Source organism: Pantoea sp. JZ29 (genome assembly GCF_035190385.1).
Classification (GTDB): Bacteria; Pseudomonadota; Gammaproteobacteria; order Enterobacterales; family Enterobacteriaceae; genus Pantoea; species Pantoea stewartii.
This window is the reverse complement of the sequence record NZ_CP045241.1, coordinates 3,916,265-3,973,935: the sequence shown is the minus strand read 5'-3', so window position 1 is coordinate 3,973,935 and position 57,671 is coordinate 3,916,265. Positions and strand designations below refer to the sequence as shown.

The 57,671-nt window shown below is 53.6% G+C and carries 53 protein-coding genes and 1 tRNA gene (2 of these 54 running past the window's edge); 26 read left to right on the top strand and 28 right to left on the bottom strand.

From position 1 onward, the window contains the following. Positions 1-691: the 3' portion of an IclR family transcriptional regulator gene (locus GC090_RS18475; protein WP_006121620.1), read on the top strand. It extends 122 nt beyond the left edge of the window; 691 of the gene's 813 nt are visible here — the last part of the coding sequence; its start codon lies beyond the left edge, outside the window; the stop codon is at positions 689-691. Positions 692-727: 36 nt separating this feature from the next. Here the strand turns inward: GC090_RS18475 and GC090_RS18470 are convergent, their stop codons facing one another. The 5 genes from GC090_RS18470 to GC090_RS18450 form a co-directional block, all read right to left on the bottom strand. Further along, positions 728-1,252 (bottom strand): GNAT family N-acetyltransferase, encoded by a 525-nt coding sequence (locus GC090_RS18470; protein WP_205957176.1) that lies wholly within the window; start codon positions 1,250-1,252, stop codon positions 728-730. Between the two features lie 60 nt (positions 1,253-1,312). Next, positions 1,313-1,891 carry a P-loop NTPase family protein gene (locus GC090_RS18465; RefSeq protein WP_033739110.1) on the bottom strand — a complete coding sequence of 193 codons (579 nt, stop codon included), beginning with the start codon at positions 1,889-1,891 and terminating at the stop codon, positions 1,313-1,315. A gap of 87 nt (positions 1,892-1,978) precedes the next feature. Beyond that, the gene (locus tag GC090_RS18460) at positions 1,979-2,290 is read right to left on the bottom strand and encodes a cupin domain-containing protein (RefSeq protein ID WP_324020613.1); all 312 of its coding nucleotides are present in this window, start codon (positions 2,288-2,290) and stop codon (positions 1,979-1,981) included. A gap of 175 nt (positions 2,291-2,465) precedes the next feature. After that, the gene (locus GC090_RS18455; protein WP_033739112.1) at positions 2,466-3,800 is read right to left on the bottom strand and encodes a carbohydrate porin; all 1,335 of its coding nucleotides are present in this window, start codon (positions 3,798-3,800) and stop codon (positions 2,466-2,468) included. Between the two features lie 211 nt (positions 3,801-4,011). After that, positions 4,012-4,974 (bottom strand): aldo/keto reductase, encoded by a 963-nt coding sequence (locus GC090_RS18450; RefSeq protein WP_324020612.1) that lies wholly within the window; start codon positions 4,972-4,974, stop codon positions 4,012-4,014. A 347-nt stretch (positions 4,975-5,321) separates the two neighbouring features. Between GC090_RS18450 and GC090_RS18445 the strand changes: the two genes are divergently transcribed. Further along, positions 5,322-6,428, top strand: coding sequence for an endo-1,4-beta-xylanase (locus tag GC090_RS18445; protein ID WP_324020611.1), 1,107 nt, complete (start codon positions 5,322-5,324; stop codon positions 6,426-6,428). On the opposite strand, the gene GC090_RS18440 is transcribed toward GC090_RS18445, so the two are convergent. Then, complete coding sequence (locus GC090_RS18440; RefSeq protein WP_058707854.1) at positions 6,429-7,433, bottom strand: GlxA family transcriptional regulator; 1,005 nt, start codon at positions 7,431-7,433, stop codon at positions 6,429-6,431. It abuts the gene before it with no gap. A gap of 116 nt (positions 7,434-7,549) precedes the next feature. Between GC090_RS18440 and GC090_RS18435 the strand changes: the two genes are divergently transcribed. Genes GC090_RS18435 through GC090_RS18425 form a run of 3 tightly spaced genes read left to right on the top strand, consistent with a single transcriptional unit; the run spans position 7,550 to position 9,320 of the window. Beyond that, positions 7,550-8,326, top strand: coding sequence for an alpha/beta fold hydrolase (locus GC090_RS18435; RefSeq protein WP_033739121.1), 777 nt, complete (start codon positions 7,550-7,552; stop codon positions 8,324-8,326). A 24-nt stretch (positions 8,327-8,350) separates the two neighbouring features. After that, entirely contained in the window at positions 8,351-8,977 is a 627-nt protein-coding gene (locus tag GC090_RS18430; protein WP_033739123.1) for an FMN-dependent NADH-azoreductase, read from the top strand. A gap of 16 nt (positions 8,978-8,993) precedes the next feature. Then, positions 8,994-9,320 carry a YciI family protein gene (locus GC090_RS18425; protein ID WP_006121607.1) on the top strand — a complete coding sequence of 109 codons (327 nt, stop codon included), beginning with the start codon at positions 8,994-8,996 and terminating at the stop codon, positions 9,318-9,320. A gap of 43 nt (positions 9,321-9,363) precedes the next feature. On the opposite strand, the gene GC090_RS18420 is transcribed toward GC090_RS18425, so the two are convergent. Further along, positions 9,364-11,025, bottom strand: coding sequence for a methyl-accepting chemotaxis protein (locus GC090_RS18420; RefSeq protein WP_033739125.1), 1,662 nt, complete (start codon positions 11,023-11,025; stop codon positions 9,364-9,366). 609 nt (positions 11,026-11,634) lie between these two features. Between GC090_RS18420 and GC090_RS18415 the strand changes: the two genes are divergently transcribed. From GC090_RS18415 to GC090_RS18390, 6 genes are all read left to right on the top strand, one after another. Further along, positions 11,635-11,859, top strand: a complete 225-nt coding sequence (locus tag GC090_RS18415) for a FeoA domain-containing protein (RefSeq protein ID WP_110268055.1) — start codon at positions 11,635-11,637, stop codon at positions 11,857-11,859. Further along, positions 11,859-14,192 carry a Fe(2+) transporter permease subunit FeoB gene (gene feoB / locus GC090_RS18410; RefSeq protein WP_205949882.1) on the top strand — a complete coding sequence of 778 codons (2,334 nt, stop codon included), beginning with the start codon at positions 11,859-11,861 and terminating at the stop codon, positions 14,190-14,192. Before GC090_RS18415 ends, feoB begins: the two co-directional genes overlap by 1 nt. Before the next feature lie 773 nt (positions 14,193-14,965). Beyond that, a complete protein-coding gene (locus GC090_RS18405; protein WP_039338999.1) occupies positions 14,966-15,964 on the top strand; it encodes a glycosyltransferase family 2 protein in 999 nt (332 codons plus the stop codon). Further along, positions 15,961-17,265: an oligosaccharide flippase family protein gene (locus tag GC090_RS18400; RefSeq protein ID WP_039338998.1), complete on the top strand. Its 1,305-nt coding sequence runs from the start codon at positions 15,961-15,963 to the stop codon at positions 17,263-17,265. Before GC090_RS18405 ends, GC090_RS18400 begins: the two co-directional genes overlap by 4 nt. 373 nt (positions 17,266-17,638) lie before the next feature. Beyond that, complete coding sequence (locus GC090_RS18395; RefSeq protein ID WP_324020610.1) at positions 17,639-18,634, top strand: glycosyltransferase; 996 nt, start codon at positions 17,639-17,641, stop codon at positions 18,632-18,634. 688 nt (positions 18,635-19,322) lie between these two features. Then, complete coding sequence (locus GC090_RS18390; RefSeq protein ID WP_172913047.1) at positions 19,323-19,589, top strand: hypothetical protein; 267 nt, start codon at positions 19,323-19,325, stop codon at positions 19,587-19,589. A gap of 242 nt (positions 19,590-19,831) precedes the next feature. On the opposite strand, the gene GC090_RS18385 is transcribed toward GC090_RS18390, so the two are convergent. From GC090_RS18385 to aspA, 6 genes are all read right to left on the bottom strand, one after another. After that, positions 19,832-19,907, bottom strand: a tRNA-Phe gene (locus GC090_RS18385). A 106-nt stretch (positions 19,908-20,013) separates the two neighbouring features. Further along, positions 20,014-20,592 (bottom strand): division control transcriptional repressor DicD, encoded by a 579-nt coding sequence (gene dicD / locus GC090_RS18380; RefSeq protein ID WP_324020609.1) that lies wholly within the window; start codon positions 20,590-20,592, stop codon positions 20,014-20,016. Positions 20,593-20,656: 64 nt separating this feature from the next. After that, positions 20,657-22,357: a protein-disulfide reductase DsbD gene (locus GC090_RS18375; protein WP_324020608.1), complete on the bottom strand. Its 1,701-nt coding sequence runs from the start codon at positions 22,355-22,357 to the stop codon at positions 20,657-20,659. After that, entirely contained in the window at positions 22,333-22,647 is a 315-nt protein-coding gene (gene cutA / locus GC090_RS18370) for a divalent cation tolerance protein CutA (protein ID WP_006121705.1), read from the bottom strand. The genes GC090_RS18375 and cutA overlap by 25 nt, the downstream gene beginning before the upstream one ends. Positions 22,648-22,704: 57 nt before the next feature. Next, entirely contained in the window at positions 22,705-24,006 is a 1,302-nt protein-coding gene (locus GC090_RS18365; RefSeq protein WP_324020607.1) for an anaerobic C4-dicarboxylate transporter, read from the bottom strand. A gap of 114 nt (positions 24,007-24,120) precedes the next feature. Then, positions 24,121-25,557, bottom strand: a complete 1,437-nt coding sequence (gene aspA, locus GC090_RS18360) for an aspartate ammonia-lyase (protein ID WP_033739147.1) — start codon at positions 25,555-25,557, stop codon at positions 24,121-24,123. 328 nt (positions 25,558-25,885) lie between these two features. On the opposite strand from aspA, the gene GC090_RS18355 reads away from it, so the two are divergent. From GC090_RS18355 to GC090_RS18340, 4 genes are all read left to right on the top strand, one after another. Next, positions 25,886-26,347, top strand: a complete 462-nt coding sequence (locus GC090_RS18355) for an FxsA family protein (RefSeq protein WP_006121708.1) — start codon at positions 25,886-25,888, stop codon at positions 26,345-26,347. Between the two features lie 229 nt (positions 26,348-26,576). Further along, positions 26,577-26,870, top strand: coding sequence for a co-chaperone GroES (locus GC090_RS18350; RefSeq protein WP_006121709.1), 294 nt, complete (start codon positions 26,577-26,579; stop codon positions 26,868-26,870). A 48-nt stretch (positions 26,871-26,918) separates the two neighbouring features. After that, positions 26,919-28,568 carry a chaperonin GroEL gene (groL, locus tag GC090_RS18345; protein WP_324020606.1) on the top strand — a complete coding sequence of 550 codons (1,650 nt, stop codon included), beginning with the start codon at positions 26,919-26,921 and terminating at the stop codon, positions 28,566-28,568. Positions 28,569-28,761: 193 nt separating this feature from the next. Then, positions 28,762-29,112, top strand: coding sequence for a DUF4156 domain-containing protein (locus tag GC090_RS18340; protein WP_006121711.1), 351 nt, complete (start codon positions 28,762-28,764; stop codon positions 29,110-29,112). A 155-nt stretch (positions 29,113-29,267) separates the two neighbouring features. Here the strand turns inward: GC090_RS18340 and epmB are convergent, their stop codons facing one another. After that, positions 29,268-30,296: an EF-P beta-lysylation protein EpmB gene (gene epmB / locus GC090_RS18335; RefSeq protein ID WP_033739151.1), complete on the bottom strand. Its 1,029-nt coding sequence runs from the start codon at positions 30,294-30,296 to the stop codon at positions 29,268-29,270. A gap of 40 nt (positions 30,297-30,336) precedes the next feature. On the opposite strand from epmB, the gene efp reads away from it, so the two are divergent. The 3 genes from efp to GC090_RS18320 all read left to right on the top strand — a co-directional run bounded on the left by efp (position 30,337) and on the right by GC090_RS18320 (position 31,325). Continuing rightward, a complete protein-coding gene (efp, locus tag GC090_RS18330; protein WP_006121713.1) occupies positions 30,337-30,903 on the top strand; it encodes an elongation factor P in 567 nt (188 codons plus the stop codon). 49 nt (positions 30,904-30,952) lie between these two features. Beyond that, positions 30,953-31,084, top strand: coding sequence for an entericidin A/B family lipoprotein (locus GC090_RS18325; protein WP_110267950.1), 132 nt, complete (start codon positions 30,953-30,955; stop codon positions 31,082-31,084). A gap of 106 nt (positions 31,085-31,190) precedes the next feature. Then, entirely contained in the window at positions 31,191-31,325 is a 135-nt protein-coding gene (locus GC090_RS18320) for an entericidin A/B family lipoprotein (protein ID WP_006121715.1), read from the top strand. 49 nt (positions 31,326-31,374) lie between these two features. Here the strand turns inward: GC090_RS18320 and GC090_RS18315 are convergent, their stop codons facing one another. Continuing rightward, a complete protein-coding gene (locus GC090_RS18315; protein ID WP_054634606.1) occupies positions 31,375-31,899 on the bottom strand; it encodes a lipocalin family protein in 525 nt (174 codons plus the stop codon). A gap of 134 nt (positions 31,900-32,033) precedes the next feature. Here GC090_RS18315 and epmA point away from each other — a divergent pair, with 134 nt between their 5' ends. Beyond that, positions 32,034-33,011 (top strand): elongation factor P--(R)-beta-lysine ligase, encoded by a 978-nt coding sequence (gene epmA / locus GC090_RS18310; RefSeq protein WP_033739156.1) that lies wholly within the window; start codon positions 32,034-32,036, stop codon positions 33,009-33,011. Positions 33,012-33,131: 120 nt separating this feature from the next. Here epmA and degS read toward each other — a convergent pair whose 3' ends face one another. The 3 genes from degS to zapG all read right to left on the bottom strand — a co-directional run bounded on the left by degS (position 33,132) and on the right by zapG (position 36,171). Continuing rightward, a complete protein-coding gene (degS, locus tag GC090_RS18305; protein WP_033739158.1) occupies positions 33,132-34,193 on the bottom strand; it encodes an outer membrane-stress sensor serine endopeptidase DegS in 1,062 nt (353 codons plus the stop codon). A gap of 89 nt (positions 34,194-34,282) precedes the next feature. Further along, positions 34,283-35,659: a serine endoprotease DegQ gene (gene degQ / locus GC090_RS18300; RefSeq protein ID WP_039338905.1), complete on the bottom strand. Its 1,377-nt coding sequence runs from the start codon at positions 35,657-35,659 to the stop codon at positions 34,283-34,285. Positions 35,660-35,769: 110 nt separating this feature from the next. Beyond that, positions 35,770-36,171 (bottom strand): Z-ring associated protein ZapG, encoded by a 402-nt coding sequence (zapG, locus tag GC090_RS18295; RefSeq protein WP_006121720.1) that lies wholly within the window; start codon positions 36,169-36,171, stop codon positions 35,770-35,772. 177 nt (positions 36,172-36,348) lie between these two features. On the opposite strand from zapG, the gene zapE reads away from it, so the two are divergent. The 5 genes from zapE to sspB all read left to right on the top strand — a co-directional run bounded on the left by zapE (position 36,349) and on the right by sspB (position 39,984). Continuing rightward, entirely contained in the window at positions 36,349-37,476 is a 1,128-nt protein-coding gene (gene zapE, locus GC090_RS18290) for a cell division protein ZapE (RefSeq protein ID WP_039338904.1), read from the top strand. A gap of 225 nt (positions 37,477-37,701) precedes the next feature. Then, entirely contained in the window at positions 37,702-38,130 is a 429-nt protein-coding gene (rplM, locus tag GC090_RS18285; RefSeq protein ID WP_006121722.1) for a 50S ribosomal protein L13, read from the top strand. Between the two features lie 15 nt (positions 38,131-38,145). Then, entirely contained in the window at positions 38,146-38,538 is a 393-nt protein-coding gene (rpsI, locus tag GC090_RS18280; protein ID WP_006121723.1) for a 30S ribosomal protein S9, read from the top strand. A 315-nt stretch (positions 38,539-38,853) separates the two neighbouring features. Beyond that, entirely contained in the window at positions 38,854-39,495 is a 642-nt protein-coding gene (gene sspA / locus GC090_RS18275; RefSeq protein ID WP_033739161.1) for a stringent starvation protein SspA, read from the top strand. 3 nt (positions 39,496-39,498) lie between these two features. Next, positions 39,499-39,984: a ClpXP protease specificity-enhancing factor gene (gene sspB, locus GC090_RS18270; protein WP_058707932.1), complete on the top strand. Its 486-nt coding sequence runs from the start codon at positions 39,499-39,501 to the stop codon at positions 39,982-39,984. A gap of 107 nt (positions 39,985-40,091) precedes the next feature. Here sspB and GC090_RS18265 read toward each other — a convergent pair whose 3' ends face one another. Both GC090_RS18265 and GC090_RS18260 read right to left on the bottom strand, forming a co-directional pair. After that, entirely contained in the window at positions 40,092-41,849 is a 1,758-nt protein-coding gene (locus tag GC090_RS18265; RefSeq protein WP_006121726.1) for a sulfite reductase subunit alpha, read from the bottom strand. 178 nt (positions 41,850-42,027) lie between these two features. Continuing rightward, positions 42,028-47,559 (bottom strand): glutamate synthase-related protein, encoded by a 5,532-nt coding sequence (locus GC090_RS18260; RefSeq protein ID WP_324020605.1) that lies wholly within the window; start codon positions 47,557-47,559, stop codon positions 42,028-42,030. Positions 47,560-48,451: 892 nt separating this feature from the next. On the opposite strand from GC090_RS18260, the gene arcB reads away from it, so the two are divergent. Further along, positions 48,452-50,788 (top strand): aerobic respiration two-component sensor histidine kinase ArcB, encoded by a 2,337-nt coding sequence (gene arcB, locus GC090_RS18255; protein WP_033739163.1) that lies wholly within the window; start codon positions 48,452-48,454, stop codon positions 50,786-50,788. Between the two features lie 872 nt (positions 50,789-51,660). Beyond that, on the top strand, positions 51,661-52,380 hold the full coding sequence (gene mtgA / locus GC090_RS18250) for a monofunctional biosynthetic peptidoglycan transglycosylase (protein ID WP_205957192.1): 720 nt from the start codon (positions 51,661-51,663) through the stop codon (positions 52,378-52,380). 2 nt (positions 52,381-52,382) lie between these two features. Here the strand turns inward: mtgA and npr are convergent, their stop codons facing one another. The 8 genes from npr to lptC all read right to left on the bottom strand — a co-directional run. Continuing rightward, positions 52,383-52,655 (bottom strand): PTS phosphocarrier protein NPr, encoded by a 273-nt coding sequence (gene npr, locus GC090_RS18245; protein ID WP_006121730.1) that lies wholly within the window; start codon positions 52,653-52,655, stop codon positions 52,383-52,385. Continuing rightward, complete coding sequence (gene rapZ / locus GC090_RS18240) at positions 52,652-53,506, bottom strand: RNase adapter RapZ (protein ID WP_006121731.1); 855 nt, start codon at positions 53,504-53,506, stop codon at positions 52,652-52,654. Before rapZ ends, npr begins: the two co-directional genes overlap by 4 nt. Positions 53,507-53,555: 49 nt before the next feature. After that, complete coding sequence (gene ptsN / locus GC090_RS18235; RefSeq protein WP_033739256.1) at positions 53,556-54,035, bottom strand: PTS IIA-like nitrogen regulatory protein PtsN; 480 nt, start codon at positions 54,033-54,035, stop codon at positions 53,556-53,558. 152 nt (positions 54,036-54,187) lie between these two features. Continuing rightward, complete coding sequence (gene hpf, locus GC090_RS18230; protein ID WP_006121733.1) at positions 54,188-54,475, bottom strand: ribosome hibernation promoting factor; 288 nt, start codon at positions 54,473-54,475, stop codon at positions 54,188-54,190. A gap of 18 nt (positions 54,476-54,493) precedes the next feature. Next, complete coding sequence (gene rpoN, locus GC090_RS18225; RefSeq protein WP_033739167.1) at positions 54,494-55,930, bottom strand: RNA polymerase factor sigma-54; 1,437 nt, start codon at positions 55,928-55,930, stop codon at positions 54,494-54,496. Positions 55,931-55,978: 48 nt separating this feature from the next. Next, on the bottom strand, positions 55,979-56,704 hold the full coding sequence (gene lptB / locus GC090_RS18220) for an LPS export ABC transporter ATP-binding protein (RefSeq protein ID WP_324020604.1): 726 nt from the start codon (positions 56,702-56,704) through the stop codon (positions 55,979-55,981). 5 nt (positions 56,705-56,709) lie between these two features. Continuing rightward, positions 56,710-57,264, bottom strand: coding sequence for a lipopolysaccharide ABC transporter substrate-binding protein LptA (gene lptA / locus GC090_RS18215; RefSeq protein ID WP_033739170.1), 555 nt, complete (start codon positions 57,262-57,264; stop codon positions 56,710-56,712). Further along, on the bottom strand, positions 57,233-57,671 hold the 3' portion of the coding sequence (gene lptC / locus GC090_RS18210) for an LPS export ABC transporter periplasmic protein LptC (RefSeq protein ID WP_262959772.1). It continues 143 nt past the right edge of the window; the window shows 439 of its 582 coding nt (coding positions 144-582); its start codon lies off the right edge, out of view; the stop codon is at positions 57,233-57,235. The genes lptA and lptC overlap by 32 nt, the downstream gene beginning before the upstream one ends.

Sequence of the window (57,671 nt, the reverse complement as noted above, 5' to 3'; positions counted from 1 at the left end):
GGCCCATCTCGCTGAGCTGTCCGGCATGAATAAAAGCACCGTCCACCGCCTGTTACAAGGGCTGCACAGCAGTGGCTATGTCACCCAGGCCCCGTCGCCTGGCAGCTATCGCCTGACGACCAAATTTATTTCGGTCGGTCAGAAAGCGCTGTCATCGCTCAATATCATCCACGTAGCCGGACCGCATCTGGAAAAGCTCAACCTGGACGTGGGCGAAACGGTTAACTTTTCCAGCCGTGAAGACGATCATGTTGTATTGATCAATAAACTGGAACCCACCACCGGCATGATGCGCACACGCGCCTACATCGGGCAGCATATGCCGCTCTATTGCTCGGCGATGGGCAAAATTTTTCTGGCCTGGGGCAGTGAAGAGTACCTGCTGCACTACTGGCAAAGCCATCAGGACAGCATTGAGCAACTGACAAAAAACACCATCACCACCTTGCCCGAGATGCAGCAGGAACTGAGAGATATTCTGCAGCAGCGCACCGCGATGGATCGCGAAGAGAACGAGCTGGGCGTGACCTGTATCGCCGCGCCGGTATTTGATATTCAGCAGCGCGTTCCCTATGCGGTGTCGGTCTCGCTGCCAACGGCCAAGCTGCAACAGATTGGGGCAAAAAACCTGATGGCGAAGGTGGTAGCGACCGCCCAGGCGATCTCACACGAGCTGGGCGCTTCCGCCTGAGCCCTGGGCAGCGGCCCGCCTGGCACGCATCCTGCGTTATCCGTTTTCAGGCGGGATACTGTCGCCCGCGCCAAGTGTCCGCTGCATCAATACCGTGTCCAGCCAGCGCCCGTGTTTGTAGCCTACGGAGGTTAGCGTACCGGCCACGGTGAAGCCCGCCGATCGGTGCAGAGCGATGGAGGCCGCGTTGGCGCTGTCGCCCACATTCCCGACCATCTGACGAAAGCCCCGGCTTTCTGCCCAGTCAATCGCGTGCGCCAGCAGGCGTTTACCCACACCTTTCCCCTGAAAAGCCGGATGGATGTAAAGGGAATCTTCCAGGGTAAAACGATAAGCCGGGCGCGGACGATAAAAGCCCAGATAACAGTAACCGCAAACCTGGCCGTCTTCGATGGCCACAAACCAGGGCAGTCCGGCGGCACGGATTTTTTCTAACCGGCTGGCGAGTTCGGCTTCATCAGGCGGATCCAGTTCAAAACTGCCCGTGCCATGCACAACATGGTGAGCATAAATCTGTTGCAGGGCGGGAATGTGGTCATCCTGCGCGAGCGTGATGTGCATTCTGCGATCCCGGAGTGAGCCAGTAAGGATCATGACAATACAAAAGACAGGCAGGAAAGGCTACCGGCCTGTTTTGCCGGGTAAGATCCCTGTCGCAGGACGGGGCGTCAGGCACCACTCCTGCCAGGCGCGGTTTATCGCTTTTGCACCTACCAGACGGCACCTGGGCAGGCTAAGTCCCTGATACAGGAGGTGATAGCGACGGCGATTGCCCGGCGTCACCCAGGTGATATGCCTGAGCATGGCGAGATTGATGTGATCGGTGCTGCCTTGCAGCGCCCCGGCACGCGGCGTGGTGGCACAGCAGCGCCGGATATAACGCAGTAAACTGACAGGCATCGCGAGATCCAGCAGGATATAGCCCGTTGCGCGCGCCAGTCTTTCGGGCAGGCAGCGCGTATAATTGCCTTCGATAACCCAGCGTTCTGCACTTATTGCCTCGCGGTGAAGCTGTAAAAACACGGCGTGCTCTCTGGGCTGCCAGTCGGTATTGGGCTGGTGATAAAGCTGATCGAGATGAATAACGGGCAGCGACTGCTTTTCCGCAATCGCCACGGCCAGGGTAGATTTACCGCTGTTTGAGGGGCCCATGATACAAATGCGCGGACCCAGATGTGCAAGCGGCGGCAACGGTGTCATCAGGCGAAACCTCCGTCAAGGCTGTGTTTGCGCCTCAGTATACGCGGAAAATGTGCGCCAGCCATCGTGCCTCAGGGCCGGTTGGGGTCAGACCGATCCCGCTTTCTCGATCACCAGTACGCGCGCTTCGCCCTGTGGATGGGCAACATGTTCCGTGCCCACGCTGGCATAAAAAATATCCCCTGTCTGCAAGCGCACTGTCCTGATGTATCCGTTTTCCTTGTAGTGCATCTCTACACAGCCATCCATCACCGCAAAAACTTCCTGACCGTCATTGATGTGCCACTTGTAGGGTTGATCCGTCCAGTGAAGCCGTACGGTTGTGCCATCAAAGTTAGCGATGTCGAGTGCACCCCAGGCCCGGTCGGCTGAGAACGCTTTGCTGATATAGGTTTTCATGGTTTTTCCGTTATGCGCAGTGGTAAGACATGGATGAGGTTATACCGCGTGAAGTGGGGCAGGGCTTGCAAAAAATTGCGGAAAACTGAGGCGAATCAACAAAGCAGGTACGGGATGAAAGCGTCAGGGCCGGCGGGAAAGCAGACCTGCCCTGCGGGCAGGTCTGAAGGGCGGATCAGAAATTTACGTTAGCGCTGATTCCGCCGACAAAGGCATCTTTCACGTCGCTAACGGCACCCGGCGCAACAACGTATTGCAGGTTAGGACGCAGTTGCAGCCATTTGGTCAGCTGCGCGTTGTAATAGATTTCGTAGTTGTACTCCGAACCGTCCTGAACAGGCAGATAGGTCGGGCTGTTAAAATCGGTCTGCCCGCTGGCGTCGTTCTGTTCACGCAGCGAACGCGTGTAGGCGCTGTTGACGTGAATACGCGCCGCGCCGATGCCAATCTCATCCTGCGGACGGGCATCGAACGGTCCTTTCCAGGTGAAGCTGACGGACTGATAGTTATCGGTTTTCGAGGTTTTATGGTCGTTCATCACCGCCTGAACCGTCACGCCCAGACCCCGGCTGGCATCGCCGCCCTGCGCCGTCAACTGCTGCTGCAACAGGACATAGCCGCCGTAAGCATGATTTTTGCGCTGGTAAGCGCCGTCACGCCAGCTGCCATAGTTGTCGCCATTTGCGGACGAGTAGTAATAGCCGATACGATAGTTACCCGGCAACTTGTCGGGGCCTAACGTCGGTTTCCAGCCTAACTCGACCGGCACCAGATTCCCCTCTGAGTTGCTGGTATCCAGCCGGAAACCATCGCCACGGTCGTAATTCGCACGGTTTTGATTGTAGAAACCGACCTGGAAAAACACCTCTGGCGTAACGTTGACTTTTAGCCTGCCGCCCCACTGCGAAACCGGCCAGTTAAACCAGCGATCGCCGCGCCAGTTACCGGCCTGGCCGCTGCCAAACGCCAGGTTCTGGAACTTGCTGTCGAAGTTATCGAAATCTTCGCCGACGGTAACGCGTCCGGCTTTCAGATTGACCGTGTTATCGAACAGGCCTTTGCTTAACCAGAACTGCGTCAGGCGCCACGTCTGGCCACGACCGTACACCTCCTGGGTAGAAGAGAGCATCCCGGTGCGGCGATCGGCCACCTGATCGGAGATGTTGCGGCCATTGCGATCGGTAATGGTGACCTGGAACTGCGTATCCTGCCAGTCGAGGAGTTTTTGCAGATCGAAATTGGCACCAAACGCCCACTGGTCGCTGTAGCGCATCGAGGTATGGCTGTCGGCTCCGCCACCCAGATTGGCGGCACTTTCCATGGTGTAGTTAACATCTAACTTAATGCCGTCGTTTTCTAACTGCGTTCGGTTACCGCCCCAGTCGCCAAACAGGTAAGGTGAGTCATAGCTAAAGGCATCGGCGGCCAGCGCGGAGGCGCTCAGCATCGCAAACATCAGGCTGCCCGCGGCCAGGCGAGGCATAAACTGCACTGCTTTTTTTGTATTCATTAGCGTTATTCTTTATGAAATGACAGGAAAAGACAGGGCAGAGAATAATGCTGACTAAATGTCAATTTTTGCAAATCTGTGCGTATGTAACTGCAAAGTGGTAAGGAATTAACGCAATTGTGACAGTTATCGCTGAATGAATATTTTTATAACTAAAAAGGCATTTATTGCGAGGCAAAGTGAAAGGGATGCCGCGGCATCCCCGGGGGATTTATGGCTTGCTGGCCTGGGACAGCTCTTCAATTTCTTGTTTGCTCAGCGTCAACTCAGTGGCTTTGACCAGTTCATCAAGCTGCGACAAGGAGGTCGCGCTGACGATAGGGGACGTAATACTCGGGCGCGCGATGAGCCAGGCCAGCGCCACCTGTGTGGCTGACGCATCATGTGACGCCGCCACGTCTTCCAGCGCTTCAACAATGCGTTTACCGCGTTCATTCAGGTACTTATCTACAATACCCTGACCGCGCGCGCTCTTGCTGGCATCCTGCGGTTTTTTATATTTGCCGCTGAGAAAGCCGCTGGCCAGCGCGTAGTAGTTGATCACGCCAAGCTGATTCTCACGCGCTACCTGCTCCAGCTCGCTTTCATATTCTTCACGGTCGTAAAGGTTGTAGAGCGGTTGCAGGGTTTCGTAACGCGCCAGCCCATGCTGTTTGCTGATGTCCAGCGCCTCCTGCAGTCGCGCGGCGCTGTAGTTGGAGGCCCCAATAGCCCGGACTTTGCCGGCTTTGATCAGGGCGTCAAAGGCGGTTAACGTGTCGGTCAGTGGCGTGGTTTCATCATCGCGATGCGCCTGATAGAGGTCGATCACGTCGGTTTGCAGACGGCGCAGCGAGTCCTCGACGGCCTGGCGAATATACCCAGGTTTCAGTCCCTGCTTCTCCGGTGACATTTCGATGCCGACTTTGGTCGCCAGCACTATCCTGTCGCGTTTACCGCTTTTCTTCAGCCATTTGCCGATGATGGTTTCGGATTCGCCCCCCTGATTGCCGGGCGCCCAGCGTGAATAGACATCGGCGGTATCGATAAAGAACAGGCCTTTTTCCACCAGCGCGTCGAGCAGAGAAAACGAGGTTTTCTCGTCTACCGTCCAGCCAAAGACATTGCCGCCAAAGGTCAGAAGCGGCACAGAGAGGCCGCTGTTGCCGAGGGGGCGGGTTTTAGGCTGCGTCATAGCATTCTCCTTTATTAAACGTATCAGGTGTACTTATCAGCTTAGCAAAGGTAAATCGACAGCTTTTCATTCGGTTTGTCCGCCAGTGCGGCATAACAAGGTAGCAAAGGTCACTTTTACCGCTGGCACGGCAGCGCCCGTCCTGAAACGTGCAGGCACACAGCCCCGCGAATGCCAGAAAACCCGATACCGTAAAGCGAGGGATTTTACATTCAGAAATCTGGCTTTACCGACGTGGACAAAATCGTTGCTGACGGGCCTTAGGGCTTGGGGTTATAAGAATACCGAGCTGGTGTGATGCGACCTTCACGATGATCGGGCAAAACGTCACAGGAGACGTGGCACTGATGAAACCTCATAATCTGTCTGGCTTCACATCCACGCCGCGACGTCGGTTCATAAAACGCAGCGCGGCGCTGTTGCTGGGTTCCGCATTGCCGATACCGGCCTTCGCGGCCGAACCGGCTTTCCCCCCCTTAAAGCGCATAGCTGCGCAGCGTCATCTTCTGTTTGGGTTCGCGGTCCGGCCCGAGCGTTTGCGGTCCGATGCGCATTACCGGCAGTTTGTGGCCAGCCAGGCCAATATTATTGTTCCGGAAAACGCGCTGAAGTGGGTGGTCGTTCAGCCTGAGCAGAATCACTACGATTTTTCTGGCCCGGATACGCTTGCCGCCTTTGCCAGAGCGCAGGGCCTGCTGCTACGCGGGCATACCTTTTGCTGGCACCGCGCGGTGCCGGACTGGCTGCTGGCGATTCGCGATGCCGCGCTGCTGGAAAAAGTGTTGAGAGACCATATTCATACCGTCGCGGGGCGCTATCGGGGACAGATACAGAGCTGGGACGTGGCGAACGAGATTATCAACCTGTCTGACGGTTTGCCTGGCGGATGGCGCAACAGTTTCTGGTATCAACGTCTGGGAACGCGTTATCTGGATATCGCCTGTGACGCGCTGCATCAGACCGATCCTCACACCGTCATTTGCTATAACGATTACGGGCTGGAAAGCGACCATGACAACGCACAACGAAAACGCGACGCTGTGCTGGCGCTGCTGCGCAATTTGCAGGACAGACAGATCCCCATTGGTGCGCTGGGCATTCAGTCTCATCTCAAGGCCGGTCCGCAGTACGCGTCTGGTCCGGGACTGGCGACATTTATTCGTGAAGTGAAAGCGCTGGGCCTGGCCGTGTATATCACCGAGCTGGATGTTGATGACAGCCGCCTGCCGATGGCGCGCCGCGCCATGGCGGTCGCCAGCACCTATAAGCGCTATCTTTCGCTTGTGCTGGAAGCCGGTGTCGACGCAGTGCTCACGTGGGGTGTCTGGGACACGCCCCACCGGACGGCGGCGACGCCGAAGGCAAGCGATGGGCTGGCCACCGGACCGTTGCTGTTTGCTAAAGACGGCCAAATCAAAGACGCCAGCTGGGCAGCGCTGCATGCGCTACGCTGATTAACGCGTTGCGGGTGCCGCTCTGGCGGCAATCCACTGTCGATAACGCGCGGGTGTCATCGCCATCACCTGATTAAACGCTTTGCGAAAGCTGCTTTCGTCAGAATAGCCACAATCGGCGGCCACCTTACGGATGCTTACGGTGGGGTTTTCCAGGAGAAGACAGGCACCTTCAATGCGGACCCGGGTAATAAACGCCTTAGGACTTTCGCCGGTCAGCATTTTCATTTTACGGTGCAACGTACGTTCGCTGGTATGTAACGCAGAGGCCAGCCGTTCTGCCGTGATGCCTGGCTGTTGATAGCGAATAATCTCTTCCGCCCGCATCAGCAACGGGTGCTGAGTGTTAATAAACCCGGGCGGCGCATACAAACGTTGCGACACGGGCTGGGCATCGGCAACGGCCATATCAGCAACCTGTCTGGACACGTCCGCCCCCAGTATCCTGTGCAGCAAATGCAACGTGAGCGCGCTCCACGAGAGTGGGCCACCCGTAGTAATGATATTTTCCTGTTGTTCGAGCGTTTGTCCCCATACCGGACGCGCATCCGGATAGCGCTCCCGCAGGGTCGGAAACAGCCACCAGGTGGTGGTACAACGCCGACGACTGAGCAGCCCCGCTTCGCCCAGCACCAGACAGCCCGCGCAGGCGGCACCGACGATGGCACCCTGATGGTACATTTTTTTTATCCAGGTCCCCGCCTGTATGACCGCTTCCGGATGGTGCGGAAACCGATCGCGGCCCAAGGCCATTCCCCCGACCAGGACGATATCTGACGCCTCTGCCTGGCTGAAATCAGCATCGACATGTAGCCATCGTCCCTGCGCATCGCGCACGGGCTGGCCATCAGCACTTACGATTTGGACCTCCAGCGGCGCGCGGGTCAGTTGCGCCGCAGTATCGGGGCGAGACGCAATCACCTGGCGCGCAATCCATAAGGTGTCACAAAAGCCGTTGACGGCAGAAGGCAGGCTGCCTTCCAGCGCCACAATCGCTATGCGCATAGCCAGTCACTCCTTATGGCGAGTTTTGCCTGTTAGTTGTCTTATTCGCCATCTTACACGCTCTTTTCGCCCGATCTACCATGGTCAGCATGAAAACGGCCACAGGAACAGGCGAGATGCGGCGAAAGAGCAGTAAGGCGAAAAGATTAAAGCATGCGGTGCTGCTGGGGCTGACGTTATTGAATGTGCCGCTCGCTGCGCAGGCGACGGTGAAAAACATCGTCTTAGTCCACGGGGCGTTTACTGACGGCTCAGGCTGGCGGGCGGTGATTTCACGCCTTCAGCACAAAGGTTATCACGTCACCGCCGTTCAGAATCCATTGACCTCATTGCAGGATGACGTAAAGGCGACGGAGGCGGTCATTGCGCGTCAGCAAGGCCCGGTGCTGCTGGTTGGGCATTCCTGGGGCGGTGTGGTGGTGGCTGATGCTGGCAACGATTCGCGCGTAAGGGGCATGGTTTTTCTCTCTGCGCTGGTGCCCGACAGTAATGAATCTGCTGCCGGGCTGTTGCAACGACTTCATGCCCCGATGACGGCAATGAGGCCGGATAAACACGGGATGATCTGGCTGGATAATGCCCAACAGTTTGGTGAAATGCTGGCCGGCGACGTGCCTGATGCGCGGGTGCGCGAACTGGCTGCGGTACAACAACCTGTTGCGGCGAGCGCTTTCACTGACAAGGTGACGCGAGCGGCATGGAAAAGCAAACCCACCTGGTATTTGTTGACCACGCAAGACCGGGCGCTGCCGCCCCGTGTCCAGTCTGACATTGCTGCGCATATTGGCGCACGCGTTCAGCGTCTCGCATCTAGTCATTTATCGCTGGTTTCACATCCTGAACAGGTGGCTGCGTTTATCGATCGCGCGGCCAGAACCCTTCCATCCTCATAGCACCATCACTCTCAGGGGAATCCCATGAACAGATTACTTCATATTGACGCCAGTATTTTCCAGACGCCGTCGGTTACCCGGCAGCTTACCGCGGACATCGTCAGAAAACTGTTGGCAAAGTACCCCGCTGCTCAGGCGACTTACCGTGATGTCGTGGCCGAGGAAATCCGTCCTCTTAACGCGGCCATCGCGGCAGGTTTCAGGGCGGGAAACGACGACAACGTCAGTGAGTACATAGCAGAACAGCATCGCTTATCTGACCTGCTGGTGGCGGAGTTTCTTGCCAGTGATGTGATTGTCATCGGTGCGCCGATGTACAACTTTTCGGTGCCTGCCCAACTAAAATCCTGGCTGGACCGGATCGCGCAGGCAGGCAAAACATTCAGTTATACGGCACAAGGCCCGGTGGGATTGTCAGGTGGGCGAACCGTAATCGTGGCGTCGGCGCGGGGCGGCTTTTATCACGGCGGTTCCCTTGAAGAGTGGGATTTTCAGGAACGGTATCTGGCCGCTTTTTTTCGGTTTTTAGGCGTTGAGCATATTCATGTTATCCGTGCAGAAGGGGCTTCAAAAGGGGAAGCCATTCAACAGCGTGAAATCGGCAACGCGTTTAATGCCGCCAGCACGCTCATCCAGTCACTTGCGTTGTAATCCACAGGAGAACCTTATGCTTTACATTGTTACGCTGAGTTATCGTGGTGCCGCCGCCGAACGTGAAAAACACAGCGCGGGTCATAAAAGCTGGCTGGTGGAGCACATCAAGACGGGCGAGGTGGTTTTGGCCGGACCGCTGGAAAATCAGCAGGGCGGCGTTGTGTTGTTTCTTGCCTCTGATGAGCAGGCTGTTCGCGACAGGTTGACCGAGGATCCCTTTGTGGCGTTGGGACTGGTTGATGTGGCTGTCACGGGCGTTCATCCAGCCCTGGTTTCTTCTGTGTTTGACGCCGACTGGGGCAGTGAAACGAAGGTCGTTGATATGGCCCACCGTGCCTGAAGCCGTTTGCCGCGGAGCAGGGCATCGCTCCGCGGCAGGTCGATCAGAATGACTGCCAGTTATCCGCTGACGGTGCGGTAGACACAGGCGTCATAACGGGTTTTTTCAAAGCTGTGCTGCGGGACGTCGCCAGACCTGTGGTCGGCTTTCTGCCCGTGTTAAACACGGAGACCGACTGACGTAACTGCGTAGCCTGATCTTCCAGTGAGGCTGCCGCACTGGCCGATTCCTCTACCAGCGCCGCGTTTTGTTGCGTGACGCCGTCCATTTCCGATACCGCTTTCGTCACCTGTTCAATACCGCGTGTCTGCTCGGCCGAGGCCGAGGCAATCTCAGCCATCAACTGGGTCACGCTGTTAACGGAATGCACAATGCTTCCCATGACATCACCCGCTTCGGAGGCATGAGTCGAACCGCTGTTGACACGCTGCGTCGATTGTTCAATCAGCGTGCGGATCTCCTGCGCCGCGCTTGCACTGCGTCCCGCCAGTGAACGCACCTCACCGGCGACTACAGCAAAACCGCGCCCCTGTTCGCCTGCGCGTGCGGCTTCGACCGCAGCGTTAAGCGCCAGGATATTCGTCTGGAACGCAATGCTGTCGATAATGCCGATGATGCTGGCAATCTGTTTAGAACTTTCACTGATCTGCTCAATATTGGAAATCACCTTCGCCACAATCTGGCCACCCTGCGACGCCATCACCGCGGCATCGTTCGCCATCGCGGTGGCCTGCTGTGCATTTTCCGCGTTCAGTTTTACTGTCGAGGTCAGTTGCTCCATGCTGGCTGCCGTCTCTTCCAGTGCGGCTGCCTGTTGCTCTGTGCGGGCAGAGAGGTCGATGCTGCCGGCCGATACTTCTGCTGCGCCGGTGAAAATGGACTGTGTTGCATCATCGACAGAACGAATCGTCACCACCAGCGCGCTGCGCATCTCTTCCAGTTGGCTGAGGAGCCGTCCGGTTTCATTGTGACTGTCGCTGGCGATCTCACGGGTCAGATCCCCGGCAGAGATCGCGCGCATGTAGTCGGTTGCCAGAGTCAGAGGTTTCAGCAGCAGTGTCCGCAGGCCAGCCCATACGCTGGCAACGGTCACCAGAGCAATAACTGCGATAATCAACAAGGTCCACAGCATATTGGTGTAGTTGTGATCGTTTTCTGCGGCGATTTCCTTCATCAGCTGATAGTTAGCGCTCCGCCAGGCCTGATAAGCCTTATCCAGCTGATCCTGCGCTTCCTGTGCATCAAGATTGCCGTAAGCCTGATAGTTGTTATTTCGCAGGAACTCGACCGACGCGAGCATGGTATCGTGCATTTTGCTGTAAGCCGTCTGAACGTTTTGGGTCAGTTCCGCATGCTGTCCGGGTAAGGGCGGGGCGGCTTTGTAGGCTGAAAAATACTCATCGGCTTTTTCAGCAGATTGTTTCGCTGTGTCCAGCAGTGTGGCAATTGAGGCCAGAGATGCCGGATCCTTCTGGTTTTTCAGAAAACGAATAGCCACCCGGCTGACGGTGACACGCGTCTTTATCAGCGTCTGCACACTGTCGCTCAGTTGCTGTTGTTGTAGCGTCAGTTGTTCAGTGTGAGAAAAGTTGCGTCCCGCCTGGCTGACAGACGAATAAAAAAGCGACCCGGTAAGCATTAACAGCGCACTGAACAAAAACAATACGGCAATAATGCCCGTTGTAATTTTAAGGTTTTTAAACATGGCGGCGATACCTGATAAACGTGGATACAGGTATATCGGTATTTAACGGATTACCTTAATAGTGACGCCATAAATAATGTGATCTATAACGATTAGTTTAAAAATAAAATGACGCTTTCAGGAAAAGCGTGTTTTTTTAATAGCTTGGCATAGTCACAAAAACGGGGGTGATCAAGGGTCCGTTTATGCAGAAATGTACCGGGAGTTACGTTTTTTTCGCGCAATAATAAGATGAAGGCTTGTATGAGACATTTGCGCGTTATTATTTTTCGCTGCCCTCATACGTGACCGCAATCTGACGTTGTGTCCGTCTTCGCTGTATAAGCCGTGCTTCACAGACAGGGGGCTGAAAATAGGTATGGCAACACCATCTGTTATTTGCCCACCGCTGAGGCCGCTCAGCCTGTTTGCCGCTGAGGGACGTTTCTGACAATCTTCCGCAATGCTTCTTTCCGGATGGCCCTTAACCCGAGCGGGCCGTCAGGGTGAAATGGCATATCAGCGTGTTTTTGTCGTTATCCTGCGCATCACCCCCATCCAGATCAAGAAACAAGAATAGTTATCATTTGTATAATTCCTGCCTTAGTTGTTAACGGTTGGGATATATCTGTGAAAATCAAAACACACACCACCTATCGTGTCAGAGGCTACCAGCCTTCTGTTGATCCCGCCTGGCGGCAAAAATTACTAACCATGGGCGTGCTGCCCGGCACGCTGATTGACGTTATCCGTACTGCACCACTGGGCGATCCCGTTCATATCCGTACGCGTCGCCTCAGTCTGGCGGTGCGGCAACGCGATCTGGCTTCGGTTCTGCTGGAAGAAGTCCGCTGATGAAAACATTAACCCTGGGTCTGATCGGCAACCCGAATACCGGTAAAACCACGTTATTTAATCAGCTTACCGGGGCCCGCCAGCGCGTAGGGAACTGGGCGGGCGTGACGGTAGAACGCAAGGAAGGGCAGTTCTTTACGGCTGAAACGGATGTACGGCTGGTTGATCTGCCAGGCACGCGCTCGCTTACAACGCTTTCGGCGGACAGCGCCATCGATGAAAGTATCGCCTGTGGGTATCTGTTTGAGGATCACGCCGACCTGGTGATTAATGTGGTAGACAGCTCAAACCTGGAGAGTCATCTTTTCCTGACTTTTCAGCTACTGGAGCTGGGCATGCCCTGTATCGTGGCGTTAAACATGCAGGATATCGCGCTCAGCCAGAATATCATCATCGACAGGGCAGCGCTGTCAGCCCGGCTGGGGTGCCCGGTCGTGGCGCTGACGTCAACACGTGGCGAAGGCATCGCCTCGCTTAAACGCGCCATTGACGACTGGCAGGGAGAAAGACCGCCACAACCTCTGGTTTATCCTCGTGAAATTGAGACGGCCATCGCGCGCCTGCAAACGATGATGCCTGCGGACATCGCCAGGCAAAAGCAGCGCTGGCTGGCGCTACAGCTGCTGGCGGGTGACATTAACAGTCAGCGCATCTGTCCCACAGTCGTCCCCCAACTGCCGGCGATCAGGCAGGCGGCGGGCGGCGATCCGGCAATGCATGTGGTGAACTGTCGTTATCAGGCTATCAACGCGCTCTGCGCCGCGGTCTGTAACCTCAATAAAGCCGCACCCGCTGCGCTGACTGAGTGGCTGGACAACCTTGTGCTGAACCGGTTCCTGGGAATACCGGTTTTTCTGGGCGTGATGTATCTGATGTTTGTGCTGTCAATTAACATCGGTGCAGCCTTCCAGCCTTTGTTCGACAGCGGATCGGTGGCGCTGTTTATTCATGGCGCGCAGTGGCTGGGCTATACCTGCCACTTTCCCGACTGGGTAACGGTCTTCCTTGCGCAGGGCATAGGGGCCGGGATTAACACGGTGTTGCCGATTCTGCCCCAGATCGGCCTGATGTACCTGTTTCTGTCTTTTCTTGAAGACTCGGGGTATATGGCGCGTGCAGCGTTCGTAATTGATCGCCTGATGCAGTCGCTGGGTTTGCCGGGGAAATCCTTTGTACCGCTTATCGTCGGGTTTGGCTGCAACGTGCCTTCAGTAATGGGCACGCGCACGCTGGATACACCCCGTGAGCGCTTACTTACCGTGCTAATTGCGCCCTTTATGTCCTGCGGTGCGCGGCTGGCGATTTTTGCGGTTTTCGCCGCCACCTTTTTTGGCGCCTGGCGCGCCAGCCTGGTTTTCTCTCTGTACGTGCTGGGCATTATCGTGGCCATCGTCACTGGGCTTATCCTGAAAAATACGCTGCTGCGCGGCGAAGCGTCACCTTTTCTTATGGAGCTGCCGGTCTACCATCGCCCCCATGTGAAAAGCCTGCTGATCCAGACCTGGCAACGTTTAAAGATGTTTATCGTGCGCGCAGGTCGCGTCATTATTGTGGTCAGCATGGTGATCGGATTACTCAGCAACTTTTCGTTTAGTGGGGCAACCGTAGACCATATCAATGATTCTGCGCTGGCTACTGTGAGTAAAGTCGTCACGCCAGCCCTGCGACCAGTCGGCGTGACATCAGACAACTGGCAGGCCACGGTCGGGCTGGTGACAGGCATCATGGCGAAAGAAGTCGTGGTCGGTACGCTGAACAGTCTTTATGTCGGCGAAGATGTTCAAAGCGGCGCGTTTCGCCCGCAGGACTTTTCGCTGTCGGGTGAGTTAGGTGACGCGCTGAAAGAAACCGGTGACAGCCTGAAGAGCGCATTCAGCCTGCGTGCGCTGGCCAACCCTATTGAAGCGAGTAAAGGTGACAGTACAATCAATGCGACGCAAATGGGCGTGATGAGTGCGAAATTCGGCAACGGCTTCGCAGCGTACAGCTATTTGCTGTTTGTGTTGCTCTACGTTCCCTGCGTATCGGTGATGGGCGCAATAGCCCGGGAAGCCGGGAAAAACTGGATGTTGTTTTCCTTTTTCTGGGGCCTGAACGTTGCGTACTCCGTTGCTACGCTGTTTTATCAGAGTGTCAGTTTTCGCCTGCATCCGGGGTTTAGCGCGCTGTGCCTGATGAGTGTGGTCGTGCTTAACGGTCTGGTCATTAGCCTGCTGCGCCACGCAGGTGGACGTGTGCGCACGAAGCCGGTTTCCGCACCGCTCACCTCATCGCGTAAGACAGGATGTGGCGGCTGTACGGGATGTGCTGAGCACCGGCACGCCAGCGACTGAGGACGACGGGGATGCGTGCGTCTGCCCATGATAACCGTGGACAGACGGAGCCGCCGGAAAGCAATGACGATAAGGTTACCAGTCTGATCGCACGGCTTCCTCGGTCGCCGTTGAACGAAGAGGCAATGCCGGAAGCATATTTAGCGATTCTCTCCGCGACCCGGGCGGAATCAATCTCACCGCAGAAAGCCAGTCCATGCAGCCCCGGGGTGTGCCAGTCCACGCATATTTTCAGGCGCTGAGATTTTTTATATGCCCCAAAAAGTTAAACGTTAATTAAACACTTCTGTTTCTTCTGGCATATTTATTTATTTTTACTGGACACGCGTTGTTTTTTATTAATGTGTCATCTGAGATATGTCGATTTTTATAAGGAAGTTCTTATTAATTTTTTCCGGGAAAAGTGTCTTCCATTTTTCACTTTACTGGCTATTGTCTGAATGTTCTCTTTACGCTTTACATTGCGAAGGTGGCTTATTGCGGAAACGGTCCGCGCCTGAGTAGAGTATCATAGACAGGATCTCTGTATTTCCGCAGGGTTCAGTAACGCCATTTTAAATTACAGAATACTCTTAGTTTTGATGTCATCCTCATGTTTATGCTGTCTTTTATTTCCTGGTTTCATGCTATACATATTTTGATACAAAAATTGGCGATGTGCATACAGATGACTGATTTAGAGTAGCGAAAAATTTTTACGAATAAAAATAGCTGGAACTAACCGACACTTTCCCTGCGCTACACTTTAATAAATATGTCACACCAGAGGTTATATGTTTAATGATCAACACGCCCCTTTAGTGTCATTTATCGTGCCTGTTTATAACGGCGCGATGTTTATTGAACGTTGCGTCGAGAGTATTCTTCAGCAACCTCATGCTGAGCATTGCCAGCTTATTTTAGTCAATGATGGTTCAAGTGATAATTCACTTGAGCTAATGAGAAAATACCAGAATTATCCTGGCGTAGAGATTATAGATAAGCCCAATGGCGGCGTTTCATCGGCACGTAACTGCGGTCTGGATGCTGCGCGTGGCACATTCCTCTCTTTCATCGATGCCGACGACTTTCTGCCTTCAGGTGTGCTGGATACCTGGCTGGGGCTGATGAATGAAGACGTCATTCTGGCCGTAGGCGAATCCCGCACCTTTTCTCATGACGGCGAGCCGCTGTCCGGGGAGCCTGAAGAGACCGCACTGCGCAGTCTGCGCGCTGATAAGGCGATCGGTGAACTGCTCTACCACACGCCGAAACACGGTATCTGTGACAAGTTTTTCCGCCGGACGATCGTGCAACAGCAGCAGTTACGCTTTCGGGAAGATATCTTCAACTTTGAAGATCTGCTGTTTGTGATCAGCTACCTGTCCGGTGCCCCGCAGGGACAGGTCGTGTTCAGCCCTCGGGTCGTCTACCACTATGTTGAGTCACACGATTCCGCAACGCGCTCGGCGCTCAAAGAAAAACACTTCACTTACGTCCGGGCTTTTACAGGGATTAAACGCGTCTTGCTACGGCCGCAGGAACGTTATTACTACTTCTTATTTCTGAAGGTTACGGCCTCGCACATCTATAAAGCCCTGTATAGTGGGACGTTCAGCGCGGCATTCGTCAGGCAGTATATTGAACTTTACCGGCAAAACTATCGTGCCTATATTGCCGCGGGCGTGCTCCCAGACGCCTGGAGCCTTTATTTTACGCTTTTCTACCTGTCTCCACGCCTGGTGTCCGGGCTGCGTCATGCCGTACAGACTCTGTTGAGGGCGCGTTCGTGAAACAAAAGCTGCAAAACTCGTTATGGATGATCATTGAGAAGCTGGTTGCGGTATTTGGCCTGATGTTTGTAACGTCCTTCGTCGCTAAGTACGTCGGGCCTGTCACGTTTGGTGTGATCGCCATTTCCATGCTGATATTTCAGTTTATCCAGTCTGTGGCGATGATGGGCTGCGACGTCATCCTGCTCAAGCGCATTGCCCAGAATCACCGTTCTGGCATCCGCCTTATGGTGCCGGCTGTCATTTTGGTGTTTAGCCTTTACTGTGTGCTCTCTACCATTGGCATTGTGGTGATGCGGGAAGAGATGAACTCGCAAGCGTTTGTCTTTATCTGCGCGGCGGCACTGGCTTGTCTGTTCTCGGCTATCGATCTGGTTAATATCTACAATGAAGCGGTGTTGAATGCGAAGCTGAACGTGATGGCTAACCTTACCGGTCTCCTGATCAGTCTGGCTATCCGTTATGGGATTTCCTGGTTCCAGCTCAAACCGGAATTGCTGGCCATTCCCATTGTGCTGGCTACCTTCATTCCTTTCCTGATCAAACTCTGTGTGTTTAGCTGGCACCAACGACGTACGCATGAGAAGCCGCCGCTTCCCCGACTCACTCATATCCGACGTTACAGCGGGTATATTTTGCAGGCCGGACGATCCCTGGTGCTGTCGGTGATTGCGATTACGATTTATACCCGGCTTAACCAGCTCAGCGTTTCATGGTTCTTAGGGTTAAAAGAGGCGGGCATCTTTTCTGTCGCGATGACGCTGTCGGTGGCCTGGGTCTTTTTACCCAACGCTTTACTTGCCTCGTTTTATCCCGCGTTGTTTGCCGAACGTGATCCTGATGTGGCGATTGTCCGCGCGCAGAAGTTACAGCTAATGGTCATTGCCGTGTCGGGGGCCGTTATCGGCGGTATCGCCCTGATCGGCCCCTGGTTTATCCGGCATTTCTACGGCGCAGCTTACACCGAAGCGATTGCCCCGATGGTGTTATTAAGCATCGGCGCCATGTTTGGTGTACTAAGCAGCGTCATGGATCGCTTCATTATTAAATACAATGGCTATCGCTACCTGATCAAAAAAACGTTCTGTGTGCTGGCGGTATGTCTGATCACGACGGTGACACTGGTGCCAGCCTTCGGCATTACTGGTGGCGCCATAAGTGTGGTGATTACTGAGTTTATGGCCTTTACGCTGTTAAACTATTTTTTCCGTGGGCAGCCGATGATGAAGATTCACAAAATATTCATTCAACCCGGAAAACTGTGGTTTCTTATTAATCGCTCGCTCTTTTCTGGGCGGTGACGCAGATATTTCTTAAAGATATGCGTTGTAAGACGTTTAAATAAAACGTCTTGAACGGCATCTTTAATATAACGCGTTTTTTATCTGCGCGTGAGTAACGTTAATATCCTGCCATGTGGCGGGAGGATGTACCCTGCCTGTTCGTTTTTTTTTAATTGTCGCTTAATAAAAATGAAAGCGTATCTTCATGATCCGAATAATGCCCGTTTACGGTCAGTTTAATTTCGCGCTTTTATAATCTTAGAGTGGGTTAATAAATAATTAGATGCTTATTTTCTTTTCGGTTATCAGGAAAAGGAAAGGCTTTTATTTTCATTATCTTTTTCGCCTTTTTAAGGGCGGCAGGCATTAGGGCTGGTTACGAGGTTTTGAAATGAATGATAAATATTTATTCAGTATAATAATACCTGTTTATAATGCTGAAAAGACGATTATGCGTACCCTGCAAAGTCTTCTCCTTCAGACATGCAAAGATTATGAAGTTATCCTGGTGAATGATGGCAGCAAAGATAACTGCGCCTCTGTTCTTGATGAATTTAAACACTATAAAAATTTTAATGTTATCTCGCAGAGTAATGCCGGCGTCAGCGCAGCGCGAAATGCAGGCCTGGAAGTGGCTACGGGAGAATACGTTATTTTTGTTGATGCTGATGACTGGGTTGATGATGACTTTCTGGCTATGTTTCATCAGCACCTTTCTCAGAGCGTTTCACAACCTGTTGATTTACTGGTGGGGAACCTCAGGTGCTCGCGCGTGGGTAGCCTTTCCACCTATGGCCATTTCGGCCATCAGTCTATTCCTGCTGTGCTGGATGAGCTTGAGTTAAGTGATAACATTGGCTATCTCCATAACAAGTGCTACAGAAGAAAGTTGCTTGAGGATCACCAGCTCCGCTTCACTAAAGGAATATCGATGAGTGAAGACCTGCTGTTTAATCTCAACTGTCTTTACTATGTCGATGATCTGTTTATTTTTGACAGTGCATCTTATCACTATGATGATGTGGAAAACTCGCTGTCGAAAAGACGCGTCCCGTATGAAGAATTGCTGGATCGTAAGCGTTACCTGACTGATCTGTATGAAAGGTTATTTGTTAAATATAAAAACGAGGATTTGTCGCTTTTCTCTACTGGTGTCACCAAACGTAAGCTCACCCTCGATATGCAAATCGTTACCGCCATGTATTACACCACGCTTAACATTAATGAAATCCGGAAAAGTATCAAACGGATCAAAGAGAAACGCTATCCGGCAAACGTACTGGCATTATTAAACAGAAGCGAGAAAGTGAAGTACCACGTCATGAATGTGAATGCCAGAGTGGCTTATCTGGTGTTGTATATGCTATTCAGATTACGGTTTTTTTAACTTCCGGCTTTGTCATTCAGTGTCGGGCCCTCGACGGAAATGGCGCATATTTTGGCGAGGTGAATTTCCGTAGGGGGCTCTGTCATCGCGTCAGTATTTTGCTATTCAACGTTGGGTCAAATGCCGCAATGCTGAAAAGGGGCCGCGTTTTCACTGTCGCGTCGGTCCCCGATGCAGGGCAGGCATTGCATTCATTCCGCAGCCTGATCGTGAACGTCATAACGAAGATGACCGCGCGCAAACGCAAGGCGAGGCTGGAGATGGCGTTATGCATTGACCTTCAGGCCCTGAATAGCCGACTCAACCTGCTGAGTCGCTGCGTGAAAGCGCTTCCTTTAATGTGCACTATTCCCTGCGCGTCACAGCACTGGCAGGCCCAGGTGTGACTTCTCAGCACGTCTGAGAGAGAGTTATGGCCACGCGCCCGAGCCGTGCTGACGACCTCGGAAAATATCTGCTGTCCATAACGCTTATCCGTCTCGTCGGCCGCTCCGTTTCTGCCACGTATCAGATAACGCCAGCATCCTGAAGGTCACGCCCAGGTGTCTTTGCATGTTCGCCATGAAAAAACGCATTTAGTTCAGCTCTGGATTGCCAGAGGCATCCGAAATGCTCGACGTAGAGACGCGCCTTCAACGTGCTGAGCAGCACGATGTCAGCCCGACATGCTACTCTGAGTGTAAGTAACATGGGGCATGTTCTTTTCATTCTTACCGATGCCCGTGCGTCACGAAGCGGTGAGCAGGGGGGAAATCAACGACATGCAGGTCAGGTGACAGGTGGCTTTCTGGTTGCGGCAGTGACAGCGTTTGTTGTCGCACAGTTGAAAGCCATCGCTTACGCCAATCGGTTATCACCCAGCCAGGCCGCCGCTTTTTGTGTCGTCAGGCGTCTTTGCGGGGAACAGCAGCAGGCCGATGTTGATGCTGGTCGAAGCGTTCATGGCGAATCCTGAACAGTGAAAAATGTATCATCGCTTTTTCTTGTTAAAAGGCAATGCCTCTGAATCCAATACAGGAAAGGGCGCATGACTACAGAGGAGGAGATGGCGAATGCAACCGCTATCACAGGCAGGCTGTCATGCAGAAAGGGCGACTGGTCATGATGAACGTAGAAAATTCACTTTCTTGCGGTGCTAAGGCGCATTATGAGTGCTAAAACGTAAAAACCCCCGCCGAAGCGAGGGTTTCAAATTTGTGGTGCCCGAACCCGGAATCGAACCAGGGACACGGGGATTTTCAATCCCCTGCTCTACCGACTGAGCTATTCGGGCAACGGGGCGCATTAAACCGTAAAGGCCGCAGGCCGTCAACGGCTTTCATGAAAAAACCCTGTAAAACGTGACTGATTGCCTGAATTTCAGTCAAAGGCGTTGAAACTCACGCCAGTGCACCATTTTTACGGCACAGGGCAATGCTTAATATATCTTCCGCCAGACGTTTAGCGACATCCACATCCTGCGCATTGCGCTTGATCAGTAGCTTGCTTAAGCAGCCTTCCAGCACCAGCTCCATTTGATCGGCCACCATACTCGGGTTATCCAGACCCAGCGCATTTAAAATAGTGTGGGTAAATTCCCAGGAGGCGCGCTTCTGTTTTTCTGCCAGTTGATGAATGGGTTGATCGGGATGCGGATAGAAGCTGCAGGCGGCGATAAACAGGCAGCCGGGAAAGCGTCCCTTGGTGACATGCTCATTTAACCCTTCGTAGCGCGCCATTAACTTCTGTTCGGGTCGCAGTGCGCTGTTTTGTAATACCTCTTGTCGCCAGCTGTCGATTTGCTGGGCATGAAACTGCAATGCGTCGTAGAGCAGTGCGTCGCGGTCAGCCCAGAACTGCTCAAGTTGCTGCTCGCTGAGTCGCATCTCTTCGGCCAGGATTTTCAGCGACGAAGTGGACGCTAAGCCATTTTGTTCAAGCACGTTTAATGCATGGTCAAGTATCTGTTCACGTTGCAAACCGTTCTCCTCTGCGATGCAGGCCCGTTCAGGTCAACGGGCTGTGTCCAGGTTCCAGTGTTGTTTACTCACGCAGTTTCTGCAAATGTTCGTCAAAATCCTTTGGCTTCAGGAAACCGGTGATACGTGAACCGGGAATTTCTTTTCCCTGAGCATCAAAGAATAAAATCGTGGGCAGCCCCAGCACGTGAAGATGTTGCAACAGCGCATTGTCGGTGGCCGTGTTCGCTGTGACGTTAGCCTGTAACAACTGGACATCTTTAAGACTGGCACGTACCGCACTGTCGCTAAAGGTATACTTCTCAAACTCTTTACAGGCCACGCACCAGTCCGCGTACAAATCCACCATCGTCATGCGGCCCTGTGTGTGTTGCAGCGCCTGATCTAACTGGCTAACCGTTTGAACAGACTGAAAGGGAAGGTGCGCGACAGTTTGCTGTGGCGCGTCATTGCCAAACGCCCAGTCCTGCAAAGGGCGAGCGCTGATCAGGGCGGCGATCAGCATGAGCATTTGCACGATGCGCCATTTGCCGCCGCTGGCGCGCAGGCTGGCACTGAAGGCCCACGCAAAAAAGGCGACGCCCAGCAGGCTCCATAAGCGCACGCCCCACAGCTCACCCAGCACCCGTTCCAGCAGGAAAACCGGCAGCGCGAGAATAACGAACCCAAACCCTTCCTTGACGGTCTGCATCCAGGGGCCGCTTTTAGGCAGGAAGCGGCTACCGAACAGCGTCACGGCAATCAGCGGTAAGCCCATGCCGATGGCATACAGCCACAATGTACCGGCACCCGCCAGCAGGTTACCGCTCTGTGCGATATAGAGCAGGATGGCACTGAGCGGCGCGGTGGTGCAGGGGGAACAAATTAAACCTGCCAGCGCGCCCATCAGGAAAACGCCGGGCAGTGAGCCGCCCTGCTGACGGTTGCTCCACAGCGTCAGACGGGTTTGTACGCTGGCGGGTAACTGTAGCGAAAACAGGCCAAACATCGACATGGCCAGCACTACAAACAGCACGGATAAACCGATCAGGACATAGGGATGCTGTAAGGCCGCCTGAAAACGCAGGCCAGCCGCGGCGACTGTCACGCCGAGCAAGGTATAGGTAAGCGCCATTCCTTGCACATAAACCAGGGCCAGCGCGAACAGGCGACCCAGCGAGTTGTTACGCTTACCGCCAAGGATAATGCCCGAAATCAGGGGATACATCGGTAAGACGCAGGGCGTAAATGCCACACCGATACCAATCAGCAACGCCCACAATGGCGAAAAGGGGAGCGGGCTGGCGGTGGCGGGCGGGCGCTCCCCTGAGTCTGCATCCGCGCTGGCGACAACGGACGTGAGTGGAATGCTGCGCGTTTCAGGTGGATAACAGAAGCCAGCGGCAGCACAGCCCTGATACGTCACGCTCAGCGTACTGCCCCTGGCGGCCTGTTGCAGCGTGACGGGCACGTTCAGGTTCTGCGGATAAATCTCGCTCTTACCAAAAAATTCATCTTCGTGTGGCTGACCCGCTGGCAAGGCCACAGGCGCGATACGCGCATTGTTGGCGACGACCCTGATTTGCTGGCGGTAGAGATAGTAGCCGTCTTTAACCTTCCAGTGCAGATTGAGCTGTGCGCCCTGTTGGTCGAAATCAAAAGCAAAAGCCTGGTCGACGGGCAAAAAGCGGCTGGTGGTTTTGGGGGCAAACAGGTCAGCCTGCGCCTGCAGGCAGATAAACAGGGCCAGTATCAGGGTAATTAAGCGAGCGATGCGTGCAGCCATGACAAGTATTCACTGTCTCCATGTTGAACCGGAAGCACCAGCAGTTCTGGTACGTCATAAGGATGTGAGCGCTTAAGCAGATCGAGCAATGCCTGCTGATGAGCTGTATCGCATTTGAGTAACATCTGAACTTCGCTGGCCTGCTCCAACTGGCCCTGCCAGACGTAGTACGAGGTGGCACCCGGTAAAAGGGTGACACAGGCGGCCAGTCTGGCCTTCAGCGCCTGGGTGGCAAGCTGCTGCGCGCACGCCTGGTCAGGGGCGGTGCAGAGGATGACAACGGCATTCATCATGAGGCTCCTGTTGAAAATCGCGTCGATGATAGCACGTTCACTGTGCGGCCGGGACTACAGCAGAAGCCCACCAAAAATAAAGCCGAACACGACAGACAGGGTGATGGCCAGCACGCCGGGAATGATAAAGGCATGGTTGAACACGAACTTACCGATTCGGGTCGAGCCAGTGTCATCCATCTCAACGGCGGCTAACAGTGTGGGATAGGTCGGTAACACAAACAGCGCTGACACGGCGGCAAAAGAAGCGATAGCTGTCAAAGGGGTGACGCCAAGGGCTAACGCCGCAGGCAGCAGGGCTTTCGCGGTTGCTGCCTGAGAATAGAGCAGCATCGAAGAAAAGAACAATACCAGCGCCAGCATCCACGGATAGGTTTTTAAGGTATCCCCCGCCAGCATCTGGATATCCGCCAGATGGGCTTTGACGAAGGTATCGCCGAGCCAGGCTACGCCCATGACGCAGACGCAGGCACTCATACCGGATTTAAACGTACTGGCGCTCAGAATCGCGCCGCTGTCAATATTACAGGTCAGACTAATCAACGTGGCAATAGTGAGCATAAATACCACAATCGCTTCGTTGCGCGGCAGGGGCGGATTGACGATCAGGTTTACGCTTTCGCTGGTAATGGTCGCATAGATCACCACGGCAGCAATCCCGACCAGGAACAGCAGGACAGACTTTCTGGCGCCAGGTCTGGCGTGATAGACGGTTTCCCCACGCAGGGCCACGTCGCCTTTCGCCAGGCGAGCCTGATAAACGGCGTCATCTTTCAGCTCTTTTCCCAGAAAGTTAGTGACCAGCGCGGCAAGAAACAGCCCAATCATGGTAGCCGGAATGGCGATGGCCAGCAGCATGATATAGCTGACGCCGCGCGGTTCGAGCAGCGTGGCAAAGAAGACGACCGCCGCCGAGATTGGCGAGGCGGTAATGGCAACCTGAGATGCGACAACCGCCATCGACAGCGGACGAGAAGGACGCACGCCTTGCTCTTTCGCCACCTCGGCGATGACCGGCAGGGTAGAGAAGGCGGTATGACCGGTGCCCGCCAGTAGCGTCATCACATAGGTGACCAGCGGGGCAAGAAAGGTGACATAACGGGGATGACGACGCAGCAGGCGTTCGGCAAGGCTGACCAGGTAGTCCATGCCGCCAGCAACCTGCATGGCCGCAATCGCCGCGATGACCGCCATGATGATTTCAATCACATCAAACGGAATGGCGCCTGGCTTCATACCAAAGCCAAGCGTCAGGATGAGCACGCCCATGCCGCCCGCAAAGCCAATACCGATCCCGCCAAGACGCGCGCCCAGCCAGATCGCCAGTACCACGATAAACAGTTCAACCAGGAACATGTGCCACTCCCGAAATGATGATGAGCCGAAAAGCAAACCCATCCTTTTAACAAACAAAAAGGCACATCGTTTTGATTACGATGTGCCTTTTACACCAGTAAGCGCAATTACGCCTTACTGTTCGTTTTCATCGGTATAGCGTTTCGCCTTGTAAACCGGATACATCAGGTTTTGCACAGAGAAAATATCATCCAGCTCGCTTTCGGTCAGCAGGCCGCGCTCCAGCACCACCTCGCGCACGCTTTTGCCGGTTTCGGCGCAAATTTTACCCACGATGTCACCATTATGGTGGCCGATATAGGGGTTCAGATAGGTCACAATCCCAATGGAGTTAAACACGTAGGCTTCGCAGACCGCTTTGTTCGCCGTGATACCGTTGACGCATTTTTCCAGCAGGTTATAGCAGGCGTTGGTCAGAATGCTGATCGATTCAAACAGCGCCTGACCGATGACCGGCTCCATGACGTTGAGCTGAAGCTGGCCGGCTTCCGACGCCATCGTGACCGTCGTATCGTTACCAATCACCTTGAAGCACACCTGATTGACGACTTCAGGCACCACCGGATTCACTTTAGCAGGCATGATGGAGGAACCGGCTTGCAGCTCCGGCAGGTTAATCTCGTTCAGGCCCGCGCGTGGGCCGGAAGAAAGCAGGCGCAGGTCATTACAGATCTTCGACAGTTTGACAGCCAGGCGTTTAAGCGATGAATGCACCATGACATAGGCACCGCAGTCTGAAGTGGCTTCGATCAGGTCTTCGGCGGGCACTACCGCGAGGTTGCTGACTTCCGCCAGTTTCTGCACCGCCAGCTGCTGGTAACCGTCCGGCGTGTTCAGGCGCGTACCGATAGCGGTTGCGCCCAGGTTCACTTCCAGCAGCAGTTCGCCAGTGCGCAAAATGCTTTTCGTCTCTTCATTCAGCAGAACGCTGTAGGCATGGAACTCCTGGCCCAGCGTCATCGGCACCGCATCCTGTAGCTGGGTACGACCCATTTTTAAAATGGTCTGGAATTCATCCGCTTTACGCTGAAACCCGTCCGCTAACTGACTGATACCGTCGAGCAGTTTCAGCAGTGAGCTGTACACGGCAATACGAAAACCCGTCGGATAGGCATCGTTAGTGGACTGGCATTTATTTACGTGGTCGTTCGGGTTCAGGTACTGATATTCGCCTTTTTGATGCCCCATTAGCTCCAGACCAATATTCGCCAGTACCTCATTGGTATTCATATTCACCGAGGTGCCTGCGCCGCCCTGATAAACATCAACCGGAAACTGATCCATGCAGCGACCGTTGTTCAGCACTTCATCGCAGGCCTGAATAATGGTGTTGGCGATATCACGCGGTAAGGTTTGTAGCTCTTTGTTTGCCATCGCCGCGGCTTTTTTCACCATCACCATGCCGCGAACAAACTCAGGAATGTCACTGATTTTGCTGTTGCTGATGTAAAAGTTTTCAATCGCACGCAAAGTATGAACGCCATAGTAAGCATCCGCCGGAACTTCACGCATGCCTAACAGGTCTTCTTCGATACGAATGTTGTTCGCCATGATAACCTTCTTGTTGTCACTGCTAACCATCGCAGATGATGTGTTTGTTTTGTGGGGAAGCGCCAGAACCGCTATTTTATCCGTATTCAGGCAGGTGAGCACGATCCTATTCTGACAGAGACGCAAAGCGCGAACAGAGATCACCTGTCTGGCCGCGTTACGTTAACAATATGTGAAATTGCTCACAAAAATAACCCGTAAGCAAAAATTTGCCGGTTGCGGTTGAAATTGACGATCAGAATAACCATCTCTGTTTTTTACCTTTTTCACATTCATATTCCACGCTGTCGGGTTAACGACCGGGCAGCCTGACTCACAGGAGAATCCGGTGCGCTGGTTACCGTTAGTGATCTTTTTCGTACTGGCCTGGATTGAGATCTCACTTTTCATTCAGGTTGCACACGTCCTGGGCGTGCTGCTCACCATGCTGCTGGTGGTTTTCACCTCCTGCATTGGCGTGTCTTTAGTCAAAAATCAGGGCATGAAAAACTTTATGCTGATGCAGGAGAAGCTGGCACGTAATGAAAGCCCGGCACAGGAGATGATCAAAAGCGTTTCGCTGATCATTGCCGGTTTCCTGCTGCTGCTGCCTGGTTTCTTTACCGATATGCTGGGGCTGCTTCTGCTGCTGCCACCGGTGCAAAAGCACCTCACGCTGAAGCTGATGCCGCATTTGCGCGTCTGGCGCGGGCCGGGAGCGGGCCCGGACAGTGGCTATACCATGGATGGCGAGTACGAACGTAAAGATACCGATCGTCTTGAACACCATGACGATCCTAAGGATCGTTAATCCCTACCCTGCGCGACGTCGGGTCGCGCTTTTTGTTTGTTCGCCCGCCCGTTTGCCACCTTTGTTCAAAAAGTCATCAGTCGCATCATCAGGCAAAAAAAATTTGTAGGTTCCCCCCTTGAAAGAGGGAAAGCGCGGCCCTATCTCTCTGGTCACGAGGCCGGAAGCCACACAGCCCGGTATTCAACCCAAAAATGAATGATTGGACTTCTCAAAGGAGAGCTATCAAATGAAAATTCGTCCATTACACGATCGCGTAATCGTGAAGCGTAAAGAAGTGGAAGCTAAGTCAGCGGGTGGCATCGTGCTGACCGGTTCTGCTGCAGGCAAATCCACGCGCGGTGAAGTGCTGGCTGTGGGTAAAGGCCGTATTCTTGAAAGTGGCGAAGTGAAGCCGCTGGATGTGAAAGTGGGTGACGTTGTGATTTTCAGCGAAGGCTACGGTGCCAAAACGGAGAAAATCGACAATGAAGAAGTCCTGATCATCTCTGAAAGCGACATTCTGGCGATTGTTGAAGCGTAAGTTTTACGCGTAATTCACTGAACGAAACGAATTTAAGGGAAATTTGAAATGGCAGCTAAAGACGTAAAATTCGGTAATGACGCACGCGTAAAAATGTTGCGTGGCGTAAACGTACTGGCAGATGCAGTAAAAGTTACCCTGGGTCCTAAAGGCCGTAACGTAGTTCTGGATAAATCTTTTGGTGCACCGACCATCACGAAAGATGGCGTTTCTGTTGCGCGTGAAATCGAGCTGGAAGACAAGTTCGAAAACATGGGTGCGCAGATGGTGAAAGAAGTTGCCTCTAAAGCCAACGATGCGGCGGGCGACGGTACCACCACGGCAACCGTACTGGCGCAGTCCATCATCACCGAAGGCCTGAAGGCCGTTGCGGCAGGCATGAACCCGATGGATCTGAAGCGCGGTATCGACCAGGCGGTTGTTAGTGCAGTTGAAGAACTGAAAAAACTGTCTGTGCCTTGCTCAGACTCTAAAGCGATTGCGCAGGTGGGTACCATCTCTGCAAACTCTGATGAAACCGTCGGTACCCTGATCGCACAGGCGATGGAAAAAGTGGGTAAAGAGGGCGTTATCACCGTTGAAGAAGGCACCGGTCTGCAAGACGAGCTGGACGTGGTTGAAGGTATGCAGTTCGACCGCGGTTACCTGTCTCCGTACTTCATCAACAAGCCAGAAACAGGCGCAGTAGAACTGGAATCCCCGTTCATCCTGCTGGCTGACAAGAAAATTTCTAACATTCGCGAAATGCTGCCAGTGCTGGAAGCTGTTGCGAAAGCAGGCAAACCGCTGCTGATCATCGCGGAAGACGTAGAAGGCGAAGCGCTGGCTACTCTGGTGGTGAACACCATGCGTGGTATCGTGAAAGTGGCTGCGGTTAAAGCACCTGGCTTCGGCGATCGTCGTAAAGCGATGCTGCAGGATATCGCTATCCTGACTGGCGGTACCGTTATCTCTGAAGAGATCGGTATGGAGCTGGAAAAAGCTGCGCTGGAAGATCTGGGTCAGGCGAAGCGTGTGGTTATCAACAAAGACACCACCACTATCATCGATGGCGTGGGTGAAGAAAGCACCATCCAGGGCCGCGTTACCCAGATTCGTCAGCAGATCGAAGAAGCGACCTCTGACTACGACAAAGAAAAACTGCAGGAGCGTGTGGCTAAACTGGCAGGCGGCGTAGCCGTACTGAAAGTAGGCGCAGCGACTGAAGTTGAAATGAAAGAGAAGAAAGCGCGCGTTGAAGATGCCCTGCACGCAACCCGTGCTGCGGTTGAGGAAGGCGTGGTTGCTGGTGGTGGTGTGGCGCTGGTTCGTGTGGCAGCACAGCTGTCAGAACTGCGTGGCCAGAACGAAGACCAGAACGTGGGTATCAAAGTTGCGCTGCGCGCAATGGAAGCTCCGCTGCGTCAAATCGTTTCTAACGCCGGTGAAGAGCCTTCTGTTGTTGCCAACAACGTGAAAGCGGGCGACGGTAACTACGGTTACAACGCGCAGACTGAAGAATACGGCAACATGATCGACTTCGGTATTCTGGACCCAACCAAAGTGACCCGTTCTGCACTGCAGTACGCGGCGTCGGTTGCTGGCCTGATGATCACCACCGAATGTATGGTCACTGACCTGCCGAAAAGCGATGCGCCAGATTTAGGTGCAGGCGCTGGCGGTATGGGTGGCATGGGCGGAATGGGCGGCATGATGTAATTGCCCCCTGACCCTTGCGTCACAGGAACCCCCGATCGGAAACGGTCGGGGGTTTTTCTTTTGCTGAGGAAAAGGTATAAGTAGTGGCGCAACGGTTACGTTGGCACGGATTAGGGCAATGAATGTGCAGAAAAAATGCGTGTTTTTCTGCTACGCTGCCATCCGACTCTGATGATAATAAATGGGGATTATAATGCGGATTAACCTCTTGCTCGGTCTGACGGCTGGCGCGTTATTGCTTGCGGGCTGCAGCAGCTCAACCGAACTCTCTTCTGCAGGTCAGCGCGTCACCTTTACCGATCAGCAGCCTGGCAAACAGTGTCAGCTTCTGGGCACCCTGACCGGCTCACAAAGTAACTGGTTAAGCGGAGCCGGTGGTGAAACCAGCGCACTGCGTGGTGCGGCTAACGATCTGCGTAACCGTGCAGCAGAAATGGGCGGTAACGTGATTTACGGTGCGACCAGCCCGACACAAAACCTGCTTTCAGCGTTTGCACCACTCGACAGTAAAATGACCGGCCAGGTTTATAAGTGCCCTAACTGATCGGGCAATGAACTGGCAAGATTTCTGAGACGACCGGCCCGCGTGCCGGTCGTTTTTTTATGCGTGGATGAAATGTAAGAGGCTGTATTTGCTTGAAGTGCAACCGTTCCGCGAGGCTTTGCTTCAGTGCCGAAACAGGGCTTGTCGGGGCCGGATTATTCCTGCCGAAGTTGCAGATCCAGGGGGGTTTTACTGGGCTCACCCCCGATTTCGCGCGCCAGCTTCGGTACCAGATAACCGGAGACCAAAGGCAGCAGATCGCGCATCAGGGCACGCGCGTCCTGATCCGAAACATAGAAATGCGCCGCGCCCTGCACTTTATCCAGTACGTGCAGGTAGTAGGGCAGAATGCCCGCATCAAACAGTGCGTTGCTCAATGCCGCAAGGCATTGCGCCCGATCGTTCACGCCGCGCAGCAACACGCTCTGATTGAGTAGCGTTACGCCAGCGCGCTTAAGGCGCGTCATGGCGTCGCAGAGGGCGTCATCGATCTCGTTGGCATGATTGATGTGGGTGACCATCAGAACCTGCAGGCGCGTTTCCGCCAGCGTCTGACAGAGCGCCTGCGTAATGCGCGCAGGGATCACCACCGGCAGTCGGCTGTGAATGCGTAACCGTTTCAGATGGGGAATGGCAGCCAGCGCCTCAATCAGCCAGGCGAGCTCATGATCTTTCGCCATTAACGGATCGCCGCCAGAAAAGATGATCTCATCCAGTTCAGGGTGATCGGCAATATAATCAAGCGCTGCCTGCCAGTTACGCTTATTGCCCTGATTATCCTGATAAGGAAAATGACGGCGGAAGCAGTAACGGCAATTCACGGCGCAGCCACCTTTGACCAGCAGCAGGGCCCGGTTTTGGTATTTGTGCAGTAATCCCGGCACCACGCTGTTTTGCTCATCTAACGGATCGGTGCTATAACCTGGCGCTTCAATGAATTCCTGGCGGCTGGTCAATACCTGAAGCAAAAGGGGATCCTGCGCATCGCCTTTTTTCATCCGCTGGATAAATGCGCGCGGCACGCGCAGGGCAAAAAGCCGACGTGCATCGCTGCCAGCAGCCAGATCCGGAAGATGATCGAGCGCTAAAAGTTGCAGTAATTCATGAGGATCAGTGACAACATCAGCAAGTTGCTGCAACCAATCTTCTCTGGAAGGGGAATTTAGGGTTACAATGTGTGCCATTTTTTTGGCTATTACCAGTTAATATCTACAGAGGGCCTTTATGGCGACTTATCTTAGCAACGATTTCCGTACCGGTCTTAAAATCATGTTCGAAGGCGAGCCTTATGCCATCGAATCAAGCGAATTTGTTAAGCCGGGTAAAGGTCAGGCGTTTGCACGTGTAAAAATGCGTCGTCTGCTGACCGGTTCACGCGTTGAGAAAACCTTCAAATCAACCGATTCTGCCGAAGGCGCAGACGTGAAGGATATGACGCTGCAGTACTCTTACAACGACGGCGATTTCTACTACTTCATGCACCCGGAAAGCTTTGAGCAGTACCAGGTTGAAGCTAAAGTGCTGGATGAAGTACAGAAGTGGTTGCAGGACAATGCGGAGTGTATCGTAACCTTGTGGAACGATAAACCGATTGCAGTTCAGCCACCGAACTTTATCGAAGCGGAAGTGATTGAAACTGACCCAGGCCTGAAAGGCGATACCGCGGGTACAGGCGGCAAGCCTGCCACGCTGTCTACCGGCGCCGTCATTAAAGTGCCTTTATTCGTTCAGATTGGCGAGGTGGTGAAAGTGGACACCCGCTCTGGCGAATACGTTTCACGCGTAAAATAATCCTGAGAGGCGCATCCTGTGATGCGCCTTTTTTATGTGAGTTTCAACAATGAAAAAACTGGCAAAACTTATCGCGATGGCGTTGCTGGTCTCTTCTGGACTGAGCGCCTGTAATACCTTTCACGGTTTTGGCGAGGATGTCTCTCACCTGGGTGGGGCTATTTCTCGCGCCGCGAAGTAACACGGCAGAATTTCCTTTTTTCAGCGGGTTAGGCTCGCAGCGTGGCGTAATCGGTCTATGCTTTAAAAGCTGTACTTTTAATGCAACGTAAAAAAGGAACTGGCTTATGTTAAAGAAAAGTATTGTTGCGATTTTTTCTGTGGTGATGTTATCAGCATTGTTGTCAGGCTGTAATACCACGCGTGGCGTTGGCGAAGACGTTGAAGCAGGCGGTCAGGCGATTCAACGTAGCGCGCAGTAAGCTCCAAAAACCGGTACGAACGTCTTTCGTACCGGCTTTATTTTCTCTTCTATCCCTGTTTAACCCAAATCAACTCATCCACCGGGAAACCGGCCTGACGTGCCTGCTGTACCAGTTTTTGCTTCACGTCGTTGTCCAGCTGTGGCGTGCGGGACAGAATCCATAAATAGTGGCGGTTAGGTCCGCAGACCAGCGCATAGCGGTAGTCGGGATCCAGCGCAATAACGTTATAGCCACCGTAAAAGGGGCCAAAGAAAGAAACTTTGAGCGCGGCGCGTTGTTTGTCGCCGGTAAAGTAAGCTTTGCCCACGCTCTCCTGCCAGCGCTGCTTTTTCGGGTTATAGCCGCGGTTAACCACCTTGAGGCCGCCGTCTTCCCGAGGACTGTAGTTTGCCGTCACCTGTTCAAGACCGCGTTCAAAGCCGTGATTCAGCCGGGCAATCTCATACCATTGACCGAGATAACGCTCACTGTCGAAGTGTTCAACGACGGTAACATTCTTCGGCGGTGTGGTTGAGCAGGCAACGGACAAGAAGGTACTCAGGCTGGCGACCAGTGTTTTCCATGGAGACATAAAAAGATTCCTTTGTTATTTAACCTGTTAATTATAGGACCCGGCCAGTTTATTGGACAGTTTTGCGCCATGATTGTCTGGCACCGCCATTGCGAGTAGACTTCCCACCCTTATTTGTATCAGGAGTCATCACCATGAGTGAAACGGCAAGCTGGCAACCGGGCGCGTCCATTGCCAATTTAATTAAACGCGCAGGCATTGTGGCTGAAGTGCGTCGTTTCTTTGCCGATCGTGGCGTACTTGAAGTGGATACGCCAGCCATGAGTCAGGCGACCGTCACCGATATCCATCTGGTGCCTTTCCAGACGCGGTTTGTCGGCCCCGGCATGTCCGACGGATGCGACCTCTGGCTGATGACCAGCCCGGAATACCATATGAAACGCCTGCTGGCAGCCGGTAGCGGGCCGATTTATCAGATGGGACGTTGTTTCCGCAATGAAGAGGCCGGACGGCATCACAATCCTGAATTCACCATGCTGGAGTGGTATCGCCCCCATTATGATATGTACCGGCTGATGAACGAAGTGGACGATTTGCTTCAGCAGGTGCTGGAGTGCGACAGCGCGGAATCCCTCTCATATCAGCAGGCGTTTATTCGTCATCTTGATCTGGACCCGCTTTCTGCGGATAAAACGCAATTGCGGGAGGCCGCAGAAAAGCTGGGTGAGGGCGAGCTGGCGAATCGGGAAGAGGATCGCGATACCTTGCTGATGCTGCTGTTTATGTTGGGCGTGGAACCCAAAATTGGTCAGGATAAGCCCTGTTTTGTCTATCACTTTCCGGCCAGCCAGGCGGCACTGGCGGAGATCAGCACAGAAGACCATCGCGTTGCCGAACGCTTTGAGGTTTATTACAAGGGCATTGAACTGGCGAACGGCTTCCGTGAACTGACGGACAGCCGTGAACAGCGTCAGCGTTTTGAACAGGATAATCGCCGCCGTGCAGCACGCGGGCTGCCGCAGCACCCGATTGATCATTACCTGCTGGCGGCGCTGGAACATGGCATGCCAGCCTGTTCAGGCGTAGCGCTGGGCATAGATCGGTTGATTATGCTGGCACTGAAGGCCGACTCGCTGAGTGAGGTTATCGCCTTTCCGGTAGACCGCTGCTAGTCAAGGCTTCGCGCCAGCTTACGCTGAGAAGCCTACTGACCTGAGCCAGAAACAGACAAGGCCGCGCATTGCGCGGCCTTGTCTGTTTTTTCCGCGGGCGTTCCCGTCAAAATGTTTTGCCTACTGACTGTTGTCCGGAAACTCCTGAATCGTCACCGGCAGGGTCAGCTTCTTATCATTACGCAGCACCTGGACATCAATCACTGAGCCGGGACGGATTTCGGCAACCTGGTCCATGGTTTCCTGTGCCGATATAGCCGGTTTTCCGTTCACACTCAGCAACACATCGTTAGGCTCAATACCGGCTTTATCTGCCGGGCCGCCGGGCGTAACGACGCTGACGATAATCCCCTGAACTCTGTCCAGACTGTTTCCCTGACCGTGCAGCGGGGGCACTTCGCGCCCTGTGATACCGATGTAGCCACGTATAACCCGGCCATCGCGAATCAGCTTATCCATGATTTTCGACGCAAGTGCGGTGGGAATGGCAAAACCGATTCCCTCGGGCGTTTCACCGTCGCTGCTTTTGTCGAAGGTCAGGGTGTTAATTCCCATCAGCTCGCCCAGCGAATTGATTAACGCGCCACCGGAGTTGCCCTGGTTAATGGAGGCATCGGTCTGCAGGAAATTCTGGCGGCCTGACGAGCTCAGTCCGACCCGACCCGTTGCGCTGATAATGCCCTGCGTGACCGTTTGCCCAAGGTTATAGGGGTTACCAATGGCCATCACGACATCGCCAATGTGTGCGACACGTTTGGGATTAATGGGGATCACCGGCAGATTCGGCGCGGTGATTTTCAGCACCGCTAAATCGGTCATCGCATCCGACCCAACCAGCGTCGCCTCAAAGAAGCGGCCATCCTGCAGGGCGACGATGATTTGATCGGCATTATTAATGACGTGCTTGTTGGTCAGAATATAGCCTTTGGCATTCATGATCACGCCGGAACCCAGCGTGGTGATACCACGGTTATTGTTCCCTTGCGTACTGCGGTTATAAACGTTGACCACGGCAGGCACAGCGCGGCGCACCCCTTGATTGAAGCCAAAGGGCGTTTCATCGTTACTGTCATTTTGACTATAGAGGGCAGCACCGCCCAAACGCAGTGCGGGCAACGCTGCGAGCAAGATGCCCGCAACAATCAGTCCCAACACCACTGAACGCAAAAGTTTAAGAAACATGGTGTTAAATCACGTCAGGGGAGAACGTTGGGGAGAATACCATGCGCGGGGCGGACACACACGTGCTTGTGTCCGCCAATATGCGTGGTTTATCTCAATAACAGATAGATGCTTTCCTGACCGCGCACGACATTCAGCGCCAGCACAGGTGGTTTGGCTTCCAGCACCTTGCGCATTTCGGCAATATTCTGGACGCGCGTGCGGTTAACGCCAATGATGACATCATCTTTTTGCAGGCCCACTTGTTCAGCCGGCGTGCCTTTTTCGATGCCGTCAATCTTCACGCCTTTATCACCGGTTTTCGTCTGACCATCGCTCAGCGTGGCACCCTGAAGAGCCGGTGACAGCAGTTGTGCGCTGGCGGTTGTCTGAGCACTCTGCTCAAGAGTGACCTCAACGCTGACGGGTTTGCCTTCACGCAGCAGGCCCAGCTTCACTTTCTCGCCGGGTGCCGTGGTGCCGATTTTTACGCGTAACTCAGCAAAACTTGTGATGGGTTTATCATTCACAGAAACAATGATATCTCCCGACTTAATACCGGCTTTCTGTGCCGCCGACTGCGGCAGAACTTCAGACACGAAAGCACCGCGCTGGGCATCGACGTTAAACGCCTTGGCCATATCCGCCGTCATTTCCGTGCCTTTAATGCCAAGCTGACCGCGTTTCACTTCGCCATACTTAATCAACTGATCGGCCAGGTTGATTGCCATATCGCTTGGAATCGCAAAGCCAATGCCGATATTACCGCCGCTCGAGGCGAGGATGGCGGTGTTAATACCAATCAGTTCGCCGTTTAAATTCACCAGCGCACCGCCGGAGTTACCGCGGTTGATGGCGGCATCCGTCTGGATAAAGTTCTCCAGCCCCTCAAGATTCAGTCCGCTGCGGCCCAGTGCCGAAATAATCCCGGAGGTAGCCGTCTGGCCCAGCCCAAAGGGATTACCAATAGCGACGGCAAAATCGCCCACCTTAAGTTGGTCGGAATCCGCGACTTTAATCTGCGTCAGGTTCTTAGCGCCCTGGATCTGAATCAGGGCAATATCCGTTTGTTCATCGTGACCGATGAGTTTGGCGTCATATTCACTGCCGTCGCCCAACTGGACATTGATTTTATCGGCGCCGTTGACCACGTGGTTGTTCGTTAACACGTAGCCCTTCGCGGCGTCGATAATGACGCCGGAACCCAGTCCTTCAAACGGTTGCGGCTGAGACTGACCGCCGCCAGGCAGTTGGCCAAAGAAACGCTTTAAGGGTTCAGGAATATCCTGGGCCTGTGAATCCGACTGCGTGCCTTCAACATGCACACTGACCACGGCAGGTAACACTTTTTCCAGCATCGGTGCCAGGCTGGGCAGTGGCTGCCCCTGAATCTGTGCAGGTAGCGTCGCCATTGCGCCGGGCGCAGCGGCAAGACTCATTCCAATACTCAAGGCTAACGCGCTTAACAGTCGTGCTTGTTTTTTCATTGCTACAACGCTCTCGCTGCAAAAAGTGGGGGGGAATAAATCAGTGAGACAGCCGTTTGCGGCCGGGGTTCGCAAAAACAGCGGGCACAGCGTGGCTGTGCCCGATGCGCTTAGTCGCGCACGGCGCGTTCACCGCGCAGTAAACCGGAAGCGCCTTCTGAGTAATCGCGTGGCATCTGAACCGGTGCCTGATCGTTATCGGCTTCCGCTTCGGTCAGTTGCCAGGCAAAGGGATTTTTGTCGCCAGGCATGTTTGGCAGCAGGTCATTAGATCCTTTCGCCATATGCTGGTAAAGCTGACGGTAATCGCGTGCCATGTTGTCAAGCAGCTCGGCGCTTTGCGCAAAGTGGTTGGTCAGCTCTTCACGATAATCAGCCAGTTCGGCTTTCGTTTTATCCAGCTCATACTGCATGCTGCGCTGCTCGCGCAGTTTCCTGTTGCCAAAACGCATAGCTACTGCGCCGACAATGATACCTACCACTAAACCAATTAGCCCGTATTCCCAGGTCATAATGACTCCCGTGTTATTTCCGTTGTTCCGTAGGGCGTTGCACCACTTAATAATAGTCACTATACCCGTTAATCTTATGGATGTGGAACTCTGGAGCGCCATGCCTTAGTGTAGAGCGGCCTTTTTTTCGACAAACGATGTGTGAATAAGACAACATTCAGGGACACTGAGCGAACCATGCAAACCTCATCTCCGCTTGCCCGCTATGAGCAGGCGCTATCGCAGGGCGATTTTAAGCCCGACGATGTACAACGTGAAGCGATCACCCGCTTAGATGCTATCCAGCAAGGGCTCATCGCCCGCCAGCAGACGACTGAACCTGCCTCGCAGGGGTTGTTTGGTCGTCTGTCGAAGCTGATGGGTAAAGAGAAATCCCAGGTCAAAACGCCGGTACGTGGCTTGTATATGTGGGGCGGCGTGGGGCGCGGGAAAACCTGGGTCATGGATCTGTTTTTTCAGTCTATTCCTGGCAACCGCAAGCTGCGCTTACACTTTCACCGCTTTATGCTGCGCGTGCACGAAGAGCTGACCGAACTGCAGGGGCACAGCGATCCGCTGCTGATCATCGCCGATCGCTTCAAAGCCGAAACCGATATTTTGTGCTTTGACGAATTTTTTGTGTCCGATATTACGGATGCCATGTTGCTGGGCACGTTAATGGAAGCGTTGTTCGAACGGGGCATCAGCCTGGTCGCCACCTCGAATATTCCGCCCGATAACCTCTATAAAAACGGTTTACAGCGCGCGCGTTTCCTGCCGGCCATTGAGCAGATCAAGCAACATTGTGACGTCATGAACGTTGATGCGGGCATTGATTACCGTCTGCGCACGCTGACGTCGGCGCATCTGTGGAAGTTTCCTTTAGGGCCAGAAACCTACGCCGAGATGGACCGCATGTTCCAGGCGCTGTCAGGGGAAAAACGCGACAGCGCACCGGTGCTGGAGATCAACCATCGCAAAATGCCCACGCTGGGTGTCAGTGAAGGCGTGGTGGCAATCGACTTCAAAACCCTGTGTGGGGAAGGGCGCAGCCAGCACGATTACATCGAACTGTCGCGCCGCTTTCACAGCGTGCTGCTGTTTGATGTGCCGGTCATGATTTATAAAACGGAAGATCAGGCGCGGCGTTTTCTGGCGCTGGTGGATGAGTTTTACGAGCGCCATGTCAAACTGGTCGTCGCCGCGGAAACCTCGTTGTTCGAAATTTATCAGGGCACGCGCCTGAAATTTGAATACCAGCGCTGCCTGTCGCGTTTGCAGGAAATGCAGAGCGAAGAGTATCTGCGGCTGGCGCATTTACCCTGAGATTCCGGGTAATAAATGAAAATAGAGTTCGATTTTTGTAATCGACTTCTCTATAATCTTGCGACCCCACGTTACGGCACTGGATTTTTTTCCCAAATCCTCTGCGCGCCGGTAACGCTATCCGAAGGGGTGGCTTGCTGGTCAAAATGGTCGTGTGAGCCTCATTCGTTTACTTAAGCGTTTGGGATTTCACCAACGTGTAACTTAATTTGGGTAAGCTTTTCGATGAAAACTTTTACAGCTAAACCAGAAACCGTCCAACGTGACTGGTATGTTGTTGACGCAACTGGCAAAACCTTGGGTCGCCTGGCGACTGAACTGGCACGCCGTCTGCGTGGTAAGCATAAAGCGGAATACACTCCGCACGTTGATACAGGTGATTACATCATCGTTCTGAACGCTGAGAAAGTTGCTGTCACCGGCAACAAGCGTTCTGACAAGATTTACTATCACCACACTGGTCACATCGGTGGTATCAAACAGGCGACCTTTGAAGAGATGATTGCTCGCCGTCCTGAGCGCGTGATTGAGATCGCGGTTAAAGGCATGCTGCCGAAGGGCCCGCTGGGTCGTGCTATGTACCGTAAACTGAAAGTTTACGCAGGTAACGAGCACAACCATGCGGCACAGCAACCGCAAGTTCTTGACATTTAATCGGGATTAAAGGCAATGGCTGAAACTCAAAACTACGGCACTGGTCGCCGCAAAAGCTCATCCGCACGCGTCTTCATCAAGCCGGGTAGCGGTAACATCGTCATCAACCAACGCTCTCTGGAGCAGTATTTCGGTCGTGAGACTGCACGCATGGTCGTGCGTCAGCCTCTGGAACTGGTTGATATGGTTGGCAAACTGGACCTGTACATCACCGTTAAAGGTGGTGGTATCTCTGGTCAGGCAGGCGCGATCCGTCACGGTATCACCCGCGCTCTGATGGAGTATGATGAGTCACTGCGTGGCGAACTGCGTAAAGCAGGCTTCGTTACTCGCGATGCTCGTCAGGTTGAACGTAAGAAAGTCGGCCTGCGTAAAGCACGTCGTCGTCCTCAGTTCTCCAAACGTTAATTGTTGCTGCTTCGGCAGTCACAGTTGGCACAAAAAACCCGCTTCGGCGGGTTTTTTGCTTTTCATGCCAGGCGGCGCAGTCACAGAAAACAACAATGCTGTTCGCATTTTACCCGCAAAAATGCATTCCCCGCCCACAAGCTGCCTAAAATCTGGTAAACTCCCTGTCACTTTGCGCCCGCAAGCTGGCGCGTTATGCGCCTGGCATCAGTCGGGAGTGGTTAGCGCGGATTGCGAGCGAGTTCTATGAGCAGGTGAGTCGCCGTGTGGTTGGCCATTCGCAGTAACTTTTTGTGAACAAACTGGGAGGTTTTCATGGCTGTCGCTGCCAACAAACGTTCGGTAATGACGCTGTTTTCTGGTCCTACTGACATTTTTAGCCATCAGGTGCGTATTGTGCTGGCCGAGAAAGGTGTCAGCGTAGAGATCGAGCAGGTCGAAATGGATAACCTGCCGCAGGATCTGATTGACCTCAATCCGTACCGTACTGTGCCGACGCTGGTGGATCGCGAACTGACACTGTATGAATCACGCATCATCATGGAATACCTTGATGAGCGTTTCCCACACCCGCCTTTGATGCCGGTTTATCCGGTTGCGCGTGGCGAAAGCCGTTTGATGATGCACCGTATCGAGCAAGACTGGTACAGCCTGATGAGAAAGGTCGAGAACAGCAGCGGTCAGGAAGCCGAAGCGGCGCGTAAGCAGCTGCGTGAAGAGTTACTGGCGATTGCCCCCCTGTTTGGACGTTCACCTTTCTTTATGAGCGACGAGTTCAGCCTGGTTGACTGCTACCTGGCACCGCTGCTGTGGCGCTTACCGTCAATGGGCATCGATCTGCTGGGATCGGGCTCAAAAGAGCTGAAAGGCTATATGAACCGCGTATTTGAACGTGACTCCTTCCTTGCTTCACTGACTGAAGCTGAACGTGAAATGCGCCTGCAAGCCCGGGGCTGATTTATGGAAATGTCGCAACTTACGGCCCGTCGCCCCTATTTGCTGCGGGCTTTTTATGACTGGCTCCTGGATAACCAGCTGACGCCGCATCTGGTGGTCGATATCAACCTGCCGGGCGTTCAGGTTCCGCTGGAATATGCCCGGGACGGTCAGATTGTCCTCAACATTGCGCCGCGCGCTGTAGGCAATCTTGAGCTGGGTAACGAGGAAGTCTCGTTTAATGCCCGCTTTGGTGGCGTGCCGCGCCAGGTGAACGTGCCGATGGCGGCCATTCTGGCCATCTATGCGCGTGAAAACGGTGCGGGGACCATGTTTGAGCCTGAACCGGCTTATGAAGGGGCATCCCAGACGTTCCCGGAAAATCAGGAAGAGACGGTCATGTCAGTGATTGATGGCGATCGCCCTGACGATGCCAGCGATGACGACAACTCACCTGATGACGATCCGCCACCGCGCGGCGGTCGTCCCGCACTGCGTGTGGTGAAATAACTCAGAATGCCTGTCAGCCGACAGGCATTTTTTTTGATCGTCAGAATGATGAGCGAAAAAAATCCGGGCGCACAGCGTACCCGGATTTTTGCTTTCTGCGGCTGAGATTAGTACACGTCGCGCAGGTAGCGTTTTTCTTTCTTCAACTGATCGATGTAGTCCGCCGCGCGCTCGCTGGACAGACCACCAAACTGGCGTACGATTTCATACAGCGCATTATCCACGTCTTTCGCCATGCGTGAGGCATCACCACAGACGTAGAAATACCCACCTTCCTGCAACCAGGCGTACAGTTCTGCGCCCTGTTCCAGCATGCGGTTTTGCACGTAGACCTTTTTGTCCTGGTCGCGTGAGAACGCCAGATCGAGACGCGTCAGCAAACCGCTCTCATGCCAGGCCGTCAGTTCTTCACGGTAAATGAAGTCATGCTCCTGATGCTGATCGCCAAAGAACAGCCAGTTTTTGCCTTGCGCACCGGTCACCTGACGTTCCTGCAGGAACGCACGGAAAGGGGCGATGCCGGTACCCGGGCCGACCATGATCATGGGCGCATTGCCGTTGGCCGGAACCCGGAAGGATTTATTCGGCGAGATAAAGATCGCCGGCTTTTCGCCACGACGCACGCGCTCGGCCAGGTAGGTTGAACAGACTCCGCTACGGTTGCGGCCGCCACTGTGATAGCGCACAGCCGCAATCGTCAGGTGAACCTGGTTAGGATGCGCTTTGGAACTGGACGAAATGGAGTAGGCACGGTGCTGCAGCGGACGCAGCAGGGCGACGAACTCAGGCACGCTCAGGCTGCGGGTCAGCTCAAGTTGCAGCAGGTCCAGCGTATCTTTGCCCCACAGCCAGACACCCAGGGCATCTTTATCATCGTGCTGAAGTACGTGACGCAGTTCCTGGTTCGTGGTGTTCTGTCCAACCCACTCAATCAGCTTGCGTGAAGGCTCAGAAATTTCAAACTGGTAGGTCAGCAGATCGCCAAGACTTCTGTCGAAGCCGGGGACGGGCGTCTGATAATCGGCGTTCAGTTGTGTCAGCAGCAGGCTGACCAGCGACGGTTCGTTCACCGGGATCACACCCAGCGCATCGCCCGCTTCGTACTTCAGACCGCTGTCAGTCAGATCAAATTCGAAATGGCGAATGTCTTTCGCAGACTGCTCACTCGACAGGCGCTTGTTGGTGATGAGGGCTGCGGCATAGGGATTAGATTTGTTGCTGCCGGGGATGACCGGGGCTTCCGGTGCGCTCTCCAGAACCGTGCCGCTGCTGCCTGCGCTGCTGGCGAACTGTGGCATCGTGCTGTTCAGCCATGCATGCGAAGGCTCTTCATAATCAATATCGCAGTCAATACGATCAACAACACGTTTGGCACCGAGCTGTTCCAGGCGCATATCCAGGAATTTACCGGCCTGGCAGAAACCGTCATAGCCGGTGTCGCCGATAGCCAGAACGGCAAAGTGCATCTGCTCCAGACGCGGTGCGGTACTGGCGGAGATGGCGTCCCAGAATAGCTGGGCATTGTCCGGCATTTCACCTTCACCGTAGGTCGAGGTGACGATCAGCACGTGGCGCATTGTGGCAAACACGTCGAGATCCACATCGCCCAGCGCCTGAACGACAGGCACCAGGCCTTTAGCACGGGCAGATTTGGCCGCAGACTGGGCCAGAGCTTCAGCGTTACCGGTCTGCGAACCATAAAGAATGTGCAGTTGGGTCGTTGCAGCGGCGGCGTTGCCCGCGGCAGGTTGCTGTTTGTCTTCTAACACCAGCAAACGGGAGTGCAGGCCAGCCAGAAAGCCCGCCAGCCAGTATTTCTGATCACCATTGAAAGGTGCATCTTCAGGAATGTATGGAATTTTCATGGATACCTTTACTCAATCCCGCTCTTAACCGTCATGTTTCGCACCGCCGTGAGTGTGGCGAAACCCGTCCTTTCAGCGGCCGTCTGCCACAGAGAGGCTCGGGATTGACCTCCGCCCGGTACCGCGAAACCCTCCGGGTAATCATGATTAAACACAGTTCAGTTTACAGACGCGGCTGTCAGGCCAGTTTCCCTACCGCCGCCGCAATTTCAGGTAATGCCGCACGTGCAAACAACTCTTCAAAATCAGGCAGACGACCAAGGATTTCACGGTTGCAGGCATCCTGATACATGATCCAGCCATAGGTGGCCAGGCTGTCCATGGAACGGATGTTGCGTTGCGTCAGTGCCGCTTTGTAATCGGACATGCGTTTTGAACCGATCAGGCTGGCTAATTCGCTGTCGCTGTAGTTCTCAATGGCTGCCCGCGCATGGCGCTGCAGTTTACTGACCAGCGAAAAGTCCTCTGTCATCAGTAAATTACGAACCGCTTTCTCGACCGCCGGATCCTCAACGTGGGTGCCTTTCGGTAACTTGCCGAGAGCCAGCTGCTGCGCGAAGCTCAATACGGTGTAGTTATTGAGCAATACAAACATCTCGACCGTATCTGTCGCGCCATAAGCCGGTACGGCACCGTCTGCAATGGTTTTGCCCTCACGCCACGCGGCTTTGAATTTTGCCACCTGATGCGCTGCCAGCGCGGTTGAGAGTTCTTCCAGCAAATCCTTACGGGATTTCGCCTTCAGGATTTCACCGCCATCCTGATACAGCAGCAGAGAGCGCGGCATTACATACACGAAGTGCTGACATTCGGTTTCCCAGTGCTCCAGCAGCCAGGCCGCACGTGGTGACTGCGTGGCGTCCAGATGCCAGTTCAGCATGGTCAGCACGGCCTGCTTATGAATCTGTGCCAGCTCATCGGCATCGGCAATGGAACCAAACAGAACGGAATCGCCCGCTGCATGGTTAGCCAGGGAGCCGTACGGATCGTACTGGTAAGCAAAGCCGCCGCTCATGCCGTTACCGAAGCCTTTACCAAAGGTGCCCAGGTTCAACACGGCACCGTTGGTCATGTATTCGCAACAGAAGTCACCGACGCCTTCCACTACCGCAGTGGCGCCAGAGTTACGCACTGCGAAGCGGTCACCGGCCTGGCCCTGCACGAACAGGCGGCCGCCCGTTGCGCCGAACAGAGCAAAGTTACCGATCAGGACGTTGCCATCGCTGTCCTGTGCGCCGCCGCCCGGTGATAACACCACCAGCTCGCCGCCGCACTGGCCTTTGCCCACGCCATCGTTGCAGGTGCCACGATGTTGCATCAGCATGCCATCATTGCAGAAGGCACCGAAGGACTGACCGGCTGAGCCGGTGGTCGTAATATGCACCGTGGCCGGCGCCAGATAGCGACGACCGCGATCGTCCTGCAGCACAGAGGGCATCGCCTGCAGTTGCTCTGCTGTCAGGGTATGATTCAGCATGCGCTCGATATCGATCGCCAACTGACCGCCCACGCTTTTATTGCGGTTGTTCAGGACGACATCGTGACCTAACTGCAGCGATGTCTTGCCCGCTGTCACCAGTTGCTGGTTGAGTTCTTCCACCCAGCCATCATCCAGCTCAAAATCTTTTTCCAGATAAACCGGCTTGTCGATTTTCAGCTCTGGCACCACGGTGAGCATGGCGCGCAGATCCAGCTTGCCGACTTCCAGCGGGTGATCCATCAAATGGAGCAGGTCAGCGCGCCCACGGGCCTCACGCAGCGAGCGCAGGCCCATACGCGCCAGTATTTCGCGGACTTCGTGCGCCACATTCAGGAAATACTGTGCGAGCTGACGCGGATCGCCATCAAAGGCTTCAGCATTCGTGGTTAACCCTGCGGGGCATTTGACGTTACAGTTCTTCGCCATCACGCATTTCAGCATCATCAGCGCAGTCGTACCGAATTCAAAGCTGTCACCGCCCAGCAGCGCGGATTTCACCACGTCGCTGCCCGTCTGCTGTGCACCTGAACAGCGCAGCAGGACTTTGTCGCGCAGGCCGTTCGCACACAGCGCCTGATGGACTTCGGCAATGCCGATTTCCGCGACACGACCGGTATATTTCAGACTGGTCACCGAGGCGGCGCCCGTACCGCCCGTGTTACCGGCGACGTTAATAACGTCAGCACCGGCTTTCGCTACGCCCACGGCAATGGTGCCAATCCCTTCAGAGGACACCAGCTTCACAATGACGCGAACACGCGCCGCTTTGCAGTCGTGAATCAGCTGGGCCAAATCTTCGATAGAGTAGGTGTCGTGGTGCGGTGGTGGCGAGACCAGCTCAACGCCCGGTGTGCCGCCACGTGCCGCCGCGATTTCGACGGTGACTTTCGCCGCAGGCAACTGGCCACCTTCGCCAGGTTTTGCACCCTGACCAATTTTGATCTCCAGCTCTTCCAGCATCGGATCGGCCAGGTACGCCGCCCAGACGCCGAAACGACCTGACGCCAGCTGCTTGATACGGGACGCACGGATAGTGCCATGACGGGAATAGTGCTCGCCGCCTTCCCCGCAGTTGCTCATGCCGCCGACCATGTTGGTGCCATGTGCGACAGCTTCATGTGCCGGAGCCACCAGCGCGCCGTGACTCATCGCCCCGGAGGCGAAAGTACGAGTGATTTCACAGGCAGGCTGAATTTCGCTTAACGGCAGTGAGGGCAGCGCAGTAAAAATGCGCGACAGATAGTCGGCAGCTTTACCTACGGCGGTGATTTTCAGGCCGCCTGCGACCACGTCCGCCGATTCGATTTCGTCACTGAAGCGGGCTTTCAGAGCCCGTGACAGATTCAGCAGACGTTCGCTTTCCGGCTTCAGCCCAGCGATGGCATCGGTCAGCCGCAGCATAAAGGTGTTCGGGCTGCCTTCGATGGCCTCGCATTCCAGGCCGCGAGTAGCAAATCCGTTGTTGGTCAGCGAATAACGGCCCAGTTTACGGCGGAATTCCGCTTCGCTGTCGATGTGCGTCAGATCGGCCGGGAAGGCCAGAATGTCACGCAGCGCAGCAGGGCGGCGTTTACGCTCTTCATACATCAGGCTGGAGAACTGACGGTAATCGGCTGTGATGGCAAAGTTATTCATCACGTCATCAGGAATGCGCTCAAAGCTGCTGTCCTTGAACGTGTCAGGCTTGATGCCAAACGCATTATCCAGACGGGCCAGCGTCATCAGACGAATGAAATTGTCCTCTTCGCGCGCTTTGTCCGCAAAGCGAATCGGCTCTTCCGTCATATCAATAAAGGTACGCACGGCAATGGTGCCGTAGGAGTGGCCTGCGCCCTCTGCGCGCTCTTTAAACAGCCCCAGTAATGGCACTTCTGATTCGCCCTGAATTTTCAGCGCGCTTTGATGCCAGTCCACTGCCATTTGCGCGATGGTGGCAAAGCCCGCGCCACCAACAGGCGTTTTGATATTCGGGAAATACTTCTTCAGTACCGGATCGTCAGTGTTAAGGAAGTTAGGTTCAAAGAACTCACCGCTACTGTAGCTTTCAACGGTACACAGGCCTACTTTACCCATGGTCTTCATCAGGGCCTTTTCGGCGGCTTTGGCATAGCGTTTAAAGGCTTTATTGCCTTCTTCACCTTCACCGAATTTCTCTTCGGCACGCATCTGTACGCCGAGCGGATAGACAGCAGAGGCACCAAAGCCCAGCGTCGCGGCAATGTGATGCGACGAGATAATCTGCCCACTCTCCACCACCAGGGACACGTCAAGACGTAATCCTTCCTGGACCAGGCGCTGGTTCACCGCAGAAACCACCAACAGCATGGGCAGGGCGGCATGGGTGGACGAGATGTGGCGGTCGGTCAGGACGGCGATCCCGCCCTGGGAACGCGCGAAATCCACGACCTGCTGAGCCAGATCGTCAATCGCCTTCTCCAGCGCAGTGGCGTTGGCCGTACGGCTGAGCAGGTCTTTGCCGGTGACAGGTTCGTACAACATGTCAAAACGGGCATAAGGTGCGACGTTCTGTTCGCGCAGCTGTAGCATGTCCAGGTGCGTCAGAATAGGCGTCGGCACAACAATCTGACGGCCTTTACTGCGCCCCAGGTGCGGTTTGGCTCCCAGTGCCACGCGCAGCGTCATACCGTCCGCTTCACGGATGGAGTCCAGCGGTGGGTTAGTGACCTGTGCAAAACGCTGCGAAAAGTAGTGCGCCATGCCGCCTTCGTGATCGGACAGACCATTGATCGCGTTGCCGTAACCCATAGCAGAGATTTTCTCGGCCCCGGTGTTCAGCATCGGGTCCATCATGAATTTGAAGCTTTCCTGGTTATAGTAGTAAGCCACAAAGCGCTGATAGGTTTTCAGATCGCCGCGATAGCGCAGAGGCGACCCTTGTTTCTCAGCAGGGATGACAGGCAACTCCTTGAGATCGACGCGAGATTTGCCGAGCAGTGCAGCGTAATCTTTTTCCGCAGCCAGCTTTTCCAGCGCTTCATGCGTGGTATAGCTGCGTTTTTCGCGATGATCAAAATAGAGCATGCCGCCGGCTTCGATACGACCACGGCGCAGTACGCTTTCCGGGGGAAAGGCAATCTGGCCGGCTTCCGACATGGCACCAATATACTCGGCGGTTTCTACCGAACGCAGTGGACGAAGACCCAGACGGTCAAGACGTGCGCCAATCACTTCCCCATTACCAAAGATCAACGCCGCAGGGCCGTCGTTCTTCTCTTCATAGAGTGAGAAATATTCCAGCATGTCACGCACCGCCGGAGAGAGCGCGGTGTCATTTTCCCATGCAGGTGGCATCATCGACACTACGGCGGTGATTAAGTCGAGATCGTCTTCCATCAGGCGGCTGTGAATGCTCTGGTCAAGACGGGAACTGTCTGACTGACCTTTCGGGCGAACGATAGTTTTTCCACGCGCAGAGGCCAGCGCGGATTCAGCAATCCGGTTTTTACGATCGGTATTCAGCTCACCGTTATGGGCCATTAACCGGAAAGGTTGCGCCATAGTGGTGTGCGGATCGGTATTGGTTGAGAAGCGGGTATGGAAAAACAGCCCACGGACCTGATGATCGGGATCGGTCAGATCTTTGAAATAAGGAATGACCTCATTGGAATTCAGACGGGCTTTGAATACCTGGGTACGGGACGAAAGCGACAGCGGATACAAACCGCCAAACTCACTTTTCGTAAAGGCCTCTGCCTCAATCGCCAGCAGGGCGCGATAAATCCGTTTTTCAAAATCGTTCTGGTGGCTGACATCCTGAGGCGCAGCAAAAATCCATTGCACGATGGGCAACTGAAACTGGACAGCGGCTGGACGCGTCACGCTGTTATCCAGCGGCATTTCGCGTTTCATGATCACCGTCAGATTAAAATGACGCAGCGTCTCTTCTACCAGGCGCTCCGCATTGGCACGCAGTTCAGCATCTTTAGGAACGAAGAAGTTACCCACGCCAAAGCGACCGGCTTCCAGCGCCTGACCGGTAATTTTACGGAAAAAGTGCAGTGAAAGATCGACGTTGACACCCGCGCCATCACCCACGCCTTCAGCGGACATGCCACCACGGTGCGGAACCGTGCAGAGTGCACTGTGCGCCATACGCAGAATGTCGTGGGTCTGCTCGCCGTCCTTACGGGTAATGAAACCTACACCACAGCTGTCACTTCCTGCTGCTGGGTTATATAAGCCATAGGATTCAGGTTTTTTAGTGGACATTGAGGGTCTCCTTAAACTGCTTTTGACATTACCTGCATTGTTTCAGGCACTGAGCTTTGTTAAACACTCTTCCCAGCGCGCATTCTTTTATTCCCGCGCCTGACAGCCTGCGCGATTTCGTTTTACGCACTTTTCATCGGCAGGAGGATAAGTCCGTGGATGTGTAGCGCGTGGTGTTTCCGTTCTCGAAAGGAGATGACTCAAACCATGCGGGCGTCATGTTGCATAGATATGCCGTGACGCTTGCCCATCATGAAAGCTTTCAGCGGAATTCCAACTTATCGGGAAAGCGAATCAAGGTCAAATAGCGAGCCTGACACAGTTTAATCACGTCTTTATGTCGATAACCAAATGAATTTATTATGCTTTTGTGTCTAAATTGTGTCAGTTTTTCATTAAGCGGCAGAGAGGGAAATGTGAACTCTATCACTGTGCCAGTGGCGTGAAATCGCTGAAGTATGCTGGCGACAGGGTACTAAACAGCATCAAATGCTGCTACAGGCAGTGGAAGCGCAGGATGTATCTGTTTTTCTTATAGCAGCAAATTTGAATCAATAAGGGGCATGTGATTAGTAAAATTAATCAGGTCGCGTTGCTTAAAACTTCGAATAATGTGAATGGCTATGCATGAAAAACAGGGCGTCGTGACAATAAAGCCTTGTCAGACGGAAAAGAAGAGGTTGTATACGCGCGCCTGTTTAGCAGACGGCCCTACAGATTCATTGAGTTAGCACAATTAGTCAAGGGTTTTAGCAATAATGGGGCAAACGTCGGCGAAGCAACGGCGTTTTGCACCATATAAGTGCATGACGGTCGCGATCTCGCCGGATGCACTAAGACGACGGTGACGTAAATACGCTATCATGTGGCTGTTCTCACCCAGGGAGTGTTTATGAAACAGATTCGCCTGCTGGCGCAATATTATGTTGATTTAATGGTCAAGCTTGGCCTGATCCGTTTTTCGCTGCTGCTGGCGTCTGCACTGGTCGTGCTGGCCATGATTGTGCAGATGGCGGTGACCATGGTACTGCGTGGCCATGTCGAAAGTATCGATATGGTGCGATCGGTCTTTTTCGGTCTGTTGATCACGCCCTGGGCGGTTTATTTTCTTTCCGTGGTGGTCGATCAGCTGGAAGAGTCACGCCAGCGTCTTGCCAGGCTGGTGGATAAGCTGGAAGAAATGCGTACGCGCGATCTTGAGCTGAATCAGCAGATGAAAGAGACCATTTCCCGACTCAATCAGGAAATTGCCGATCGTAAAAAAGCGGAGCAGGCACGTGAGCAGGTCATGGCTAAGCTACGCGAAGAGGTGGCGCGGCGCGAGCAGGCGCAAATAGAGCTGGAACAACAGTCGTCTTTCCTGCGCTCTTTTCTGGATGCATCACCAGATCTGGTCTTTTATCGCAATATCGACAAGCAGTTCTCAGGCTGTAACCGCGCCATGGAGCTGCTGACTGGTAAAAGTGAAAAACAGCTTATCGGGCTCACGCCACATGATATTTATGACAATGACACGGCGACTAAAGTGTTGGAAACCGATGAAAAAGTCTTTCGTCATAACGTCTCGCTCACCTATGAGCAGTGGCTGCAGTATCCCGATGGGCGGAAAGCCTGTTTTGAAATTCGTAAAGTGCCCTATTACGACCGGGTCGGTAAGCGCAGCGGCCTGATGGGTTTTGGCCGCGATATAACCGAACGTAAACGCTATCAGGACGCGCTGGAGAACGCGAGCCGGGAAAAGACCACCTTTATCTCTACGATCAGCCACGAGCTTCGTACGCCGCTTAACGGCATTGTCGGACTGAGCCGCATTTTGCTGGATACCGATCTGAATCAGGAGCAGCTCAAATACCTGAAAACCATCCATGTCTCTGCTATCACCCTGGGCAATATCTTTAACGACGTCATCGAAGTGGACAAAATCGAGCGACGCAAGGTACAGCTGGACAACCAGCCGCTGGATTTCACCAGTTTCCTGGCCGATCTGGAGAATCTCTCTGGCTTGCTGGCGCAGCCAAAAGGCCTGAAGTTTGTCATGGCCCCGCAGTTACCGCTGCCCCATAAAATCTCAACGGATGGTACACGACTACGGCAGATCCTGTGGAACCTGATCGGCAATGCCGTGAAGTTTACTCAGCAGGGTGAAATCATCGTACGTATTGCCTATGAACAGGATGAAACGCTGCGCTTTGAGGTACAGGATTCCGGGCAGGGCATTCGCGAGGAAGAGCAGGACAAAATTTTTGCCATGTATTATCAGGTTACCGATCAGCATGGCGGCAAACCGGCAACCGGAACCGGTATCGGCCTGGCGGTCTCCCGCCGTCTGGCGCAGGCGATGGGCGGGGATATCAGCGTCAGTAGTGCACCGGGCCAGGGCTCCTGTTTTACCGTGGTGATTAAAGCGCCGCGTATTGCCGAGGAAGTAGAAGATGAAGGCGTTGACGATACGCTGCCGCTTCCGGCCCTGCACGTGCTGTTGGTGGAAGACATTGAGCTGAACGTCATTGTGGCACGCTCGGTTCTGGAAAAACTGGGATGCAGCGTGGACGTTGCCATGACGGGGCAAGCAGCGCTTGAGATGTTTGACCCGCTGGAGTTCGATTTGGTGCTACTGGATATTCAGTTACCGGATATGACCGGCATGGACGTGTCGCGTGCCATTCGTCAACGGTATCCTGATGCGCATTTGCCGCCGCTGGTTGCCTTAACCGCCAACGTATTGAAAGACAAAAAAGAGTATTTTGATGCGGGCATGGACGATGTGCTCAGTAAACCGCTTGCCGTACCTGCGTTAACGGCCATCATCAAAAAGTTTTGGGATGACCAACCCGGAAACGATGATCAGGCCGTTATGACGCCGGGCAGTCGTCAGTCCGATACCTTGCTGGACATTCCAATGCTTGAACAGTATCTGGAGCTGGTGGGACCCGGTCTGATTACGCAAAGCCTGACCATCTTCGAACAGATGATGCCGGGCTACCTGGAGGTACTGGACTCCAACCTGATGGCACGCGACGAAAAAGGCATTGCTGAAGAGGGCCATAAAATCAAAGGTGCCGCAGGGTCCGTTGGCTTACAGCATCTTCAACAGATCGCGAAACAAATTCAAAGCCCAGAATTACCGGCCTGGTGGGATAACGTGGGCGAATGGGTGGAAGAGCTGAAGCGTGAATGGCGGCACGATGTGCAGATATTGCGCGAGTGGGTGGCTGAGAAACAGCGGTGATCCAAAAAAATGACCCCAGCCGAGGCCGGGGTGCGCTAATACTGCGCCAACACCAGGGAAAAAGTCGCTGCTGCTATGCTTAGTGTTTTTCAAGGCAACAACGGGTATTGGTTAACACATGCAACACCTTATCAAATTCGAATTAGCTTGTGACAAGATTCATTAAAATTTGTGATGTTGAACAGCGTTTAAATACAGGAAACATTAATTTGCCAACATAGTCAAGAAAGGAATCAATTTTACCGTTACATTGGTTGTTTTTTGAACAAAAGTTCTGTTTTTTGTACGGGTTTAACCCAAATTTGTTAACAAAGCCTGTGTTAAGCCTCTTAACACAAATGATTCGTCACTGATGCGAACTAAATTGGCTATAAGCTTATGATAATAAAGAATAATGAAAGGATCGGGTCAGGAAGGTCCAAAACGTTTCGGAAAACGTCATCCGCCCTGGTGCTTAAAAGGTTTTATCAATAGAAAAGTTTGTAATGTTTGGGGAAACGTATTAATAAAAAAACATGTATTGCGGTGAAGAAATGCCATAAGTACGTTAATGCCTGCCGCATTGCTGCAGCCTGTGTTCAGACGCGCCCGAAATAAAATATAAGTTTTATGAAACATTGATGGCTGCAATTATCACGAATTAGTCTCATCGCCCTACAAGGAATGGTGTGAGACTTCGCAAATGGAACCGATTCCTTTTTAAGGGAACTTATTGAACTCATTCATACTATTGTTGCATCGCAGATGCATTTTCTTTGCCATATCATAAAGGTGACAGGTCCGGACGGCGAATTTTTCAGGAATGCTTTTTATCATCAGGGGTGATTACACCTGAAATTAATTAAAAAACGACATAATGATGAGACGATTGTATGAGTAAGCATAAAGGGAAGCTTTGGCAGGGTGTAAAGCGCATTGTGCTGCGCATTCTGCTGATTTGGGCAGGGCTGTGGCTGGCAGGTATTTTACTTTTTTCCTTTCTCCCGGTGCCTTTCTCTGCCGTGATGGCTGAACGCCAGATCGGTGCCTGGCTGCGTGGCGATTTCAGCTACATCTCACACTCGGATTGGGTGGGGACACAGGCGATGTCGCCCTGGATAAGGCTGGCCGTTATCGCGTCGGAAGATCAAAACTTTCCTCACCACTGGGGCTTTGATGTGGCAGCCATTCAGTCTGTACTGGACAGCGATGATAACCGGATGCGCGGTGCGTCAACGCTGTCACAGCAAACGGCTAAAAATCTGTTTTTGTGGGATGGACGTAGCTGGATGCGTAAAGGACTGGAAGCGGGTCTGACGGTCGGCCTGGAAACCGTTTGGACTAAACGCCGGATCTTAACGGTTTACCTGAATATCGCGGAGTTTGGTAAAGGGACCTTTGGTGTTGAGGCGGCGTCCCGGCGTTTTTTCAACAAGCCTGCCAGTCGCTTAACCATGTCAGAAGCGGCGTTACTGGCGGCCGTTTTACCTAACCCGCTGCGCTTTCGTGCCGACGCGCCGTCAGGCTATGTGCGTCAGCGCCAGCAATGGATACTCCGACAGATGCGCCAACTGGGAGGAGAGGGCTTCCTGCAGCGCAATCATCTGGACTGACGTTACTCTTCGTCGAAACCGGCTTCGAAGAGTTCAATGACGGCGGCCAGCGCGTCAGTTTCCTGGGGGCCGCTGGCTTCGATCTCAATATGGCCGCCCTTGGCGGAATCCAGCATCAGCAACGCGATAACGCTGCTGGCTTCGGCTTCTGTGCCGGCCTCGTTGCGTAACAGCACTTCGGCATCGAAACTTTGCACCAGTTCAAACAGCTTCATGGCGGGGCGTGCATGCATGCCCAGCTTGTTTCTGATTTCCACGGTTTGCTTAACGGTCATGATTTACGTTTTTCCAGTGTGCGATGACGGGACTGTACATTTTTACCCCGTGAGCGGAAATAATCAGCGAGCTGTTCTGCAATATACACCGAGCGGTGTTTGCCACCGGTGCAACCAATCGCCACGGTGAGATAGCTGCGGTTGTTCGTTTCCAGCATGGGCAGCCAGAGTTCCAGATAACTGCGTGTCTGATAAATGAAGTTATGGACTTCGGTATGACGATCCAGAAAAGCCGCGACGGGACGATCCAGCCCCGTCATCGGGCGCAGTTTGGGATCCCAGTGTGGATTGGGCAGGAAACGCACGTCAAAGACGTAGTCCGCATCAATGGGAATACCATGTTTGAAGCCAAACGACTCAAACACCATAGTCAGCTCCCGCTCGCGTTTACCCAGTAAGCGGGTACGCAACATCTCAGCCAGTTCATGCACCGACATCTCTGACGTATCAATGATCAAATCGGCACGCGAGCGCAGCGGCTCGAGCAGGTCACTCTCTTCATCAATCGCGCTTTCCAGCGACAGATTTTTGCTGGACAGGGGATGGAGGCGACGCGTATCACTGTAACGGCGGATCAGCGTATTGCGGTCGGCATCAAGAAACAGCAACTGGGGCGAGAATCCGGAAGGCAGATTATTGAGCGCGGTTTCAAAAATTTCAGGCGACTCAGGCATGTTACGCACATCGATACTCACCGCCGCTGAGATATTGCGCTCAACCAGTGATTCTGCCAGCTGAGGCAACAACACGACCGGCAGGTTATCCACGCAGTAAAAACCCATGTCTTCCAGCGCGCGCAGCGCCACTGATTTTCCTGAGCCTGACCGACCGCTGACGATCATCAGCACCATGACCTTCTCTCCCGTTTTAAAGCCGGCTCACGCCGGTAAATCACGCGCTTTATTGCTCTGTTTGTTCTTCGGTAATGATGGCATACAGCTCTTCATCGCTCTGCGCAGCACGCAGACGGCGGCAAACCGTTTTATCCGCCAGCCGTTTGGCGACTAACGACAGTGTATGTAAGTGAGTTTTACACTGGTCCGCGGGCACGAGGAGCGCAAAAAGGAGATCGACAGGCTGATTATCCACGGCATCAAATGCGATGGGTTGCTCAAGGCTGATAAAGACGCCGACGGCACGTAACGTATCCTCCTCCAGCTTGCCATGCGGGATGGCAATACCGTTGCCAATACCGGTACTTCCCATGCGCTCGCGGGTCAGTATCGCTTCAAACAGCGTTTGATGCGGCAGGTTGAGCTGCTTAGCGGCCAGTTCACTGATAATTTCCAGCGCCCGTTTTTTGCTTTGGCAGTGTACGCTGCTGCGGGTGCAGTCTGGCGAAAGCACTGTGCTCAGTTCCAGTGTTAAATCATTGTTCATTTTCGTTTCACTTGCGAGTTCACTTAGCCAGTAAACCGGTACGCGGTAATCACGTAGCGGAATCATGGCGCTGGCACAGATGACAAAACGGGGCGGTTAATCCGCCCCATCCTTTCAGCTCTGCGCGCCCGGCGCGCCTGCCAGCGTGAAGGTTAGTGTTTTTTTAACTTGTCTTTATATTTGGTCAGTTGACGGGCCAGCTTGTCAATCAGCCCGTCAATTGCCGCATACATATCTTCCGCTTCCGATGTGGCGTGCAGCTCGCCCCCGTTAACGTGCAATGTGGCATCAGCAACCTGTGTCACCTTCTCAACGTTCAGGACAACATATACCTGGTTGATATGATCAAAGTAGTGTTCCAGTTTGGCAAATTTCGCCGTGACGAATTCACGCAGTGGCTCGGTGATTTCAACATTTTGCCCGGTAAGGTTCAGCTGCATAGGTCTTCCTTCTCTCTGTTAAACCAACTGCTTACGTTGGTTTGAAGGCGGTATGGACAAAGACTCTCGATATTTTGCAACGGTACGACGTGCCACTATGATCCCTTGATCAGATAACATGGAGGTCAGTTTACTGTCACTCAAGGGCTTAGCGGGATTTTCCGCCGAGATTAATTTTTTTACCAGTGCCCGTATCGCAGTAGATGAGGCTTCGCCTCCTCCTTCAGTATTAACATGACTGGAGAAAAAATACTTCAGTTCAAAAATGCCACGCGGGCTGTGAAGATATTTTTGCGTGGTGACGCGGGAAATCGTGGATTCATGCATATCCACCGCCTGGGCAATATCGGCCAGCACCATCGGACGCATAAACTCTTCGCCCTGCTCAAAAAAGGCCTGTTGCTGTTCAACAATGCAGCGTGAGACTTTTAACAGCGTCTCATTGCGGCTTTCCAGACTTTTGATCAGCCAGCGCGCCTCCTGCAAATTACTGCGGATAAACTGACTGTCACTGTCATTACGCGCAGCACCGCCCATGGCGGCATAGTGCTGGTTGATTTTAAGCCGCGGCAGACTGTCGGTATTGAGTTCTACCGTCCAGCGCGTCGCAACTTTACGGACCAACACATCAGGAATAACGTATTCAGGTTCGCCAGTATTGATCGACTGGCCCGGACGTGGATCGAGCGACTGAATCAGCAGCATTGCCTCTTTCAGTACGTCTTCCTTTAAACGCGTGACGCGCATCAGGCTGCGGAAATCATGGTTGGCCAGCAGATCAAGATGATGGCTGACGATCAGGCGGGCTTCAGAGAGCGTTGGCGTTTCAGGCGCATACTGCGACAACTGTACCAGCAGGCAATCACGCAAATCACGTGCACCTACGCCGATCGGATCAAAATGTTGAATGCGCTTTAAAACGGCTTCAACTTCGTCCATTTCCAGCTCATCGTCGCCGATACTGTCGAGAATGTCTTCAAGCGAAACGGTAAGATAACCCGTATCGTCAATGGCATCGACGATAGACGTCGCGATCGCCCGATCGGTATCGCTAAACGGCGTCAGCTCAACCTGCCACATCAGATAATCTTGCAGCGACTGGGTGGTTTCGCCCTGGTAGATGGGCAGTTCGTCATCCTGATAGTCCGTACCGGTTCCTGATGGCGTTCCCGCGGTATAGATTTCATCCCAGGTCGCGTCGAGCGGCAGCTCTTCGGGCATATCCTTTTGTTCCAGCGCTTCACGCGTATCAAGTCCCGCTTCGCCTTCCTGATACTCTTTTGCGTCTATTTCTTCATGCTGTTCAGTCTGTTCAAGCAGGGGATTACTTTCCAGGGCCAGCTGTAGCTCTTGCTGAAGTTCAAGCGTAGAAAGCTGCAACAGACGTATCGCCTGTTGCAGTTGTGGGGTCATCGCCAGTTGCTGGCTGAGCCGGAGTTGTAAACCTTGCTTCATAGACAGGATGAATATTCCCGGGTAACCATCAGTATTAACGACACCTTATCAGAGTCTGAACTCTTCACCCAAATAAACACGTTTAACCTGCTCATCTGCAAGGACTTCATTCGGCGCACCGTGAGCAATCAGGTTGCCCTGGCTGACAATATAGGCCCGTTCACAGACCGCCAGCGTTTCACGCACGTTGTGGTCAGTGATTAACACGCCAAGCCCACTGTCGCGCAGATGTTCAATAATCTTTTTGATATCAATAACGGAAATCGGGTCAACACCGGCAAAAGGCTCATCCAGCAGAATGAATTTGGGATTTGCGGCCAGCGCACGGGCAATTTCCACACGGCGACGTTCACCGCCCGACAGTGACTGTCCCATATTGTCGCGCAGATGTGCAATATGGAACTCATCCATGAGCTCATTCGCCCGATCCTGTCGCTGTTCTTCGGTTAAATCATCACGAATTTGCAGCACGGCCATCAGGTTGTCGTAAACGCTCAGACGCCGGAAGATTGACGCTTCCTGGGGCAGGTAGCCGATACCGCGACGCGCACGCGCGTGGAGCGGCAGAATACTGATGTCTTCATCGTCGATGACAATGCGGCCCGCATCGCGCGGAACAATCCCGACCACCATATAGAAGGTGGTGGTTTTACCGGCACCGTTTGGGCCGAGCAGGCCGACGATTTCACCGGATTTTACCTGCAGACTGACGTCTTCAACCACGCGACGGCCTTTGTACGCCTTCGCCAGGTTTTCTGCGATTAATGTGGCCATAGTGATCAGTTACTCTTTTTTTCGCTATTGGTTGACGCGGGCTTGTCCTGCAACTGCGACGGCACCAGAACTGTGGTCACGCGCTTGCTCTGGCCCTGGCTGTAAGCCTGCATTTTTTGCTCTTTGACCAGGTAAGTAATGCGGTCGCCTTTAATATTGCTGTCCAACTGCTCAATGTACGCATTGCCCGTCAGCTCAACAAAGTCATTAGCAAGCTCGTAATGCAGTTTGGACGCGTGTCCCTGTACCGGTTTACCGTTGTCCTGCATCTGATAGAAGGTCGCCGGATTGCCGTAAGCATCAACGATAGTTTTTTTGCTGTCGCCGCCCGGACGGGTCACCACGACTTTATCTGCCGTAATCTTGATCGACCCCTGAGTCACGACCACATTACCGGTAAAGGTCGCGACGTTGCCTTGCAGGTCCAGCGACTGATTTTCAGAGTCGATATTAACGGGTTTGTCCGAGTCACCGGTCAGCGCCAGCGCCGGCAGGCTGGCTGCAAGCAGCAGGCTGGCCAGTAAAAACTTAATGCTGTTTTTGTTCATTTTGAATTTCATAAGAGGTTTTGACCTTTTCGAGTAACTCGGCTTGCTTTGTCCGTAAATTTCCACGCATTTTCATGCCGGTAGAGTTAAAACTGCGGCCATATAACGTCACCTGATCGTCCGAGGCGACGTCCTGAGTGACAAGATTGACCTGAGCGTTATCCGTTTTGATGCGCTCCAGTTCAGAATCTGGCGCCAGCGCATTCAGCTCAACATGACCATATAAATACAGCATACGATCTTTAGTGAGCTTTGCTTTATCTGAACGTACCGTCCAGGTCGGCATTTTATTCTCGTCGTAGGTTGTCATGACCGGATTATCAAACCAGCTGGTTCCCGTATTTTCGAAATACGTAACTTTGTCCGAGATCAGCTTATAAGCCAGGCCACCCTGAGGGTTGTAGACTAAGGTATGCGAA

Excerpts from the sequence above, each read along its gene's own strand:
- lptB (WP_324020604.1), bottom strand. The coding sequence starts at position 56,704 with ATGGCCACATTAATCGCAGAAAACCTGGCGAAGGCGTACAAAGGCCGT.
- rpsI (WP_006121723.1), top strand. The coding sequence starts at position 38,146 with ATGGCTGAAACTCAAAACTACGGCACTGGTCGCCGCAAAAGCTCATCC.
- arcB (WP_033739163.1), top strand. The coding sequence starts at position 48,452 with ATGAAACAGATTCGCCTGCTGGCGCAATATTATGTTGATTTAATGGTC.
- ptsN (WP_033739256.1), bottom strand. The coding sequence starts at position 54,035 with ATGAACAATGATTTAACACTGGAACTGAGCACAGTGCTTTCGCCAGAC.
- efp (WP_006121713.1), top strand. The coding sequence starts at position 30,337 with ATGGCGACTTATCTTAGCAACGATTTCCGTACCGGTCTTAAAATCATG.
- groL (WP_324020606.1), top strand. The coding sequence starts at position 26,919 with ATGGCAGCTAAAGACGTAAAATTCGGTAATGACGCACGCGTAAAAATG.
- rapZ (WP_006121731.1), bottom strand. The coding sequence starts at position 53,506 with ATGGTGCTGATGATCGTCAGCGGTCGGTCAGGCTCAGGAAAATCAGTG.
- zapG (WP_006121720.1), bottom strand. The coding sequence starts at position 36,171 with ATGACCTGGGAATACGGGCTAATTGGTTTAGTGGTAGGTATCATTGTC.
- epmB (WP_033739151.1), bottom strand. The coding sequence starts at position 30,296 with ATGGCACACATTGTAACCCTAAATTCCCCTTCCAGAGAAGATTGGTTG.
- degS (WP_033739158.1), bottom strand. The coding sequence starts at position 34,193 with ATGTTTCTTAAACTTTTGCGTTCAGTGGTGTTGGGACTGATTGTTGCG.
- GC090_RS18365 (WP_324020607.1), bottom strand. The coding sequence starts at position 24,006 with ATGTTCCTGGTTGAACTGTTTATCGTGGTACTGGCGATCTGGCTGGGC.
- GC090_RS18390 (WP_172913047.1), top strand. The coding sequence starts at position 19,323 with ATGGGGCATGTTCTTTTCATTCTTACCGATGCCCGTGCGTCACGAAGC.
- GC090_RS18325 (WP_110267950.1), top strand. The coding sequence starts at position 30,953 with ATGAAAAAACTGGCAAAACTTATCGCGATGGCGTTGCTGGTCTCTTCT.
- GC090_RS18460 (WP_324020613.1), bottom strand. The coding sequence starts at position 2,290 with ATGAAAACCTATATCAGCAAAGCGTTCTCAGCCGACCGGGCCTGGGGT.
- sspA (WP_033739161.1), top strand. The coding sequence starts at position 38,854 with ATGGCTGTCGCTGCCAACAAACGTTCGGTAATGACGCTGTTTTCTGGT.
- GC090_RS18320 (WP_006121715.1), top strand. The coding sequence starts at position 31,191 with ATGTTAAAGAAAAGTATTGTTGCGATTTTTTCTGTGGTGATGTTATCA.
- GC090_RS18425 (WP_006121607.1), top strand. The coding sequence starts at position 8,994 with ATGCTTTACATTGTTACGCTGAGTTATCGTGGTGCCGCCGCCGAACGT.
- GC090_RS18420 (WP_033739125.1), bottom strand. The coding sequence starts at position 11,025 with ATGTTTAAAAACCTTAAAATTACAACGGGCATTATTGCCGTATTGTTT.
- feoB (WP_205949882.1), top strand. The coding sequence starts at position 11,859 with ATGAAAACATTAACCCTGGGTCTGATCGGCAACCCGAATACCGGTAAA.
- GC090_RS18340 (WP_006121711.1), top strand. The coding sequence starts at position 28,762 with ATGCGGATTAACCTCTTGCTCGGTCTGACGGCTGGCGCGTTATTGCTT.
- GC090_RS18350 (WP_006121709.1), top strand. The coding sequence starts at position 26,577 with ATGAAAATTCGTCCATTACACGATCGCGTAATCGTGAAGCGTAAAGAA.
- mtgA (WP_205957192.1), top strand. The coding sequence starts at position 51,661 with ATGAGTAAGCATAAAGGGAAGCTTTGGCAGGGTGTAAAGCGCATTGTG.
- GC090_RS18260 (WP_324020605.1), bottom strand. The coding sequence starts at position 47,559 with ATGTCCACTAAAAAACCTGAATCCTATGGCTTATATAACCCAGCAGCA.
- GC090_RS18405 (WP_039338999.1), top strand. The coding sequence starts at position 14,966 with ATGTTTAATGATCAACACGCCCCTTTAGTGTCATTTATCGTGCCTGTT.
- zapE (WP_039338904.1), top strand. The coding sequence starts at position 36,349 with ATGCAAACCTCATCTCCGCTTGCCCGCTATGAGCAGGCGCTATCGCAG.
- GC090_RS18375 (WP_324020608.1), bottom strand. The coding sequence starts at position 22,357 with ATGGCTGCACGCATCGCTCGCTTAATTACCCTGATACTGGCCCTGTTT.
- npr (WP_006121730.1), bottom strand. The coding sequence starts at position 52,655 with ATGACCGTTAAGCAAACCGTGGAAATCAGAAACAAGCTGGGCATGCAT.
- GC090_RS18435 (WP_033739121.1), top strand. The coding sequence starts at position 7,550 with ATGCGGCGAAAGAGCAGTAAGGCGAAAAGATTAAAGCATGCGGTGCTG.
- aspA (WP_033739147.1), bottom strand. The coding sequence starts at position 25,557 with ATGGCGAACAACATTCGTATCGAAGAAGACCTGTTAGGCATGCGTGAA.
- GC090_RS18470 (WP_205957176.1), bottom strand. The coding sequence starts at position 1,252 with ATGCACATCACGCTCGCGCAGGATGACCACATTCCCGCCCTGCAACAG.
- GC090_RS18455 (WP_033739112.1), bottom strand. The coding sequence starts at position 3,800 with ATGAATACAAAAAAAGCAGTGCAGTTTATGCCTCGCCTGGCCGCGGGC.
- GC090_RS18450 (WP_324020612.1), bottom strand. The coding sequence starts at position 4,974 with ATGACGCAGCCTAAAACCCGCCCCCTCGGCAACAGCGGCCTCTCTGTG.
- GC090_RS18315 (WP_054634606.1), bottom strand. The coding sequence starts at position 31,899 with ATGTCTCCATGGAAAACACTGGTCGCCAGCCTGAGTACCTTCTTGTCC.
- GC090_RS18395 (WP_324020610.1), top strand. The coding sequence starts at position 17,639 with ATGAATGATAAATATTTATTCAGTATAATAATACCTGTTTATAATGCT.
- cutA (WP_006121705.1), bottom strand. The coding sequence starts at position 22,647 with ATGAATGCCGTTGTCATCCTCTGCACCGCCCCTGACCAGGCGTGCGCG.
- GC090_RS18440 (WP_058707854.1), bottom strand. The coding sequence starts at position 7,433 with ATGCGCATAGCGATTGTGGCGCTGGAAGGCAGCCTGCCTTCTGCCGTC.
- rplM (WP_006121722.1), top strand. The coding sequence starts at position 37,702 with ATGAAAACTTTTACAGCTAAACCAGAAACCGTCCAACGTGACTGGTAT.
- degQ (WP_039338905.1), bottom strand. The coding sequence starts at position 35,659 with ATGAAAAAACAAGCACGACTGTTAAGCGCGTTAGCCTTGAGTATTGGA.
- GC090_RS18445 (WP_324020611.1), top strand. The coding sequence starts at position 5,322 with ATGAAACCTCATAATCTGTCTGGCTTCACATCCACGCCGCGACGTCGG.
- sspB (WP_058707932.1), top strand. The coding sequence starts at position 39,499 with ATGGAAATGTCGCAACTTACGGCCCGTCGCCCCTATTTGCTGCGGGCT.
- epmA (WP_033739156.1), top strand. The coding sequence starts at position 32,034 with ATGAGTGAAACGGCAAGCTGGCAACCGGGCGCGTCCATTGCCAATTTA.
- lptA (WP_033739170.1), bottom strand. The coding sequence starts at position 57,264 with ATGAAATTCAAAATGAACAAAAACAGCATTAAGTTTTTACTGGCCAGC.
- GC090_RS18465 (WP_033739110.1), bottom strand. The coding sequence starts at position 1,891 with ATGACACCGTTGCCGCCGCTTGCACATCTGGGTCCGCGCATTTGTATC.
- GC090_RS18430 (WP_033739123.1), top strand. The coding sequence starts at position 8,351 with ATGAACAGATTACTTCATATTGACGCCAGTATTTTCCAGACGCCGTCG.
- rpoN (WP_033739167.1), bottom strand. The coding sequence starts at position 55,930 with ATGAAGCAAGGTTTACAACTCCGGCTCAGCCAGCAACTGGCGATGACC.
- hpf (WP_006121733.1), bottom strand. The coding sequence starts at position 54,475 with ATGCAGCTGAACCTTACCGGGCAAAATGTTGAAATCACCGAGCCACTG.
- GC090_RS18265 (WP_006121726.1), bottom strand. The coding sequence starts at position 41,849 with ATGAAAATTCCATACATTCCTGAAGATGCACCTTTCAATGGTGATCAG.